The 57,671-nt window shown below is 69.8% G+C and carries 37 protein-coding genes and 4 pseudogenes (1 of these 41 running past the window's edge); 32 read left to right on the top strand and 9 right to left on the bottom strand.

What is annotated here, in order from left to right; all coding sequences use genetic code 11:
- The 15 genes and pseudogenes from AB0C75_RS33490 to AB0C75_RS33420 all read left to right on the top strand — a co-directional run.
- A protein-coding gene (locus AB0C75_RS33490) for a type I polyketide synthase (RefSeq protein WP_362895904.1) crosses the window boundary here: on the top strand, positions 1-15,731 show its 3' portion. It extends 2,659 nt beyond the left edge of the window; only the last 15,731 of its 18,390 coding nucleotides appear in the window; the start codon falls outside the window, past its left edge; it ends in the stop codon at positions 15,729-15,731.
- A 64-nt stretch (positions 15,732-15,795) separates the two neighbouring features.
- On the top strand, positions 15,796-17,046 hold the full coding sequence (locus AB0C75_RS33485) for a cytochrome P450 (RefSeq protein ID WP_362895902.1): 1,251 nt from the start codon (positions 15,796-15,798) through the stop codon (positions 17,044-17,046).
- A gap of 38 nt (positions 17,047-17,084) precedes the next feature.
- Positions 17,085-17,444, top strand: coding sequence for a nuclear transport factor 2 family protein (locus AB0C75_RS33480; protein ID WP_362895901.1), 360 nt, complete (start codon positions 17,085-17,087; stop codon positions 17,442-17,444).
- Between the two features lie 28 nt (positions 17,445-17,472).
- Complete coding sequence (locus tag AB0C75_RS33475) at positions 17,473-17,895, top strand: hypothetical protein (protein ID WP_362895900.1); 423 nt, start codon at positions 17,473-17,475, stop codon at positions 17,893-17,895.
- Positions 17,896-17,999: 104 nt separating this feature from the next.
- Positions 18,000-18,842 carry a mycofactocin-coupled SDR family oxidoreductase gene (locus tag AB0C75_RS33470; protein WP_362895898.1) on the top strand — a complete coding sequence of 281 codons (843 nt, stop codon included), beginning with the start codon at positions 18,000-18,002 and terminating at the stop codon, positions 18,840-18,842.
- Positions 18,843-18,938: 96 nt separating this feature from the next.
- On the top strand, positions 18,939-19,415 hold the full coding sequence (locus AB0C75_RS33465; RefSeq protein WP_362895896.1) for a nuclear transport factor 2 family protein: 477 nt from the start codon (positions 18,939-18,941) through the stop codon (positions 19,413-19,415).
- 79 nt (positions 19,416-19,494) lie between these two features.
- Complete coding sequence (locus AB0C75_RS33460; RefSeq protein ID WP_362895894.1) at positions 19,495-20,367, top strand: alpha/beta fold hydrolase; 873 nt, start codon at positions 19,495-19,497, stop codon at positions 20,365-20,367.
- Positions 20,346-20,537, top strand: coding sequence for a hypothetical protein (locus AB0C75_RS33455; protein WP_362895892.1), 192 nt, complete (start codon positions 20,346-20,348; stop codon positions 20,535-20,537). Before AB0C75_RS33460 ends, AB0C75_RS33455 begins: the two co-directional genes overlap by 22 nt.
- A gap of 26 nt (positions 20,538-20,563) precedes the next feature.
- On the top strand, positions 20,564-21,760 hold the full coding sequence (locus AB0C75_RS33450; RefSeq protein ID WP_362895890.1) for a cytochrome P450: 1,197 nt from the start codon (positions 20,564-20,566) through the stop codon (positions 21,758-21,760).
- Positions 21,761-21,929: 169 nt separating this feature from the next.
- Positions 21,930-22,347, top strand: a pseudogene (locus AB0C75_RS33445) (transposase); the annotation flags it as partial.
- A 284-nt stretch (positions 22,348-22,631) separates the two neighbouring features.
- Positions 22,632-22,931: a hypothetical protein gene (locus AB0C75_RS33440; RefSeq protein WP_362895888.1), complete on the top strand. Its 300-nt coding sequence runs from the start codon at positions 22,632-22,634 to the stop codon at positions 22,929-22,931.
- On the top strand, positions 22,928-24,109 hold the full coding sequence (locus AB0C75_RS33435; protein WP_362895886.1) for an LLM class flavin-dependent oxidoreductase: 1,182 nt from the start codon (positions 22,928-22,930) through the stop codon (positions 24,107-24,109). The genes AB0C75_RS33440 and AB0C75_RS33435 overlap by 4 nt, the downstream gene beginning before the upstream one ends.
- 350 nt (positions 24,110-24,459) lie before the next feature.
- Positions 24,460-25,293 carry an SDR family oxidoreductase gene (locus tag AB0C75_RS33430; RefSeq protein ID WP_362895884.1) on the top strand — a complete coding sequence of 278 codons (834 nt, stop codon included), beginning with the start codon at positions 24,460-24,462 and terminating at the stop codon, positions 25,291-25,293.
- Positions 25,294-25,481: 188 nt separating this feature from the next.
- Positions 25,482-26,822 (top strand): crotonyl-CoA carboxylase/reductase, encoded by a 1,341-nt coding sequence (ccrA, locus tag AB0C75_RS33425; protein WP_362895913.1) that lies wholly within the window; start codon positions 25,482-25,484, stop codon positions 26,820-26,822.
- 1,504 nt (positions 26,823-28,326) lie between these two features.
- Positions 28,327-31,056 carry an AAA family ATPase gene (locus AB0C75_RS33420; protein WP_362895882.1) on the top strand — a complete coding sequence of 910 codons (2,730 nt, stop codon included), beginning with the start codon at positions 28,327-28,329 and terminating at the stop codon, positions 31,054-31,056.
- Here the strand turns inward: AB0C75_RS33420 and AB0C75_RS33415 are convergent.
- Positions 31,022-31,624: an LLM class flavin-dependent oxidoreductase gene (locus AB0C75_RS33415; protein WP_362895912.1), complete on the bottom strand. Its 603-nt coding sequence runs from the start codon at positions 31,622-31,624 to the stop codon at positions 31,022-31,024. The genes AB0C75_RS33420 and AB0C75_RS33415 overlap by 35 nt on opposite strands.
- Positions 31,625-31,976: 352 nt before the next feature.
- Positions 31,977-32,906 carry an alpha/beta hydrolase gene (locus tag AB0C75_RS33410; RefSeq protein WP_362895880.1) on the bottom strand — a complete coding sequence of 310 codons (930 nt, stop codon included), beginning with the start codon at positions 32,904-32,906 and terminating at the stop codon, positions 31,977-31,979.
- Between the two features lie 121 nt (positions 32,907-33,027).
- Here AB0C75_RS33410 and AB0C75_RS33405 point away from each other — a divergent pair, with 121 nt between their 5' ends.
- Positions 33,028-33,798 (top strand): helix-turn-helix domain-containing protein, encoded by a 771-nt coding sequence (locus AB0C75_RS33405; protein WP_362895879.1) that lies wholly within the window; start codon positions 33,028-33,030, stop codon positions 33,796-33,798.
- Positions 33,799-33,888: 90 nt separating this feature from the next.
- Here AB0C75_RS33405 and AB0C75_RS33400 read toward each other — a convergent pair whose 3' ends face one another.
- Entirely contained in the window at positions 33,889-34,614 is a 726-nt protein-coding gene (locus tag AB0C75_RS33400; RefSeq protein WP_362895878.1) for an SDR family NAD(P)-dependent oxidoreductase, read from the bottom strand.
- 875 nt (positions 34,615-35,489) lie between these two features.
- Here AB0C75_RS33400 and AB0C75_RS33395 point away from each other — a divergent pair.
- The 13 genes and pseudogenes from AB0C75_RS33395 to AB0C75_RS33335 all read left to right on the top strand — a co-directional run.
- Positions 35,490-36,488, top strand: coding sequence for a substrate-binding domain-containing protein (locus tag AB0C75_RS33395; protein ID WP_362895877.1), 999 nt, complete (start codon positions 35,490-35,492; stop codon positions 36,486-36,488).
- A gap of 103 nt (positions 36,489-36,591) precedes the next feature.
- A complete protein-coding gene (locus AB0C75_RS33390; RefSeq protein WP_362895875.1) occupies positions 36,592-38,127 on the top strand; it encodes a sugar ABC transporter ATP-binding protein in 1,536 nt (511 codons plus the stop codon).
- An 11-nt stretch (positions 38,128-38,138) separates the two neighbouring features.
- Positions 38,139-39,158, top strand: a complete 1,020-nt coding sequence (locus AB0C75_RS33385) for an ABC transporter permease (protein ID WP_362895873.1) — start codon at positions 38,139-38,141, stop codon at positions 39,156-39,158.
- Between the two features lie 42 nt (positions 39,159-39,200).
- On the top strand, positions 39,201-40,286 hold the full coding sequence (locus AB0C75_RS33380) for a zinc-binding dehydrogenase (RefSeq protein ID WP_362895872.1): 1,086 nt from the start codon (positions 39,201-39,203) through the stop codon (positions 40,284-40,286).
- Between the two features lie 3 nt (positions 40,287-40,289).
- Positions 40,290-41,561 carry a DUF4380 domain-containing protein gene (locus AB0C75_RS33375; RefSeq protein WP_362895870.1) on the top strand — a complete coding sequence of 424 codons (1,272 nt, stop codon included), beginning with the start codon at positions 40,290-40,292 and terminating at the stop codon, positions 41,559-41,561.
- Between the two features lie 59 nt (positions 41,562-41,620).
- The gene (locus tag AB0C75_RS33370; protein WP_362895868.1) at positions 41,621-42,451 is read left to right on the top strand and encodes a FadR/GntR family transcriptional regulator; all 831 of its coding nucleotides are present in this window, start codon (positions 41,621-41,623) and stop codon (positions 42,449-42,451) included.
- The gene (gene dgoD, locus AB0C75_RS33365; RefSeq protein WP_362895866.1) at positions 42,448-43,596 is read left to right on the top strand and encodes a galactonate dehydratase; all 1,149 of its coding nucleotides are present in this window, start codon (positions 42,448-42,450) and stop codon (positions 43,594-43,596) included. Before AB0C75_RS33370 ends, dgoD begins: the two co-directional genes overlap by 4 nt.
- A 62-nt stretch (positions 43,597-43,658) precedes the next feature.
- Entirely contained in the window at positions 43,659-44,291 is a 633-nt protein-coding gene (locus AB0C75_RS33360; RefSeq protein ID WP_362895864.1) for a bifunctional 4-hydroxy-2-oxoglutarate aldolase/2-dehydro-3-deoxy-phosphogluconate aldolase, read from the top strand.
- Complete coding sequence (locus AB0C75_RS33355) at positions 44,288-45,253, top strand: sugar kinase (RefSeq protein ID WP_362895862.1); 966 nt, start codon at positions 44,288-44,290, stop codon at positions 45,251-45,253. Before AB0C75_RS33360 ends, AB0C75_RS33355 begins: the two co-directional genes overlap by 4 nt.
- Positions 45,254-45,289: 36 nt before the next feature.
- Positions 45,290-46,363: an SMP-30/gluconolactonase/LRE family protein gene (locus AB0C75_RS33350; RefSeq protein ID WP_362895910.1), complete on the top strand. Its 1,074-nt coding sequence runs from the start codon at positions 45,290-45,292 to the stop codon at positions 46,361-46,363.
- Entirely contained in the window at positions 46,360-47,139 is a 780-nt protein-coding gene (locus AB0C75_RS33345) for a glucose 1-dehydrogenase (protein ID WP_362895860.1), read from the top strand. Before AB0C75_RS33350 ends, AB0C75_RS33345 begins: the two co-directional genes overlap by 4 nt.
- Before the next feature lie 188 nt (positions 47,140-47,327).
- On the top strand, positions 47,328-47,480 hold the full coding sequence (locus AB0C75_RS33340; RefSeq protein WP_362895858.1) for a hypothetical protein: 153 nt from the start codon (positions 47,328-47,330) through the stop codon (positions 47,478-47,480).
- Between the two features lie 50 nt (positions 47,481-47,530).
- Positions 47,531-47,788: pseudogene (locus AB0C75_RS33335) on the top strand (kinase); the annotation flags it as partial.
- Between the two features lie 53 nt (positions 47,789-47,841).
- Here the strand turns inward: AB0C75_RS33335 and AB0C75_RS33330 are convergent.
- Positions 47,842-48,201 carry a hypothetical protein gene (locus AB0C75_RS33330; RefSeq protein ID WP_362895856.1) on the bottom strand — a complete coding sequence of 120 codons (360 nt, stop codon included), beginning with the start codon at positions 48,199-48,201 and terminating at the stop codon, positions 47,842-47,844.
- A gap of 501 nt (positions 48,202-48,702) precedes the next feature.
- Here AB0C75_RS33330 and AB0C75_RS33325 point away from each other — a divergent pair.
- Positions 48,703-50,278, top strand: a pseudogene (locus tag AB0C75_RS33325) (ISL3 family transposase).
- An 84-nt stretch (positions 50,279-50,362) separates the two neighbouring features.
- The gene (locus tag AB0C75_RS33320; protein WP_362895908.1) at positions 50,363-50,947 is read left to right on the top strand and encodes a short chain dehydrogenase; all 585 of its coding nucleotides are present in this window, start codon (positions 50,363-50,365) and stop codon (positions 50,945-50,947) included.
- An 896-nt stretch (positions 50,948-51,843) separates the two neighbouring features.
- Here the strand turns inward: AB0C75_RS33320 and AB0C75_RS33315 are convergent.
- The 3 genes and pseudogenes from AB0C75_RS33315 to AB0C75_RS33305 all read right to left on the bottom strand — a co-directional run bounded on the left by AB0C75_RS33315 (position 51,844) and on the right by AB0C75_RS33305 (position 53,097).
- Positions 51,844-52,203 carry a transposase family protein gene (locus tag AB0C75_RS33315; protein WP_362895854.1) on the bottom strand — a complete coding sequence of 120 codons (360 nt, stop codon included), beginning with the start codon at positions 52,201-52,203 and terminating at the stop codon, positions 51,844-51,846.
- 146 nt (positions 52,204-52,349) lie between these two features.
- Positions 52,350-52,628, bottom strand: a pseudogene (locus AB0C75_RS33310) (transposase family protein); the annotation flags it as partial.
- Positions 52,629-52,677: 49 nt separating this feature from the next.
- On the bottom strand, positions 52,678-53,097 hold the full coding sequence (locus tag AB0C75_RS33305; protein WP_362895852.1) for a VOC family protein: 420 nt from the start codon (positions 53,095-53,097) through the stop codon (positions 52,678-52,680).
- Between the two features lie 417 nt (positions 53,098-53,514).
- On the opposite strand from AB0C75_RS33305, the gene AB0C75_RS33300 reads away from it, so the two are divergent.
- Entirely contained in the window at positions 53,515-53,778 is a 264-nt protein-coding gene (locus tag AB0C75_RS33300) for a hypothetical protein (RefSeq protein WP_362895851.1), read from the top strand.
- A 198-nt stretch (positions 53,779-53,976) separates the two neighbouring features.
- On the opposite strand, the gene AB0C75_RS33295 is transcribed toward AB0C75_RS33300, so the two are convergent.
- Complete coding sequence (locus AB0C75_RS33295) at positions 53,977-56,646, bottom strand: Helicase associated domain protein (RefSeq protein WP_362895850.1); 2,670 nt, start codon at positions 56,644-56,646, stop codon at positions 53,977-53,979.
- Between the two features lie 42 nt (positions 56,647-56,688).
- Positions 56,689-56,895 carry a hypothetical protein gene (locus AB0C75_RS33290; protein WP_362895849.1) on the bottom strand — a complete coding sequence of 69 codons (207 nt, stop codon included), beginning with the start codon at positions 56,893-56,895 and terminating at the stop codon, positions 56,689-56,691.
- Positions 56,896-57,671 lie beyond the last annotated feature (776 nt).

Here is a 57,671-nt window from a genome sequence, read left to right as displayed (position 1 = left end):
CGCTGTTCCCCGACGAGAACCGGCGGGTCGACCTGCCGACCTACGCCTTCCAGAGGCACCGGCACTGGCTGCCGCGCGACGGCTCCGTCGCGCCGGCTCCCCCTTCGGCCGACACGCCCGAGCCGGGCACCGACGCCCGGGTCACGGACGTGCTGGCCGTCGTGGACCAGCGCCGCGTCGTGAACGATCTGCTGCGGACCTCGGTCACCCTGGTACTGGGCCTCGACTCGCCGGCCGATGTCGACCTCGAGAGCACCTTCCAGGATCTGGGCTTCAGCTCCCTCGCGGCGGTGGAGCTGCGGGACCGGCTGAACGCGGCACTCGATCTCGGGCTGGCCGGCACCGTGGCCTTCGACTACCCCACCCCCGCGGCCCTTGCGGCGCACCTGGTCGGACTGGTGACCGGCGGGACCGACGAGGAACCCGGCACGGCCGCCCCCCGTGCCGGGTTCGCCGACGACCCGATCGTCGTGGTCGGCATGGCCTGCCGCTACCCGGGCGGAGTCGGCTCGCCGGAGCAGCTGTGGGACCTGGTGGACAGCGGGCGCGACGCGGTGTCGGGGCTGCCGGCCGACCGAGGCTGGGACCTCGACACCCTGCTGCACCCGGACTCGGCGCGTCAGGGCGCCACCCACGTGCGCGGCGGTGGCTTCCTCGACGACGTGGCGCAGTTCGACGCGGGGTTCTTCGGGATCTCGCCGCGCGAGGCGGCCTCGATGGACCCGCAGCAGCGGCTGTTGCTGGAACTGACCTGGGAAGCGCTGGAGCGGGCCGGGATCGACCCGAAGTCGGTGCGGGGCAGCCAGACCGGTGTGTTCGCCGGCACCAGTGACCAGGACTACGCGGACCTGCTCCGCGGCAGCGCCGAGCTGGCCGACGGCTATCTGCTCACCGGGACTTCCGCCGCGGTGCTCGCCGGGCGGGTCTCCTACCAGTTCGGCCTGGAAGGGCCGGCGCTGACGGTCGACACGGCCTGCTCGTCCTCACTGGTGGCGATGCACCTGGCCGCACAGGCACTGCGCTCCGGGGAGTGCGCACTGGCACTGGCCGGCGGGGCCACCGTCATGTCGACCCCGGTCGACCTGCAGGAGTTCGACAAGCAGGGACTGTCCGCCGACGGTCGCTGCAAGGCGTACGGCGCGGGCGCCGACGGGACCGGCTTCGCCGAGGGCGCCGGCCTGCTGGTGCTGGAGCGGCTTTCCGATGCCCGCCGCAACGGCCACTCCGTGCTGGCCGTGCTCCGCGGTTCGGCGATCAACCAGGACGGTGCCTCCAACGGCCTCACCGCGCCCAACGGCCTTGCCCAGCAGCGGGTCCTTCGACAGGCACTGGTCAACGCCGGCGTGCGCCCCGAGGAGGTGGACGCGGTGGACGGGCACGGCACCGGCACGGTGCTCGGCGACCCCATCGAGATCAAGGCGCTGCAGGCCGTGTACGGCCGGCACCGAGGCGAGGGCGAGCCCCTCTGGCTGGGCTCGCTCAAGTCCAACATCGGCCACTCCCAGGCAGCGGCCGGTGTCGGCAGCGTCATCAAGATGATCATGGCGATCCGGCACGGTGTGCTGCCGGAGACCCTGCACGCGGACCGGCCCTCGGAGCACATCGACTGGGAGAGCGGAACGGTCCGGCTGCTCGGGGACACCCGGCCGTGGCCGGCGACCGGGCGTCCCCGACGGGCAGCGGTGTCGTCGTTCGGGGCGAGCGGGACCAACGCTCACGTCATCGTGGAGCAGGCTCCGGACACTGAACCCGAAGCCGCACCGGCGGACCGGTCCTGCCCGCCGCGGCTACTGCCGCTGCTGCTCAGCGGCCGCGGCGAAACCGCGCTGCGCGGCCAGGCGGCGCGGCTTCGCGAACACCTCCTGACACTCGAGGCCACCGGCCCGGCGGAACTGGCCGACGTCGCGTTCTCACTGGCCGGCACCCGCTCCTCGCTGGATCACCGGGCCGTGGTGCTCGGCACCGACCTCGCCGAACTCCTATCCGGACTGGACGACCTGGTGGCCGGCACCACCCCGGTCACCGGACCCGTCAGCTCCGGCAACACCGATCCGGTGTTCGTGTTCCCCGGGCAGGGCGGGCAGTACACCGGGATGGCCCTGCGGCTGTGGGACTCCTCGCCGGTCTTCGCCGCGTCCATGGCGGAGTGCGAGGCGGCGCTCGCACCGTACGTGGACTGGCACGGCCACACCCTGCGCGATCTTCTGGCAGGCGTGGACGGCGTGGACGGCGTGGACCCCGAACACGCCGAGCAGGTCCAGCCGATGCTGTTCGCGGTCATGGTCTCGCTCGCCCGGTTGTGGATCTCCCGAGGGGTGGTGCCCTCCGCGATCATCGCGCACTCCGTGGGAGAGGTCGCGGCCGCGCACATCGCCGGCATCCTCACCCTCGCCGACGCGGCCCGGGTCCTGACCGCGCGGGCGCGCGTGTCCGGCCAGGTGACCGGGTACGCCACGCTCTGGGTCGGACTGCCGGCCGAGCAGGTGCGCGACCGGGTCGCACAACTGACCGACGTACATGTCAGCGTGGTCAACAGTCCGCGATCGGTCGTCGTGACCGGTCCGCTCGACCGGGTCGCTACGCTGCGGACCGAGTACGAGGCCGCCGGTGTCCGCGCGCGTCCCATCCCGATGGACTACCCGACGCACTCCCCGGACATGGCGGTGGTCGAGGACGAACTCCTCGCGCTCCTGAGCCACATCCGCCCGGCCACCGCCTCGGTGCCGTACTACTCCACGACGTTCGCCCGCCGGGTGGAGGGCGACGAACTCGACGCCCGGTACTGGTTCACCAACCTCGTGCAGCCGGTACGGTTCCACGACACCGCCGCCGTGCTGCTGGCCGACGGGCACCGCGTGCTGCTGGAGGTGGCCCCGCACCCGCTGCTGGCTCCCGCGATCGAGGAGACCGCCGAGGAGCACGGCGTCGAGGCGACCGTGCTGACGACCCTCCGCCGCGGCGGGAGCGACCCGGAGATGTTCCTGCGATCGGCGGCTGCCGCGTGGCGGGCCGGGCTCACCGTGGACTGGTCCGCGGCCTTCGCCGGCACCGGGGCGCGCCGGGTCGACCTGCCGACCTACGCCTTCCAGCGGCAGCGCTACTGGCCGACTGCGCCGGCGTCCGCGCCCGGCGACCTGGCCGCCGGCGGCCTCGAACAGGTCGATCACCCCCTGCTCGGGGCGAAAATGACTCTGGCGGGTGACGCCGGCTTCCTGTTCACCAGCCGGTTCTCGCTGCACGCTCACCCGTGGCTCGTCGACCACGCGCTTTTCGACCGGCCGTTGCTGCCCGGCACGGCGTTCCTCGAGCTGGCGATCCGCGCAGCCGATGAGGCGGGCCTCGGCCGGCTGGAGGAGCTGACCATCGAGGCACCCCTGGTCCTGCCGAGCCGGCACGACGTGCTGGTCCAGGTGCTCGTCGGGGCACTCGAAGGCGACGGTCGGCGCACGGTCGAGGTCTACTCCCGGCCGGCGGAACCCGGCGAGTCCGTAGGCGCCTCGTGGACACGGCACGCGTGGGGGAGCGCGGTGCCCGGCGACAGCCCGGAGCCCGAGCCGGAGCCGTGGCCGACAGACGTGACCTGGCCGCCGGCGGGGGCGACGGAACTGGACGTCGCCGGATCGTACGAGCGGCTCAGCGCGCTCGGGTACCACTACGGCTCCGCCTTCACCGGCCTGCGCCGGGCCTGGCGGGTGGGTGACCAGGTCTTCGCCGAGGCGGAGCTGCCCGAGGGACTCGCGGCCGATGCGGTGCGATTCGGGCTGCACCCGGCCCTGATGGACACCGGTCAGCACAGCCTGGCGATGGACCAGCTCGACTCGCCGACAGCCGACCCGGACAACCCCGGCGTGCGAGCGCCGTTCTTGTGGTCCGGGGTGCGGCTGCTCGCCTCGGGTGCCACGGCACTGCGGTTCGTGTTCTCCCCGACAGGGCCGTCCTCGTGGTCGGTGGACGGGTTCGACACCACCGGTCGCCCGGTACTGAGGGTGGACTCACTGGTCGCCCGGGAGGTTTCCGCCGAGCAGCTGCGCGATGTCGACACCGCACACCGCGACGCGCTGTTCGAGCTCGGCTGGGTGCAGTGCGGACCGGCCGAGGCCGGTCCGGGGACGAGCGCCGAAGGACCGGTCGGCTGGGTGGTGCCGCCCTCTCCGGCGAGGACCGAGCCGTCGGAGGACGAGCACACGGCCGACGCGTGGTCCCACCCCGACCTGGCCGCGCTCGGCGCGGCGGTGGACGGCGGCGCGCCGCTGCCCGAACTAGTGGTGCTGCGTGTTCCCGGCCGCCGTGCACCCGAGTCGACGGTCGACTCGGTGCACACCGCGGTGAACGGCACGCTGCGGGTGCTGCAGGACTGGATCGCCGATACCCGGTGGGAGCGGTCGCGCCTGGTGGTGGTGACCGACGGCGGACTCGTGGGTGCGGCGGTCGGCGGTCTGGTGCGCTCCGCGCAGTCGGAGAACCCGGAGCGGGTGGTTCTCGTCGAGCAGGCGCTCGCCGATCCGGAGCCGGCCGGGGCGCGGCCGGTGGAGGCCCTCGCCCGCGCCGCGGTCGAATCGGGTGAACCGGAGGTGTCGGTCCGCGACGGACGGCTGTGGTCGCCCCGTCTGAACAGGGTCGCCGCCGAGGCGCTCCCGGAGCCCGCCGGGCCGGCGCCGGACGAGCGGTCTTCGGTGTGGGGCACGGGAACCGTGCTGCTGACCGGGGCGTCCGGCGTGTTGGCCGGGTTGGTGGCCGAGCACCTCGTGACCGGGTGCGGGGTGCGACGGCTGGTGCTGGTGTCGCGCCGGGGGCCGGCCGCTCCGCACGCCGATGAACTGGTCGAGCGGCTGACCGAGGCGGGTGCCTCGGTGCGGATGGTCGCGTGCGACCTCGCCGTTCGCCAGGAGGTGACGGACCTCGTCGGCTCGGTGCCGCCGGAGTTCCCGCTCAGCGCCGTGGTGCACTGCGCGGGCGTGCTCGACGACGCGACCGTGGGCTCACTGACCCCCGACCGGGTCGATGCGGTTCTCCGGCCCAAGGTGGACGGCGCCTGGCACCTGCACGAGGCCACCCAGGACGCCGAGCTGTCGGCGTTCGTGCTGTTCTCCTCGGCCGCGTCCGCGTTCGGCGCCGCCGGCCAGGCGAACTACGCGGCGGCCAACGCGTTCTGCGACGAACTGGCCGAGCACCGGCGCGGGCTCGGCCTACCGGCGGTGTCGATCGGCTGGGGATGGTGGGCCGAGGCCAGCGGGATGGGCAGCCACCTCGGAACCCAGGACCGGGCCCGGATGGCCCGCACCGGCATCCGCCCGGTGGACAACGACTTCGGTCTCACCCTGTTCGACGCGGCCGCCCGCCGACAGGGCCGGATCATCGCCGCCCCGTTCGACCTCGCCGGCCTGACCACCGCGGCCACGGTCCCGGGACTGCTGCGCGGACTGGTACGCCGCCCGGCACGGAGGGTCGTCGAACCTCTGACCGGTGGAACCGGACCTCGCGAGAGCCTGGCGGCACTGGAGCCGGCCGAACGCGACCAGGCCGTCGCCGAACTGGTGCGCACCCATGCCGCGGCCGTACTCGGGCACTCCACGAGCAACGCCATCGACGATCGGCAGCCCTTCACCGCTCTGGGGTTCGACTCACTGACCGCGGTGGAACTGCGCAACCGGCTCAACACGGCCACCGGGCTGCGGCTGCCGGCGACACTGATCTTCGACTACCCCTCCCCGACCGCCCTGACCGAGTTCGTACGGGGCGAGATCGGCGGCGGGCCGGCCGCGCCGTCCCGCCCGACCGTCAGCGCGACCGTGGCCAGGACCGGAGACGACCCGATCGCGATCGTGGGCATGGCCTGCCGCTTCCCCGGCGGGGTGAACTCGCCCGACGAACTCTGGGACGTCGTCGCCGAGGGCCGGGACGTGATCGACGCCTTTCCCACCGACCGGGGCTGGAACCTCGCCGAGCTCTACCACCCGGACCCCGACCATCCCGGGACCACCTACACCCGAGAGGGCGGCTTCCTGTACGACGCCGACCAGTTCGACCCCGAGTTCTTCGGCATCTCGCCACGCGAGGCAATCACGATCGACCCACAGCAGCGGCTGTTGCTGGAAACGGCCTGGGAGTCCCTCGAGAACGCCGGCGTCGACCCCTCCACTCTGCGCGGCGGCCCGACCGGCGTGTTCGTCGGGCTGATGTATCACGACTACGGCTCGCGGCTGCACACCAAGCCCGAGGAGCTCGAGGGCTACCTGGGCAACGGCAGCGCGGGGAGCATCGCCTCGGGCCGGGTCGCCTACGAGTTCGGCTTCGAGGGCCCCGCCGTGACCGTGGACACGGCGTGCTCGTCATCGCTGGTCAGCATGCACCTGGCGGCGCAGGCACTGCGGTCGGGGGAGTGCTCGCTCGCACTGGCCGGCGGCGTGACCGTGATGGCGACGCCCGACCTGTACGTGGAGTACAGCCGACTGCGCGCGAACGCCGCGGACGGCCGGTGCCGGGCGTACGGCGCGGACGCGGACGGCACCGGCTGGTCCGAGGGCGCGGGCCTGGTGGTGCTGGAGCGGCTGTCCGACGCGCGGCGCAACGGACACCAGGTGCTGGCACTGCTGGCCGGCTCTGCGCTGAACCAGGACGGCGCGTCGAACGGGCTCACCGCCCCCAACGGCCCGTCCCAGCAACGGGTGATCCGCCAGGCCCTGGCCGGCGCCGGACTGTCCGCCTCCGACGTGGACATCGTCGAGGGACACGGCACGGGGACCCGGCTGGGCGATCCGATCGAGGCCCAGGCGCTGCTGGCCACCTACGGCAGCGAGCACACCGAGGACGCACCGCTCTGGCTGGGGTCGATCAAGTCGAACATCGGCCACACGCAGGCGGCGGCGGGTATCGCCGGCACGATCAAGATGATCATGGCGATGCGGCACGGGATCATGCCCAAGACCCTGTACGCGGAGACCCCGTCGCCGCAGGTCGACTGGTCGTCGGGCGCGGTCGCGCTGCTCGACCGCGCCCGGGAGTGGCCGGACCGTGGCCGGCCCCGCCGGGTGGGGGTGTCCTCCTTCGGCGTCAGCGGGACCAACGCACACGTCATCCTGGAACAGCCCCCGGCCGAGTTCACCGCCCCGGCCCCGCCTCCCGCGGCGGCCCTGCCTCCCGAGGCGCCCCTGCCGGTGTGGCCGCTCGTGCTGACGGCTCGCGGGCCCGCGGCCCTGCGGGGCCAGGCGGATCGACTGCGCTCCTCCCTGCGCGACCGGCCCGACGTGGCGTTGGCGGACGTCGCCTACTCCCTGGTGGCCGACCGGACCGGCCACGACCACCGTGCGGTACTGCTCGCCTCCGACCGCGCGCAGGCCCTGGAGCGGCTGGCGGAATACGCACGCGGGGGCGACGGAACCGGGGCCGTCGCCGATGTGGCCCGGCGGGGCCCGCTGGCGATGGTGTTCACCGGTCAGGGCGCGCAGCACCCCGGCATGGGCTCGGAACTGCACCGGCGATTCCCGGTCTTCGCGGCCGCGTTGGACCAGGTGTGCGAACAACTGGATCCTGCCGTCCGGGAGGCCGTCCTCGGCGATGGGGAGGATCGGCTCGACGCCACGGAGATCGCCCAACCGGCGCTCTTCGCGGTCGAGGTCGCGCTGTTCCGGCTGTTCGAGTCCTGGGGTGTCCGGCCGGATCACCTCACCGGTCATTCGGTGGGCGAGATCGCCGCGGCGCACGTCGCCGGCGTGCTGTCGCTGCCGGATGCGTGCCGGCTGGTGTCGGAGCGTGGCCGGCTGATGGCGCGGCTCGACCCGGGCGGTGTGATGGTCTCGGTGACCGCCGGCGAACAGGTGGTCGCCCCGCTGGTCGCGCAGTACGCCGAATCGGTGTCGATCGCGGCGGTCAACACCCCGGGTTCGGTGGTGCTCTCGGGGCTCGAGCCGGCCGTCACCGAGATCGTGCGGCGCCTGACCGAGAACGGATACCGCACGAAACAGCTCGTCGTCAGCCACGCGTTCCATTCGCCGCTCATGGACCCCGTACTCGACGAGTTCCGGGCCCTGGTCCGCGGCCTGGCGTTCCAGCCGCCCCGCATCCCGATGGCGCGCGGCGAGGAGGTCACGGACCCGGAGTACTGGGTGCGGCACGTGCGCGACACGGTGCGGTTCGCCGACACGGTGTCCGAACTGCACGGCGCCGGCGTCACCCGGTTCCTCGAGATCGGCCCCGACGCGCCGCTCACCGGCGCGATCCGCGAGTGCCTCGACGCGCCGGACGTCGTCGCAGTCCCCAGCCTGCGCCGGCACCGCGACGACACCGACACGGTGCTCACCGCACTCGGCACGTTGTTCGCCGCCGGAGTGGCTGTCGACTGGTCCGCCCTGTTCGACGGCACCGGAGCTCGCCACACCCCGCTTCCCACGTACGCGTTCCAGCACCAGCGGTACTGGCTCGACAACGCCGAGCCGCCCGCCGATCTCGCCGCGGTGGGCCTCGACCCGCTCGACCACCCACTGCTGTTGGCCGGCGTGGAGTTCGCCGGCGGCGAGGCCGTGCTGCTGACCGGCCGGCTGGCGCCGCAGACCCAGCCCTGGCTGCGGGAGCACGTGCTGTTCGATCAGGCCCTGCTGCCCGGCACAGCCTTCGTGGACGTGGCACTACGGGCGGCCGAGCAGGTCGGCTGCACCGTGCTCGACGAGCTGACGATCGAGGCGCCCCTGCTGATCGCCGCGGCGGGCTCGGCCGCGCTGCAGATTCTGGTGGAGGCAGCCGACGAGGAGGGCCGCCGGAAGATCACGATCTCCGCCCGCCCCGACGGCGACGCCTCCTGGACACGGCACGCCACCGGGACGGTGTCCGGCACGGGGAGCCTGCCGGAACCCGATCCGCTCACAGAATGGCCGCCGCCGGGAGCCGACACCGTCGACGTCGACGGCGCGTACGACCTGTTCGCCGAGGCGGGCCACGACTACGGGCCGACGTTCCAGGGGCTGGTGGCCTGCTGGCGGCGCGGTGCGGAGCTCTACACCGAGGTGGCGCTGCCGCCGGGCGGCACCGACACCGAGCGCTTCGGCGTGCACCCGGCGTTGCTGGACGCCGGTCTGCACGGCGGCGTGCTCCGGGCCCTCACCTCCGACACCCCCCAGGGCCTGGTGCCGTTCTCCTGGGCCGGAGCGCGGCTGTTCGCCTCGGGCGCCACCACGCTGCGCATCCGGGTCAGGCCGGTGGCCACCGGCACGGTCGCCCTGGACGCCTTCGACGACACCGGCGCCCCCGTCTTCAGTGTGGCGGCGTTGTCCTCCCGCTCGGTGTCCGCCGACCAGCTCCGCGCCGCCGCCTCCCGCGACGACTCGCTGTTCGAGATCGGCTGGGTCGAGTGCGGCCGGGTCGACGACACCGCGCCCCGCTCCACGGCCACCGTGCTGGACGGCCCGCTCGAGCTCGCGGAACTGATGTCAGGGCGGGACGAGGCAGCCGAGGTTCCGGCCCTCGTGGCGGTGTCGGTACCGGGGGAGGGTCCCGCCGTCCCCGCCGACGTCCACGCGGCGGTGAACGGCGTGCTGCGCTCCGTGCAGACGTGGCTGGCCGATCCCGCCTGGGAGTCCTCGCGACTGGTGGTGGCGACGACCGACAGCCTGACCGGCGCGGCAGTGCGGGGCCTGCTGCGCTCGGCACAGTCGGAGAACCCCGACCGCATTGTCCTCGTCGAGGGTGACGCCGACGCGACCACCACCGCGGCGCTGCACGCGGCCGCGGAATCGGGTGAGCCGGAGGTCTCGGTGCGCGGCGGCGTGCTCCGGGCCCCGCGGCTGGCCCGCCTGATCACCACCGACCCCGCGCAGGCCACCTCGTGGTCGGCCGGAACCGTACTGATCACCGGTGCCTCGGGTGTGCTCGCAGGACACGTGGCCCGATACCTCGTCACCGACCACCACGCGCGACAGGTGTTGCTGACCTCCCGACAGGGCGACAACTCGCCCCGGACCGTCCGGCTCGCCGCCGAGTTGGCGGAGCTCGGTGCCGCGGTGCGCGTCGTCGCCTGCGATGTCGCCGACGCCGAGCAGGTCGCGGCCCTGGTGCGCTCGGTGGAGCCCGAGTTCCCGCTCACCGCGGTGCTGCACTGCGCCGGAGTGCTGGACGACGGCGTGTTCGACTCCCTGACCCCCGACCGGGTCGACGCGGTGCTGGCACCCAAGGTCGACGGTGCCTGGCACCTGCACGAACTGACCCGGGAACTGGACCTCTCCGCGTTCGTGCTGTTCTCCTCCTCCGCCACGGCCTTCGGAGCACCGGGCCAGGCCAACTACGCCGCCGCCAACGCCTTCCTCGACGCACTGGCCGTCGAGCGGCACCGGCAGGGCCTCCCCGCGGTCTCGATCAGCTGGGGCTGGTGGGGCGAGAACAGCGGAATGACCGAGAACCTCAGCGAGACCGACGTGGCCCGCATGGGGCGGGGCGGGATGCTGCCGATGGAGACCGCCCAGGGCCTCGAACTGCTGGGCAGAGCAGCAGATCTGGCTCGCCCGAACGTGATGGCGGCCCGCCTCGACCTGGCCGCTGTGCGGTCGGCCGGCGCGGTGCCCGCCCTGCTGCGGGGCCTGGTACGGCGTCCGGCCCGGCGCGCGGCATCATCGGCGGTGGCGGAACTGGAGGCGGTGCGACTGGCCGGTTCCTCCACGGCCGACCAGATGAAGGCCATCGGCGAACTGGTGCGCGAGCAGGTCGCCGCCGTGCTCGGCCACCCGAGCGGCGCCTCGGTCGACATGACCCGCGCCTTCCACGACGTCGGGTTCGACTCGCTCACCGCGGTCGAACTGCGCAACCGGCTCAACACGGCCACCGGGCTGCGACTGCCGGCGACGCTGGTGTTCGACCACCCCACCCCCGAGGCGCTGGCCGCGTTCGTCAGGTCCGAGCTGGTGGGCGACGAGGCCGACACCGTCGACGTAACTCCGGCCGGGCCCATGACCGCGATCGGCGACGACCCGATCGTGATCGTCGGCATGGCCTGCCGCTACCCGGGCGAGGCGAACTCGCCGGACGAACTGTGGAGGCTCGTGGCCGATGGCCGCGACGGGATCACCGCCTTCCCGGCCGACCGCGGCTGGGATCTGGCCGGCCTCTACGACCCGGATCCCGACCAGGTCGGCACGACGTATTCCCAGGGAGGCGGGTTCCTCGACCGCCTGGCCGAGTTCGACTCCGACTTCTTCGGCATCTCACCGCGTGAGGCCATCGCCATCGACCCACAGCAGCGGTTGTTGCTGGAGACCGCCTGGGAGTCGTTCGAGAACGCCGGCATCGTCCCCTCCGTCCTGCGCGGCGGCCCGGTCGGGGTGTTCGTGGGCGCGAACGGGAGCGACTACCCCGCACTGCTGACCCGCGACTCCGGTGACTTCGGCGGGCGGGTGCTGACCGGCAACGCGGCCAGCATCATCTCCGGGCGATTGTCCTACGAGTTCGGATTCGAGGGGCCGTCCGTCTCCATCGACACGGCGTGTTCGTCCTCGCTCGTGGCCATGCACCTGGCGGCCCAGGCACTGCGCTCCGGCGAGTGCTCGCTGGCGCTGGCCGGCGGGGTCGCCACGATGGCCACCCCCGCCATGTTCGTGGAGATGGCGCGGCAGCGGGGCCTGTCCCCCGACGGCCGGTGCCGGGCCTTCAGCGCCGGAGCGGACGGCACCGGTTGGGCCGAAGGCGTGGGCCTGCTCGTACTGGAGCGACTCTCCGAGGCCCGTCGCAACCACCATCGCGTGCTGGCTGTCCTGGCCGGCTCGGCGGTCAACCAGGACGGCGCCTCCAACGGCCTCACCGCGCCCAACGGCCCGTCGCAGCAACGGGTCATCCGCGCCGCGCTGGCCAATGCCGGCCTGTCGGCGAGCCAGGTCGACGCGGTGGAGGGACACGGCACCGGGACCCGGCTCGGCGATCCCATCGAGGCACAGGCCCTGCTTGCCACCTACGGACGCGAACACGAGCCCGACACTCCGCTGTGGCTGGGTTCGATCAAATCGAACATCGGGCATTCGCAAGCCGCCGCGGGCGCCGCCGGAACCATCAAGATGATCATGGCGATGCAGCACGGCCTGCTGCCCCGCACGCTCCACGCCGAGACCCCGTCCCATGAGGTCGATTGGTCCTCCGGCAGGGTGGCACTGCTGGACCGGGCCCGTGACTGGCCCGAACAGGGCGGTCCGCGGCGGGCGGGCGTGTCCGCGTTCAGCCTCAGCGGAACCAACGCACACATCATCCTGGAACAACCGCCCGAGGAATTCCGCACCCCGCCGACGCCGCCGGCCCCGCACGAGGGCTCCGCGATCAGGCGGCCGCAGCCGGTGGTGCTGTCGGCCCGGGGGCCGGCCGCCCTGCACGCCCAGGCGGCGCGCCTCCACACCCACCTGACCGACCGGCCCGAACTGACGCTGGCCGACGTCGCGCGGTCGCTGGTGACCGACCGCGCGACGCACGATCACAGGGCGGTGGTGCTCGCTGCCGACCGTGACCAACTACGCGAGCGACTCGCGGCGTTCGCCGGCGACACCACCGCACCTGGCGCGGAGGCCACCGGTGTGGCCGGCAGTGGCGGTCTGGCCGTCGTCTTCACCGGCCAAGGGTCACAACGAGGTGGGATGGGCCGGGAGCTCCACCGCGACTTCCCGGTTTTCGCCGCGGCGTTCGACGAGGTGTGCGCGGCTTCGGACCCGTCACTGCGGGACATGATCTTCGATGAGGACGAGACCCGGCTGAACACCACCGAGTTCGCCCAGCCCGCGCTGTTCGCGATCGAAGTGGCCCTCTTCAGGCTGTTCGAGTCCTGGGGCATCCGGCCCGACTTCGTCACCGGCCATTCCGTCGGCGAGATCGCCGCCGCCCACGTGTCGGGCGTGCTGTCGCTGACCGATGCCTGCGCGTTGGTCACCGCGCGGGCCCGGCTCATGCAGGGGCTCGCACCGGGCGGGATCATGATGTCCGTCGACGCCGGTGAGGACGTGGTGGCCCCGTTGGTGACCGAGCAGGGCGCCGGGGTGTCGATCGCCGCGGTCAACACCCCGGAATCGGTGGTCGTCTCCGGCACCGAACCCGCCGTCAGCGAGATAGGACAACGCCTCCGCGACGCCGGACACCGCACGAAGCAGCTGGCTGTCAGCCACGCGTTCCACTCCCCGCTCATGGACCCCATGCTCGCGGAATTCCGGGCCGCGCTCGACGGCCTGGAGTTCCGGGCACCGCGGATACCGATGACCAGCAGCGAAGTGGCCACCCCCGAGTACTGGGTCCAGCACGTCCGGAACACGGTGCGGTTCGCCGACACGGTCTCCGAACTCCGGGCCTGCGGGGCGACCCGCTTCCTGGAACTGGGGCCGGACGCGACCCTGACCGGTCTGGTCCGCGAATGCGTGACCGGCGAGGATATCGTCGCCGTGCCGAGCCTCCGGCGAGGCCGTCCCGAGACCGAATCCGTGCTCGCCGGACTGGGCACCCTGTTCGCCACCGGGACCGAGGTCGACTGGCCGGCCCTGTTCCCCGCGGCAGGCGCGGACCGGACCCCGCTGCCGACGTACGCGTTCCAACACACGCACTACTGGCCGGACACGCCGCAGACACCGGCCACGGCACCGGCTGCCCCGGACGCCGTGGACAGCCGGTTCTGGGGACTGGTGGAACAGGGCGACCTCGACGCGCTGAGCGCCGAGCTGGACACCGAGGAACGGGACGGCCTCGGCGCCGTGCTGCCGGCACTGACCCGGTGGCGCCTCGGCCGGCGTGAGAAGACGGTGGTGGACGGCTGGCGGTACCGGTTGAGCTGGCGACCGGTGCCGACCCGGCCCGACGGCACGCTCACCGGCACCTGGTTGCTGGTGGTGCCCGCCGGCCACCGCGACGATGCCTGGGTCGCGGCGATCGAAGCGGCGATGGCCGCCGCCGGGGCCGAGATCCGCGGCCTGGAGGTCGGCGAGCACCAGGTGGACCGGGCCGCGCTGGCGACCCGGCTCGGCGAGCCCCCGCTCGCAGGGGTGGTCTCGCTGCTGGCGGTGGAGCAGTCCCGCGTCCCCGGACACCCCGGGGTGCCAATCGGTCTGGCCGCCACGGTGAGCCTGGTCCAGGCGCTGGAGGACCGCGAGATCGACGCGCCCCTGTGGTGCCTCACCCAGGGCGCGGTGAACGTCGTCCCCGGCGACGGACTCGATCATCCTGACCAAGCCCTGCTGTGGGGCTTCGGACGGACCCTCGCACTGGAGCACCCCGACCGCTGGGGCGGTCTGGTCGACCTGCCGGCCACCCCCGACGACGCCTGCGTGGCCGGGCTGATCCGCCTGCTGGGCGACGGCGGCACCGGGGAGCAGGCAGCGCTGCGGGACGGCGCCGTTCTGGGCGGCCGGCTGGTCCGCGCCGACCCGGATGAGCCGCCGCGCCGGAAATGGCGGCCGTCGGGCAGCGTGCTGGTCACCGGAGGCCTCACCGGCCTGGGCGCCCGCACCGCGCGCTGGCTGGCCGAGCAGGGGGCGCCTCACCTCGTGCTCACCTCCCGCCGGGGCCGGGAAGCGCCGGGCGCCGTCGAACTCGAAGCCGACCTCACCGCCCTGGGGTCCTCGGTGACCATCGCCGCCTGCGACGTCGCCGACCGGGGCGAGGTGGAGGCCCTGCTTGCGGACCTTCCCCACGACCTGCCGTTGACCGCCGTGTTCCACAGCGCGGGGGTGGCCAACGACGGCGTCATCACCGAGTTGACTCTCGACAGGCTGGACAACGTGCTACGGCCCAAGGTGGAGGGAGCGTGGAACCTCCACGAGCTGACCCAGGACCTGGACCTCTCGGCCTTCGTACTGTTCTCCTCGGCCGCCGGCCTCATCGGCTCACCCGGCCAGTCGCACTACGCGGCAGGGAACGCCTTCCTCAACGCCCTGGCCCACCACCGGCGGGCGCGCGGTCTGCCGGCCACGACGATCGGCTGGGGCCTGCTGGCCGGCGGAGGCATGGCCGACGACACCGGCGCGACCGACCGGGCGAGCCGGCGAGGTCTGCACCCGATGGACCCCGTCCAGTCACTGGCCGGACTGCGGCGAGCACTGGACCACGACGAGACCTACATCGCCATGACACACGTGGACTGGACCCGGTTCATCAAGGCGACCGCAGGCACCGTCAAGTGCACGGTCATCAGTGACCTGCCCGAATACCGGGCGGCCTTCCCGGTGGCCGCCACGGGGGATCGGCTCGCCGAGCCGGACGGCGGGTCCCGTTCCTGGGCGCGGCTGAACGCTCTGGGCGGCCCCGAACGTGACGCCGGGCTACTGGAGTTGGTGCAGGCGCAGGTGGCGGAGGTGCTCGGCCACGGCTCGGCCGAGGCCCTGTCGCCGGCCAAGGCGTTCGTCGAGATGGGCTTCGACTCCCTCGCCGCGGTCGAACTGCGCAACCGGCTCAACACGGCCACCGGGCTGCGGCTGCCGGCGACCCTCACCTACGACCACCCGACCCTGCTGGCGCTCCGCGACCACCTGCGGACGGCGATGTTCGGCGCGGACGCCGACCAGGCCGAGTCCGCGCTGGCCGAGCTCGACCGGCTGGAGGAGATGCTCTCGGCCGTGACGGCGGACGACGGCATCGACGAGGCGGCCAGGAACCAGGTGCTGCGGCGAGTCCAGAAGATGGCCGCCGCGCTCGCCGGTCAAGGCGGCCGGTCCGAACAGAGCCGGCTCATCGAGAGCGCCGACGACAACGAACTCTTCGACTTCATCAATCGAGAACTGGGCGGTCCCAGCCAGTGAACCGAGACCGGTCCGGACCAGTTGATGTCCTCATTCCGCCACCTGAGCACAAGGGACGTCCCTCATGACCGACTCCACCAAGCCCCACATCTCCGGCACCGAGACAGCCGAGGCCGACCTGTTGAACTGGGGCTTCATCCAGGACCCGTACCTGACCTACCGGGAGATGCGCGCCGGGACGGGCCCTCGGCGGCTCGTCATCAAGACATTGAGCACAGGTCTGCGGTCGTGGCTGGTCACCGAATACGGCGATGTGCGCCGACTGCTCGCCGATCCCCGACTCTCGAAGGCGGCCGGGGGTGCGGCACCGATCATCGCCAAGCACAGCACGGAGGACGTCTCGGGCGCGGCGATCACCTCGGACAGCATGCTGTTCAGCGATCCGCCGCAGCACTCGCGACTGCGGCGGATGTTCAGCAGGGCGTTCACGATGCGCCGGACACTGAACCTGCGCCCGCGCATCGAGGAACTCACCGACGAGCTGCTTGATTCGATCCCGACGGGAGCCGAGATCGACCTGGTGGAGTCGGTGGCGATGGCCATCCCCATCGCGGTGATCGGCGAGTTGCTCGGCGTACCGCGCGCCGCCCACCACGATCTACGCCGGTGGAACCGCGCGCTGACCAGCGTCGACTCGGAGCCGGCGGAGAAGTACCAGGCCTACATGGCGTCGCTCGACTACTTCCGGACCCTGGTCGCCCAGAAGGCGAGCAGTCATGACGGCGCGGACGACCTGATCAACGCGATGATCGACCCGGACAACGAGGAGCGGTTCGAGGAGTCCGAGCTGCTCTCCACCATCTTCCTGATGATGAACGCAGGGTACGAGACCACCGCGAACTTGATCAGCAGCTCGGTGTACGCACTGCTGAAGCACCCCGAACAGTTGGAGCTGTTGCGCGGCGATGCCACCCTCATACCGAACGCAGTGGAGGAATTCCTGCGTTATGAAAGCCCGTTGAACCTTTCCACATTGCGCTACACCACCGAACCGGTGGAGGTCGGCGATACTGTCATCCCCGCCGGCGAAGTGGTGTTTCTGGCGCTGTCCTCGGCGAATCGAGACCCGGATCGGTTCGCGGATCCGGACCGGCTGGATATTCGCCGTAATGCGGCTACGCACCTGGCCTTCGGCCACGGAATCCACCATTGTGTCGGCGCACCGCTGGCACGACTGGAGGGTGAAATCGTGCTGTCCCGGCTGTTGGACAGGTTCCGGCGCTGGGAAGCGGCCGAGTCCCTGGAACGACTCACCTGGCGTTACACCTTGCAGTTCCGTGGTTTGGAGCGGCTGCCGGTCAGGCTGCACGCATGATTCATGAGAACCGTCAACGACGAGAACGGAGCGGACCCATGTCAGCAGAAGTGATTGACCGATTTTTCGAGAGCTCGGGTGCCGGCGACATCGAGACAGCCGTCGAATGTTTTGCTGATGACGGGGAGTGGATCACGCCCGACGGAGACGGACTCGGGAAGGTCCACACGAAGGACCAGATCGGCGATCTGATCACCAGTATGAACGCGATGCGCGAAAAGATGATCGCCTCCGGGGTCGACGGGAAGTTCGAATCGCCGATCATGTTTGACGAGAACATGGGGCTGGTTCGGTGGACCGTGGAAACCGATGACGGAAAGGTGGTAAATCGTGGTGTTGACCTCTTCATCCTGAGCGACGGGAAGATCGTGCTCAAAGACGTCTACCGCAAGGTCTGAAACACTCGCCCAAGAAAGGGTAGAAACTGTGAACAACAGCTATGAGGAACTGGTCGAGACAACGATCAGTGCCACCACTGACATCGAGGACTTCCAGAATATCCAGGTCGGGCAGGGTGGTAGCTACGAGCACGCCCTGTTCACGAAGTCCGGTGAAAAGGTGGCCACCACCTCAGGTGGCTACAAGATTCTCTATCAGCGAGAATCCGACAAGCAGTTCATGGCTTACCTGACCAATGAAGTCGTCTTCGAGGACGGGTCCGGAACGATCCGGGTGGCCGGCTGGATCGATCTCGGGTCACTCCTGTCAGGGGGCTGGGCTTACTATCCGAGTATGGGTACCAGTGGCCGATATCTTGGCCAAACAGGTTTCATGGCCTGGCGCCCCTACGATCTCGGTAAGGTGGAAGGAGCCGACGTGAAACTGATCATGTTTGCCTCCGCCGAGTGAACGACCCCGCGGTGCAGTGATGAGCTGAGAGCGCTCAGGTTTCAATGTTCATGGCATTCCGCCGTGAATAAAACACCCCTGTTTTCTGACGTGGAGGTTGAGTAATGGGCCGGACCGCCGGGAAAGTCGCATTGGTTACTGGCGCTGCACGTGGAATGGGGCGTTCGCATGCGGTGCGACTTGCTCAAGAAGGGGCAGACATCGTAGCTGTTGACCTGTGCGCAGATCTCGAAACCACGCCGTATCCAGGAGCGAACGGTCAAGATCTTTCCTCGACGACGAAACTGGTCGAACAGCTGGGCCGGCGGATCATTGCGCGCCGGGCGGATACGCGCAACTTCAACGAGTTGCAGGGAGTCGTCGACGAGGCGATAGCGGAGTTCGGTCATATCGACGTCGTGTGCGCAAATGCCGGAATGTCAAGCTTCGGGTTCTCATGGGAACTTACCGATGAAGCCTGGCAAGAAATCATCGACGTCAATCTGACAGGATCGTGGAAGACCGTCAAAGCGGTGATTCCCCACATGATCGAACGGAATGAAGGTGGATCACTGGTCTTCATCAGCTCGACCGCGGGGTTGATCGGTGTACCGACCATGGCGCACTACACCGCGTCCAAGCACGGTGTGGTCGGGTTGATGCGTGCCTTGGCGGCAGAACTGGCACCACACAACATTCGCGTGAACTCGGTCAATCCCGGAAATGTCGACACGCCGATGGTCAACAATGCTCCGATGCGACAGATCTACCTGCCCGAGATCGACGATCCGACACCGGAGGACGCAAACGAAGTGATGAAGGAAATGAGCGCGCTGCCCACCGGCTGGCTGGACTCGCGAGGGATCAGCGACGCCGTGGTCTATCTGGCGTCGGAAGAGGCACGTCACATCACTGGGATCACTCTTCCCGTGGATGCTGGAATGATGCTTCCCAATAAACTTCGATAGAGGTCGGGGCCGGTCCACGAACAAGACGTCGCTCATCGCTCAATCGAAGTACTGTCAGCGTCTCAGGCGCGCGAACGAGTTACCGGAGGTTTTCACATGGCGGCAGAGAACGCAGTCTCTCTCATGGTCGATCGACTCGATATCATTGAGCTGACGGCCAAATACGCTCATCGACTCGATACTCGCCAGTTCGATTCTTTGATGGAGCTGTGGAGCGACGACAGCCCGGTTTTCGACGAAGAAAGCTTCGGGCTGGGAAAGTTCACGGGGAAGGACGAGATACGGCATCACTTCGAAGCCGACATCTACGGACAGATGGAGAATCTCTGCCACATGACGGTCAACCATGTGATCGACGAGATTCTCGAATCCCGGGCGTCCGGTAACTGTCATGTGTTCGCCCAGGGTGATGTTCGAGCCGGCGGGATCTCTCGGGCTACCGCGTACTACAAGGATGAATACGTTCGCGAGAACGGGGTCTGGAAGTTCTCCAGTCGCAAAGTGATCCCGTTGACCAGGCCGGAAATCGGAACCTTCGAATTTCCGGCAGGGGAGAGCCCATTCGATCAGTAGACCGGACAGTTACGGTCCGAGGCTGCCGTCGCGTGTCCGCCCAGCAGAACTCACCGCGGCCGGTGCCGACCACGTCGTCGTGCACCGATTGCTTCAGATCCGGTTCTCGGCGGTCAGGAGTACTGCGGGTCGCGTGGCCCGAGAAAGAAGGAACGTGCACGCATCAACCACGAGTGGCGGATCATGGATCAGGCCGCTGCGAAGCTCACCTCGGCCCGGTCGAGTGCACCTCGTCTGCTTTCCGTTCGCGGGCGGTTCCGCGGGATATTTCCGCCCGCTGGCAAACTCGCTCGAACCAGATATATCGGCGCTCGGAGTCCAGTATCCAGGGCGACAGGACCGCCGGCACGAGCCGTTGATCGAGGACATCGGCCAACTCGCCGATGAGATCTGTGAGGCGTTGATCCCGTGGGAGACGCAGCCACTCGCGTTCTTCGGTCACAGCATGGGTTCGTTGGTGGCGTTCGAGGTGGCGCGCCGCTTCCAGCGAGATGACCGACGCGCGCCGCTCGCATTGTTCGCGTCCGGGCGCCGCGCCCCGTCGTGTCATCGTGACGAGGATTTTCATGCGGCCGACGACGACAGCATCATCGCCAACCTCCGATCGCTGGGCGGAACCGACCCGGCCCTTCTCGACGACGACGAGATGAGACGCGTGATCCTTCCCGCTATCCGTGGCGACTATCGGGCCGTCGAGACGTACCGTGCGCCAACGACAGGGACGACCTTGAACGCGCCGGTCATGGCCATGACCGGCGACCGTGATCCGAGCGTGTCGATCGACGAAGCGAGCGCTTGGCGAGGTCACGCAGCGGGATCCTTCGAGATGAAGGTCCTGACCGGAGGCCATTTCTTCATGCACGACCACGTCGCCGAGATAGCCGACTGCGTGAGTCGTGTGCTCTTGTCGAACCGGAAGGGGGCCCGGCCATGGCCGTCGGATTTGAAGTGAGCTGCCCGATGTGCGGAGGTCTCATCGAGGCGACTGACGAAGATGACCTCATCCGCCTGTCCCAGCTACACACGATCGATGCGCATCGCTACAGCGTTCCCGCTGAACACGTGTTGGCCGCGATGACGCCCGGTGATATCGATCCCGATCAGAGGGAAGACGTGCAATGAACTCTGCAGCGACGGAATGTCCCACCGTGGACCTGAACATGCTCGATCCTGACTTCGTGCAGGACCCCTATGAGACCATGGCCGCATGGCGAGCCCTGGGGCCGGTCGTCTACAACTCTCACCACGATCAGTACATGATCACCTCGCATCACAACTGTGCGCGAGTGCTCGGTGACATCAGCCATTTCAACTCTGCGAACGTGCTCCCGGAGATGGAGAAAGCGTTCGGCGGACCGACCTTTCTCGGAACCGATGGTGCACGACATCAGACGGTCCGCCGGATCTGGGAGCCAGGATTCGAGCGCAGGGCTGTCGAAGCCGACTGGGCGGAGCGAATACAGCGAGTTGTGGACGTATACGTGGATCAATTCGTTGAACGCCTCCGCTCCGGTGAATCTCTCGACGCTCTCGCGGGGATGACACGGATCATCCCCACTGTTGTCACCGCCCAATTGATGGGCGCCGAAGAGGACGTGTACGAAGACTTCATCAAATGGAGTGACGCCACGGCGGCGGTTCTCGGCGCACGGCTGGACCCGACTCCGAAGGGTCAGGAGGTTGTCGCCGACGGCGCTGCGGCAGCAGTCGCCCTGAACTCGTACATCGCCGGCCTCATCGAAAAACACCGTGCGCGGGGGGTGAGTGATGGATCGCTTATGGCCCAGATGGTGTTCGACGATTTCGCGCCGTCCATGCCTGATCGGGAAATATTGGCGAACGGGACGATGCTGACGGTTGCGGCGAATGAGAGTACGGCGCAGGTGATGGCGATGATGCTGTATGCGCTGGGACGCCATCCCGACCAGCGTCGCGCACTGGTCGCCGACAGGTCACTCGTTCCGGCCGCACTCGAGGAGGTCCACCGCTGGTCGACTCTCACACAGTCGGTTCTGCGCTTTGCCTGCAGCGACGAGTCGCAGGTCGAGGGTTTCACGATCCCCGAGGGCTCCGCGGTCGTGTCTCTCCTGGGTTGCGCGAATCGCGATCCCGCTCGCTGGGACAACCCGAACTCCTTCGACATCTTCCGCCTCCGAAAAGCACACATGGGCTTCGGTTTCGGGCCTCACATTTGCCTCGGAATTCATATGGCTCGGATGGAGATGCGCATCTGGTTGAATCGGCTGCTGGACAAGTTGCCAGATTTCGAGGTCGCGGGCGAAATAAAATTCGGCCCCGACTTCACACTGCGAGGTATTCAGGGGATCCCGATCAGAGCCGCATGATTGATCTTCAGAGAGCGGCAATGTGTCTCATGGGACTGGCGAGGTGCCCCTGCTTCCAGTACTCCAGCCGTAGATCGTCAGGTGTCTGCGAGCGTGGCCACCTCGCATTGATAGCGGCTGGTCCCGCGATGCTGGCGTCGTCGTCGGCATGACCGGGCCTGGGGGCAGGAAGAAGACGTTCGGCCACCACCCCCTGATGGGCTTCGTCGACCACGCCCGGGGCGGGACCGGCGAACCGGTCGCGGGCCTGCTGTGGCACGGCAACGCAGGCAGCAACGCCGCCGCCGACCACATCACCGCCGCCCAACTCGCCCCGGCACAGTTGCTGAGGACTTACCGGTGCGGACGGCAGCCCTGGTCCGCACCGACTCCGGAGACGGCGCCCCCGCCTTCGTGCCCTGGCTCGCCGAACGCGGCAGACGGCTGTCGTACCCGTTCGGCATGACGATCGCCGACGCCGTCCGCCAGGCCGTACTCACGGTCCCGGCATCGGCCTGGGCGCCGGCCGGGTCGTCGAACCCGGCGGCGACATCCGTGACGGCGCCTGGGTCACCGAACTCGCGGGCGACGCGCTGGACGGCCGGCCCGGCCACCGGGCTTGACCTCCGGAACCGGCGGACAGAAGATCTCCCACTCCGCATCGGACAGATCAGCCGGGCAACAGGTACGCAGCCCGCACACCCGGACCCCCGAGAATGCGTTGCCACCTCGCTGCCAGGGAACTTGCCCGCCGGAGGGGTCCAGAAGACCCCAGAGACCCCAGAGATGCCTCGTGACAACTAGGGGATGGCTCACCGGAAAGCTAGGGGATGGCTCGCCGAGTCGCAGAGCCTACCGTTGGGCGCACGCAGCTCTCCGGAGGCTCATTCTCATGGTTCATGCCGACCAAGCCCCAGCCGTGACCCCCTTCCCGCCCACGCCGTCACTCTCCCATCCCCCGCCGGAGCTGAACGAGCTGCAACGGGACCGGCCGGTCACCCGGTTCCGGCTCGCTGGCGGCAAGACCGGCCGGCTGGTCACACGCTACGAGGACGTGCGCCAGGTGCCGACCGACCAGCCCGAGCACACCCGTCCGCGTCCGCTCGTCGCCTGCGCGATCACCGCCCGCCGGGTGGAGGCGCCGCGGCCGCGAGCGACTGATGTGGACGCCGACCCGGTGGAGAACCTGTGACCAGTCTGCGCTTCGGTGCGTTCCTGCCCCCGATCCACCCGCTCGGGGAGAGCCCGACCTGGTGGCTGCGTCACGACCTGGACTTCATGGCCCACCTCGACCGGCTGGGCTTTGACGAGGCGTGGATCGGGGAGCACCACTCGACCGGCCGGGACCTCATCGCCTCGCCCGAGATCTTCATCGCGGCGGCAGCGGAGCGCACCACCCGGATCCGCCTCGGGACCGGTATGGCCTCGATCCCATACCACCATCCGCTGTGGGTGGCCGACCGCATGGTGATGCTCGACCACCTCACGCAGGGCCGGGTGATGCTCGGGGTCGGTCCTGGCTCCCTGCCCTCCGACGTCGCCATGATCGGCATGACCCCCACCGAGAGCCGCGAGCTCCTTGAGACCCATCTCGACATCATCCAGCGGCTGTTGGCCGGTGAATCGGTCACCACGACGGTCGGAAGCCACACACTGGTCGACGCGACGCTGCAGCTGCGCCCGTACACCGAGCCGTGCTTCGAGATCGCGGTGGCCGCGACGGCGTCGCCGACCGGAGCGCGCCTGGCCGGCAGCCGCGGTGCGAGCCTGATCTCGCTCGGGGCGACCATGAGCCAGGGCGGATTCGACGCGTTGGCGTACCACTGGGGGATCGCCACCGAGCGCGCCGCCCATGCGGGACGGCCGGCGCCCGACCGTGCGACCTGGCGGCTGGTGACCAACGTGCATGTCGCCGAGACCCGGGAGCAGGCATACCGCGACGTCGAGTTCGGGCTGCAGGACTGGTTGAGACACCTGAACGACAACGCGGCCACGCCTGGGATCGCGCTGCCCGACGGCAGCACGCGGGAACTGATCGAGTTCGTCAACGAATCGGGCCTGGGCGCGATCGGCACGGCCGACGACGTCCGCCGCCAGATCCAGCGCATGGTCGACCAGTCCGGCGGGTTCGGCACCGTGCTGCTGCTGGCACACGACTGGGCCGGCCCGACGGCGAAGTGGCACTCGTGGGAACTCATCGCCCGTCAGGTCGCCCCGCACTTCCAGGGATCAGGGAAGACCCACGCCCAGGCGTCCCACGACGCCCGGGCCCGGATTCTCGCGCGGCGCGAGGAGGCGAGCATCGCAGCCGGCGCGGCGCTCGAGCACATGAACCGCAAGTACGCGGACGAGGTGGCCGGAGAGGCCTGACCGTGCCGTCGTGACATGCCCGTCCGTGGTCGCCGTACGTGGCCAGGGGATCTCGTGTCCGGGGCTGTGGCACCGGCGCTCCGCTGGACGGTCGTGCGGGTCGCGGCCCCGGCGGTGGCCCGTAGCGATGACCCGGCACCGGGTCGCCCACCGGCGCAGTGAGCGGCCGGGACACCCGGATCGGACGCGGCCGGGCCGAACACTTTGCGGGTCCCACGCAGAACGGCGACCTCGGCCGAACAGCCGTCGCACACCGCGAGCGACACCGCCAGATCAAGAAGGAACCCCGCCGGGCCGTGGACCCGGTCCGGCAGCGAGCACCGATACCTGCAGAAGGAGACGTTTCCGTCATGGCGACATGGTTCATCACCGGAGCCGGCCGAGGCCTGGGCGCCGAGATAGGGCGGCAGGCCCTGAAGGCGGGTCACGACGTCGTCGTCGGCGTCCGGCATGTCGACGCGTTGCCCGACGACCTGCGCCGCGCCGAGCGATGCCATCCCTGCACCCTCGATGTCACCGACCAGGCCCAGATCGACCGTGCCGTCGCGCAGGTGGTCGACCGGTTCGCCACGATCGACGTGCTGGTCAACAACGCGGGTCGCGTGCTGGTGGGCGCACTGGAGGAGGTCACCGACGCCGAGGCCAGGTCGCTGTTCGACGTCAACGTCTTCGGCCTGATCAACGTGACGCGAGCGGTCCTGCCGACGATGCGTGCCGCCGGGAAAGGCAAGATCGTGCACATCGGCTCCCGGGCGGGATTCGAGGGCGAGCCCGGGGTGAGCCTGTACAGCGCCACGAAGTTCGCGGTCGCCGGCATCAGCGAAGCCCTCACCGCCGAGCTGGGTCCCCTGGGGATCCAGAGCATGGTCGTCGAGCCCGGGGCGTTGCGCACCGACCTCTTCGACGCCAGCTCCATGTCGGTCTCCGGAGCGCGGCTGGCGGCTTACGACGGCACCCCCGCCCACCTCGTGCGCGACGGGGTCGCCGCGGCCAACCACGCCCAGCCCGGGGACCCGGCCAAGGGCGCGGCGCTGATCGTCGAGGTGATCGACGGCGGGACGCTGCCCTCGCACCTGCTGGTGGGCAGCGACGCCTACGAGCGCCTCGAGGTCAAGAACGCGATGGTCGCGGACCACATCGCCCCGTGGCGCAGCAAGGCGCTGGCCACCGCGCACCACGACTGAGTCCGACCGTTTCGCATCGCGCCGCAGGGCCGGGCTCCGCTCGGCCCCACGGCACGAACGCCCCCCGGCCGTGCCGCACGGGCAGAGGGGAACGGCCGGCCGAGGGACGACGAGGCCCATGCGGGCCTCCTGTCGTGAACCGGATCAGCGAAGGAAGGGAATCCGTGCCGAACGCAGAGCTCAAGGAGATCCAGCAGGCCGTCGTGACCGGGGACCCGGGCGCGCTGGCCGGGCTGCGGGTGCCGGAGAGCTACCGCGGCGTGACCGTGCACGCCGAGGAGACCGAGATGTTCGAGGGCATCGCCGGCGCGGACAGGGACCCGCGCAGATCGCTGCATGTGGAGGAGGTCCCGACACCGGAGCTCGGGCCCGGTGAGGCGCTGATCGCGGTAATGGCGAGCGCGATCAACTACAACACGGTCTGGACCTCGATCTTCGAACCCTTGCCGACCTTCAAGTTCCTCCGGCGCTACGGGAAGCTGTCCCCGCTGTCGAAGCGGCACGACCTGCCCCACCACGTGGTCGGCTCGGACGCCTCGGGTGTCGTGCTGCGGACCGGGCCCGGGGTACACCGCTGGAAGCCCGGCGACGAGGTCGTGGCCCACTGCCTCAGCGTTGAGCTGGAAGGCCCCGAGGGCCACGACGACACGATGCTCGATCCCGAGCAGCGGATCTGGGGCTTCGAGACCAACTTCGGTGGCCTCGCCGAGATCTCCCTGGTGAAGGCGAACCAGCTGATGCCCAAACCCGCGCACCTGACGTGGGAGGAGGCGGCAAGCCCCGGGCTGGTCAACTCGACCGCGTACCGGCAGCTGGTGTCGCGCAACGGTGCGAACATGAAGCAGGGCGACGTGGTCCTGATCTGGGGTGCCTCCGGCGGGCTCGGCTCCTATGCCACGCAGTACGTGCTCAACGGCGGCGGCATCCCGGTGTGCGTCGTGTCCAGTCCGGAGAAGGTGGAGATCTGCCACCGCCTCGGTGCGGAGCTGGTCATCGACCGCAGCGCCGAGGGGTACCGGTTCTGGCGGGACGAACACACCCAGGACCCGAAGGAGTGGCAGCGGTTCGGTTCCCGAATCAGGGAGCTGACCGGCGGCGACGACGCGGACATCGTGTTCGAGCACCCGGGCCGGGAGACGTTCGGCGCTTCGGTCTACGCGGCCCGCAAGGGCGGCACGATCGTGACCTGCGCGTCCACCTCGGGGTACACGCACCAGTTCGACAACCGGTACCTGTGGATGAACCTCAAGCGGATCGTAGGATCGCACTTCGCGAACTACCGGGAGTCGTGGGAGGCAAACCGGCTGATCGACAAGGGGTTCATCCACCCGACGCTGTCGAAGTCCTACGCGCTGGAGGACACCGGCCAGGCCGCGCTCGACGTGCACCGCAACGCGCACCACGGCAAGGTCGGCGTGCTGTGCCTTGCGCCGGAAGAGGGTCTCGGCGTGCGGGACGAGGACAAGCGTGCCCGGCACCTCGGCAGCATCAACGTATTCCGCCCGGTGCCCCGAGATTCCGGCCGGTGATGCGCGGCACTGTGGCGCGTCTCCTGATCGACGTGCCGGCCGAGCAGGGAGCCCCGCTCGAACACTTGGATCCCGCCGAGCCCTTGAACCGGGGCGGGTGGGGACTCGCCGGGCATCGCGGAGGCAGGCGTGGCCGTGAGCGACGAGTTGGGGGCCGAGGTCGGTGAACCGTCCCGGGCAGGATGAGGACTCGGTTTCGTCTAAAGGATCTCGAGCCATGGAACGACCCTCGATATACCCGCTTCCGCCGCGCCGAAGACCTCGACGTGGCCGGCGTCACGGCCTCGATAGGCTCGGTCGGCGACGCGTACGACAACGCGCTGACGGAGCCCACGATAGGCCTGTTCAATTCCGGGGTCATTCAAACCACGGGGGCCACGGGAGATACTTTTCTCGGCCATTGATTGTCCACGATCGCCGTGCGGGTGCGCGCGCGTACCCGCCTCTCGCGGTCCTCATCCCTCTCGCGGTCCTCATGATGCCGCCCGAACGTGAGGTAGGACGTCCGTTGTTGACGTTGTGATCTTCCGTGTGCACACTATCTGGGGAATAAATGTTCTGCACTGTCAACCTCGGTGGCCCGGCCAGAGTCTTGAAAGGTGTGACCACATTGCGCAAGAACCTGCTGCGACTCGGAGTGACGGCTACTGCCGCCCTCGGTCTGTCCCTCGACGCCGACGCCGCGTTCTCACGGCGAGTCCAGCACCGCAGGGTGGGACCGGTACTACTACCGTCGGCGCCACGGTGAGATACGGAACATACTGCCGGTGGCATACGAAGCCAACTACTACCGGGCAACCACGCTCCCCCAACTGAAGTCGAGCCACAGGCAGTTCACCATTCTGCCCCGGTCGCATTCCATACATGCAGCGTCTCGACCGGACACAACGCAAGGTGCATTCCGCCCGTCTCTCCCCACACCTCCGGTATTCGTCCGAGACCACTGATGGCCTCGCCTCCCGGAGATGTCTCCTCAACGCCGTGTCCGTACACCGGGGATCCACCTTTGAGGATCCGCCGATCGGAACCCGAACATCTACCTGCAGCCGGGCGACGGAGCTAGGCTGTCGGAATTCCCCCGAGGTTATACGCAGGTACTGATCCGACTCCCTGCCACTTTTCATGATGTCACGCGGATATAAGGCGCGGGCCCGGTCCGCACCTGGGCGTTCTCGCCATCGCGTCGCCCGCCTGGGGCAAGCACAGGGCTGTGCGCGACCGGACCGCCCCCGGGACCCGTCAACGACTACGCCCTATTCGCTCGAGACATCACGGGTGCTGTTCTCAGCAGCGGCGGGCCGCCCCTCGACGCAGGGTCAGGTGGGCTGCCTCCGCGTGCCACGACCACACGGTCCAGGCCAATGTCGCCCTACGGATGGTCATCTGTCTTGTGGCACTGATGTCTTGTCTCAATCGGGGGATTTCTGTATTTCCGATCCTTCTTCCGCGCGGTCTGTCGGTGCGCGCGACGTAGGAACCGCTGCTGAATGACAGGGGATCGTGCATGTTCGAGCGACAGTCTGAGCTCGCTGAGCTTGCTGCAGCTTTTGCCGAGTCCGAGGCTGGGGGAGTGCGGGTTGTCGTGCTTCAGGGGGTTGTCGGGACCGGAAAGACAGCGCTGCTCGAGGAGTTCGACGACCGGGCCCGTGGGGCGGGGGCGCGTCTACTCCGGGCTAGTGGGGCGCCGACCGAGTGCTCGCTTTCCTTGGGCATCGTGCGTCAGCTGCTTGCTGGTGAGGTCTTCGACCGCGACAGAGCGGAGATCGTGAGTGGTTTGCTCGACCACCAGCTGCTCGCCGATGCCGCGAGCGACGGGGTGAGTCGCTCTCGAGTGCTGGACGGGTTGGCGACGGTGGTTCTGGAGTTGGCCGAGCAGAACCCGGTGGTGATCGCCATCGACGACACACAGTATCTCGATGCGTTCTCCCAGGATTGGCTGATCTATCTGATCCGCCGTGCCCGGCTCGCCCGCATCCTGATCGTCCTTGGCTGGCGCGACGACGACATCGAGGCGTCTCCGAGTAACTCCCAGCTATTGTGTGCCGAGCTCTACCAGCAGGCCTACTTGCGGCGGCTGTTGCTGGCTCCACTTTCGTCGAGCGGAGTCGCGGAGCTCATGACCGAGCGACTCCACGAGTCCGTTTCGACAGAACTGGCCGCGAAGGCATACCAGTTCACCGGCGGCAATCTGCTGCTGCTGCATGCGTTACTGGAGGACAACCGGGCTGCCACCCGCGCCGACGACCCGCCGGCCGAGCTGAACACCGGGCCCGAGTTCGAGCGGGCGGTCCAGCTCATCCTGCGCCGGTGCGATCCGGTGACGCTACGGGTCGCGGGTGCGATCTCGGTGATCGGCGAGCCGTCGCAGTTCGCGTACCTGGACCGGCTGGTCGGCTTCGCGTCGGACCAGGTCGCTGCCGCCATGCAGGTACTGACCCGGATCGGTTTGGTGGAGGCCGGACGGATGCGGCACCCGATCATGGCCGGCGCCGTACTGGACGCCTTCTCGGCCGCAGATCGATCCGAACTGAGCCGGCGCGCTGTGGATCTGCTCAAGGCGTGCGGCGCGGACTCCTTGACGCTCGCGGAGCACTTCGTCGCCTGCGGCCGCCTCGACGACCCCTCGGCCGCGCTGAACCTGGTGGAGGGGGCACGGCAGGTGCTGAAGGAGGGCAACTCACGGCGGGCCACAGAGCTGCTGCGGCTGGCCTACCAGGTCGAAACCGACGACCGGCGCCGGGTGGAGATTCTGGCCCTGCTGCTGCGGGCGGAGTGGCGGGACGATCTGCGAGCCTCGGCCGGACATCTGCCCGAGCTGACCGAGGCGATGCTGAGCGGCCGACTTCGGGGCCGGCACACGACGATGCCCATCATCATGCTGTTGCTCCAGGGGCGGGTGGAGGATGCTTGCTCCGTGCTCTCCCGGCTGGTGGCCGACGTGTCGCCGGGCTCCCGGCCCTCATGGGAGTTCGAGATGGTACGGATGTGGCTGGCTGACATGTATCCGGGCATCTTCCGGCGCGTGGCCGGTGAGACCAGGGCGAGCGGCATGCCGATCATGCCTCCGGGCGCTATCGGTTACCGATTACTCGAACACTTCCAGAGCTCCCACCACCAGGGGGCAACCGCGGAACGCCTGGTCCAGGCCGACGAGGCGTTTTGGCAACAGCCGCTGACCGAGATCAATCTGTTGCCGCTGATTCTCGCGTTGAACACGATGGTGCATGCCGAGCGACTGGAGGAAGCCGAGCAGCGGTGCCGCGAACTGACGCAGACCTGTCTCGACCTCCAGGCACCCACCTGGCGTGCGCTGTTTTGCTCGATCGCAGCGGACATCGCCTTGCGCCGGGGGTCGCTCGGCGTCGCGGTCTCCAGGGCGACCGCCGCGCTCGAAATCATCCCGGTCGCCGAATGGGGCGTGCTGGCCGCTGAACCGTTGAGTACCCTGCTGACGGCGCAAACACTGCAGGGCAAACACGACGAAGCGGCACGTACGCTCGCCCTGCGGGTGCCGGACGTGATGTTCGAGACGCCGTTCGGTCTGTCCTACCTGCTGGCGCGCGGTCGCTACTACGTCGAGCGCGGTCTCGCCCAGATCGCCCTCGACGATTTCCAGAACGTCGCTGACCTGCTCGACCAGTGGGGGATGGCCCAAACCGAGAGACTGCCGTGGCGCACGGAGATGGCCGCCGCTCACCTGCAACTCGGGAACCACGAAACAGCCGCGCGCTACGCTCGCGAGCAACTGCGCCGGATCGGTACGGACGGCCACCTGCGGGTGCGCGGACGAACCATGCGACTGCTGGCAGCGACCCGCGAACTGCACCTTCGACCACCTATGCTGCGCGAGGCCGTGGATGTGCTGCACCGAAGCGGGGACAAGTGCGAGTTGGCGAGTGCGCTCGCCGCCCTGCACGATGCGTACACCCAACTGGGCGATGCCGGCCGGGCGCGGTCAGTGGCACGCAAGACCAACAGCATCAAGCAGGCGTGCTTCGTGGAACTACCCGCTCGTCGGGTCGGCGCGCCGGACGTGCTGGAGGGGGCGGATGTCGACATGCTTGCGCTCACCGATGCGGAGCGGAGGGTCGCCAAGGCCGCGGCAAAGGGCCTGACCAACCGGGAGATCGCCGGCAAGCTCTACCTCACGACCAGCACGGTGGAGCAGCACCTGACCCGGACCTACCGCAAACTGGGGGTCAGCTCACGAGTACAGCTGCAGTCCCGCCTCTGACTCCAACCGCCCCCGGACACCCGCTCGGCAGGACGCCTCCCAGGGCTTGTAGTCGGTGGTTTCGCCGTTGGGGTTTTGGGCTTTGGGGGCGCTGTTGGTCAGCGGGTTCGTTCCGTGTTCGCGCGGGCCGGGCCGGTCGCAGGCCGGCGCTGTTGTATCGCGTCCGTCGTTCCGGGGCTGGTGAGTGCGGCTGCGCATGGTCGGAGGAGGCTTCGAGGGCTTTGAAGGTTTCGAGGGTTCGAGGGTGTCTGTGCGGTTGGATTCGGTGGCGGGCTTGTCTCGTGCATGGTCCAGCAGCCGTTCTTCTCGCCGGTATTTGAGGTCCTCGGTGTCTGCGGTCTGTGGATAGGGGGCGTTCTTGACCCGGTCGTGGGACAGGGGAGGACCGACGTTGATGCCTGGGTTGAGGCGTCTGGCTGGACAGGACTTCGGCCGTGGCCAGGTCCTTGGCGAGCCGCACGGGGTTTTCCCAGCCCAGCGGTGTCACCGTGGTGCCCGGTTCGATGCGCCGGGTGCGCTGCGTGGGAGCCGCCAGCGCGGCGATGGGGGAGGAGTTGCCGTTCTGCAGATGGCGGTGGTGTACCCAGGCGCTGTCAAGCCCAACTGCTCGCCCGGCTCGATGGGCTGGAGGGTGGACTTATGCCCTCGGCCTGGGGCGGTCTTGTCGGACGGGGTGCGCGGAGTCGTGGGTGTCGTGGAATTGCCGCATGATCTGCTCATGCCTACGCTGCCCGCGCCTGGGTACTGCGTTGCGCCTGGTTCTGTTGTTTGTGTAGGTATTCGTGGTGGGGGCGCCTTCGTTTCTGTCGGGTTTCTGGTCGGGCATTTTCGGTCTCGGTGGGTGGGCAGGGAGTGGGGTACGGGGGTGGCGCCGCCCCCGGTCACTCAGCCAGGGTGGCCGCGGGTGGCGCTGCCCGTGGTCATTCGGCCAGGGTGGCCGCCCACTGGGTGAAGATCTTGACGTACCGTCCCGGGTCGAGCTGGTGCATCACGTGCGGCGCGTCCGGCAGTGACTCGTAGTCGACCTTCGCTTTCGCCGACTCCATCAACCGCCTGGCCTGTGCGGCCTGCTCGTCGGAGAGTGCCCCGAGCCGGCCGCCGGTCTCCGGGTCGGTGCCGCGTGTGTGGTGCGTGAGGAGCACCGGCGTCTTGACCTGGCTCAGCATGTGTTCGTGCGGGCAGTTCAGTCCGACGGTCCCCTCCCAGAAGGCCCGTCCCCACTCCGGGTCGTACTCTTTCATGTGCTGGGGGATCTCGTCTGCCACGAAGTGCCGTGCCATCGGCGACGACGCGGCGCCGGCCGCGCGACGGTAGCCTTCCCAGTCGCCCACGCTCCACTGGTCGCCGAGGTACGTGCGGAAGAGCTCGAACAGCGGGCCCGCCCCCTGGCGGACCGAGTGGCCGCACGTGGGGAGGAGCTCGGACGCGAAGAACGGGGCGTCCTCGCACAGCACACCCCGGATCTGTCCGGGCATGGCGTATGCCGACAGCCAGGCCGCCAGGACGCCGCCGGAGGAGTTGCCCGCGACGACGACGGGTCGCTGCACCACCAGGGCGATGAACCGGACCAGGTCGTTGCCGATGTTGTCGAGGCTGTACCGCTTCGGCGTCCAGCTGCTGCGCCCCTGGCCCCGCAGGTCGACGGCGTAGACGTGGAAGTCCTCGGCGAGGAGGCCCATCGTTTCCTCGTACCCCCACCAGGAGCCTGTCTGCTCGGGGAGCAGCAGCACGGCGGGCTTGCCCGGATCACCGGCCTGGGCGTAGTTCATGGTGATCTCACCGAGGTCGGCCTGCTGTTCGGGGTAGGCGTGCGGGATGTAGACGTCGCGCAGCGCGGGATTGGCCGTCATTGCTGTCTCCTTGGGGTTTTGAGCCCGAGTCTGACCAGTACGGGTATCCACCGGTCGTGGGGTGGGCGGGCCACGGAGCTAGTATTCGAACTGTGGCCGCCGACGTGTACCGACGATTCCGATGAGTGGAACGCCAGTGCGGACCCCTCGCTCGGGGCGGCCGCCCCGCGGTGAACCGGTCCTGGAGCGGGCCTTCAGGGTCCTGGGGGCCTTCGCGGAGGCCGGGGAGGGCCTGCCCCTCCACAGGCTCGGGGCTCGGGCGGGACTCCCGAAGAGCACCACGTCCCGGATCGCGGCTCAGCTGACGGGTGTGGGTGCCCTCGAACGCTGCGACAACGGCGATTTCGTCGTCGGTCTGCAGCTCCTGGAGATCGCCTCGCTGGCGCCCCGCGGTCACGGACTGCGCGCCGCCGCGCTGCCGTTCATGCAGGACCTGCACCGGGTCACCGGCCAGCACATCCTTCTCGCCGTGCGCGACGGCGAGGAGGCTGTTCTCGTCGAGCGCCTGTCCGCACGGGACTCGGCAGCGGTCGAGTACAGGGTCGGCGGCCGCCTCCCTCTCACCGGGACCGGCATCGGCATCGCCCTGCTGGCGCACGCCCCCGAGCGGGTGCGGGAGGAGGCACTGGCCGACGCGAACGACGCGGCGCTCCTGCGCCGGTTCATGGCCGCCGTCCGCGCGGAGGGCGTCTGCGCCATGACGGTGCCCAACCCCTTGCGTTTTGGGCCCACGACGATGTCGACCGTCGCCGCCCCGATCCTGGACCGTCGCGGTGACGCGCTGGGCGCGCTGTCCCTGGTTGCCCCCGACGGGGGCGGAGCCCGGACCACCGCCGCTCGGACGGCGCTGCGGACGGCGGGCCTGGCGATCTCCCGGGCAGTGGGGCGGTGAACGGCGACGTGACCGGACGTCAGGCCCGCGCCCACGGCGCCGGGTCCCGGACTCACCCGCCTGACAACGGCCTGCGGAGCCGTCAGTGGCTCAGGACTCGACGAACTTGTCCGCCAGGCCCCGTTCCAGGTAGTCGTCCGGCAGGTCCTGGATGACCAGTTCGGCTTCGGTGCGTTGGGTGTGCAGCCGCCAGTAGGCGTCGGCCATCGTCTGAGGCTGGGAGTCGTGGCCGCCCTGGCCGATGAAGGCGGCGATCGCCACGTGCGCGGCGTGGACGCCGGTACCGGAAAGTGCCGCATGTAGGTTGAGGATCCAGTTGCGCATCCCGCCGGTGGCGATCTGGACGTTCGCCACGTGTGGGGCGATCACCGGGCCCGACCCCGCGCCACTGCTGACCAGGACCGTCCCTCTGCCGCGCTCCAGCATGCCGGGCAGGACGTGCTGCACCGCCGCGACACCGCCGAGCAGGTAGAGATCCAGCTGGGCCAGAACCGAGTCGACGGTGACCTTCGTGGCCTCGACGAGCGGCGCGCGGCGCAGGTCGGCCGGGGAGGGCGCGGGCGAGTACTCGAGTACGTCGATCGGCCCCAACTGCTCCTCGGCGGCCGTCAGCGCCGCGTGCAGAGCGGGACGATCGGTGACGTCGGCGGGGAACACCCCGACCCGGACGCCCGTGTCGGACAGATCGTCGGCCACGGCCCGGAGCGTCGTACGGTTGCGGGCGATCAACGCCACATCGAATCCCTCGGCGGCGAACCGCCGACCGATCGCGCGCCCCAACTGCGGACCTGCGCCGACGATCGCAATCGTGCTCAATTCGCCACCCCATCACCCTTGTTCCGGCATTCCGATGCACGCCTGAACAATAGTAGGAAGGGCGTGGTCACGGCGGCTGTGAGTGGGTGGGCGTCGGCGGGCTCGGCGTTTTGGTGTCCTGGTGGTGGGTGCAGGCGGGGTTGTGGTTGCTGTTACGGGGTGGCCGAGTGGCTGTTGTGGTGTGGCTGGCAGCGCAGTCGAAGGGGGAAGGCGCTTCCCGTGCCGGACTTGCTTGGCGTGGCCCAGTGCGACAGCGCGGTGACGAGGGCGGTCGACATGTCGTCCGAGGCCTGGCAAAGCTGTCGCCTGCGTCTGCAAGATCGGCCGAAAACGGTTGTCCCGGTCAAGGCGCGACAGTCTCCCCAGCGCCGTGCCCTCGTCACCGCCCGTGACTCGCGGGAATGCGGCTGCTGAGTTCCGTGACGACCGGGGCAAGGCCGGTCGCTGCATCTGCGGGGCTCGATTCATGTCCACGGCCGGTCCAGCTCGCCCATGGCCGTCGCGGATGCTGCTGATCGGTTGTGCGTGCTGGCGGTCTGTCTTGAGTCGGTGTCGGGTGTGTGGTGTCTGTCCTGTGGTGCGTCCTTTGGTTGTTTGGTTGGGGCGGTGTGTCTGTGTGGTTCTTCGGGGGTGTCGCTGTCGGGGGGTGTGGGCGCCGATCATGATCAATTCATTAATTAGCAATTAATCTTGACCTTGCTTGGGTGTGTCTTTCATACTCGGAGCACGCTGCGGCGCTGGTCCGCGCTGGTCCGCGCCGGTCCGCGCCGGTCCGCGCCGGTCCGCGCCGGTCCGCGCTGGTCTGCGCTGGTCTGCGCTGGTCTGTGCTGGTTGTGGTCGTACGTAGCTTTTTGTACGTGATTCGGAGTGATGTCATGAGGAACGGCAGGGAGCGGCGTCGTACCGCGGTCGTCGTGTGCCTCGGTCTTGCGCTGGCGATGGTCGCGCTGACCGGGTGTATACCGCGGGCCGGGGACGGGGGGCGGGTCGGGCTGGTCTACATGGATGCTCAGGGTTTCTACGCCGGTGTGCGTAAAGGCATGCAGGACTCGGTCAGGAGCCTCGGGGGCGAGGTGCAGCTGCTGGAGCTGAATGCTCAGGGCGATGCCTCCAGGGAGAGCACCTTCGTCGACACTGTGAGTGCCGCGGGGGTGAAGGCCCTGGTGCTCTCGCCGGTTTCCACTACGGCGTCCATTCCCGCTGTGCGCCTGGCGCACGAGAGTGGCGTCAAGGTCGTCTGCTACAACACCTGCCTGACCGAGGAGGCGACGCGGAAGTACGTGAGTGCCTGGGTGCTGGGTGATCCCTTGAAGTTCGGGGAGCTGGCCGGGGCGGAGGCCGCTAAGCATTTCAAGTCCGAAGGTATCGAGGATCCTCATGTCGCCGTGCTCAACTGCGAGACGGTCGAGGTGTGTATCCAGCGCCGGCTGGGCTTTGAGAAGGCGCTGTTGGCCGAGCTGCCCCAGGCGCGGATCGTCACTAACCAGCAGGGCACCACGATCGACCAGGCCGTCGAGGTCGCTGACCGTGTCCTGAGTGCGCAGCCTCGGGTCGACGCCTTCTACGGGGAGTCGGGCGGCAGCACGATGGGTGCTGTGCGTGCCGTGCGCCAGCGCGGCTTCGTCGGCCGGACGGTGGTCTTCGGCAGCGACATGACGGCCGACCTGGCCCGGGAGCTGGCCGACCACCGGGTGCTCAAGGCCGATGTGGACATTTCCGGGATCGAGGTCGGCGAGCTGGCCGCGCGCACCACCGCGCAGGTCATCGGTGGTGAGGAGCTGGACAATCCCGTTGTGCCGGCCCCGGTGAGGCTCTACTCCACCCCCGAGGACGCCGGCGAGTGGCTGACCGCTCACCCGGACGGTTTGCCGTGACGGCCGCCGGGTCCGCGGCCGGCGCCGTCTGGACCCCTTTTCCGAGCGCTTTCCGGGCCCTTGCCGGGCTCTTTCCCGTCCCTCCGGTTCCCCTGGAGCGAATATGACGACTCCCTCACCGCCGCCCGGCCGGCCGGCCCCTGTGCCGGCCGCCGAGGCGAGCGGCCTGAACAAGCAGTATCCGGGTGTCCGCGCGCTGTCCGACGTCGATTTCCGGATCGAGCCCGGTGAGGTCCGTGCCCTCCTCGGACGCAACGGGGCGGGCAAGTCCACGCTCATCCGGATGCTGTCCGGTGTCGAGGTCCCCGACAGCGGTGAGGTACGTATCGGCGGTGAGACCCTGGGACACGGCGGGGTGCGCCGGGCGGCCGAGCTGGGTGCGGCCACCGTCCATCAGGAACTGAGCCTGGTCCCGGAGATGACGGTCGCCGAGAACTTGTTCCTCGGCGAGTGGCCCCGCAGCGGCCTGTCCGGCGTGGACTTTCCCCGTATGCGCCGCGAGGCCGCCGAGGTGCTGGCTGAACTGGACGTACGGGTCGGTCCCGAGGCCACGGTCGGCTCCCTCTCGCTGGCCGAGCAGCAGCTCGTCGAGATCGCCCGCGCGGTACGCCGCCGGCCTCGGCTGCTGATCCTCGACGAGCCGACCAGCGCGCTGGCCGCCGGTGAGGCGCGCACCGTCCTGGAGGCGGTCGGCCGTATCTCCGCATCCGGTGTCGCGGTGATCTACGTGAGCCACCGGCTGGACGAGATCCGGCAGGTGGCGCGGAGCGTGACCGTCGTCCGGGACGGCAGTGTGGTGGACACGGTGGATGTCCAGGAGGCGACCACCACACAGATCGTCGCCCTCATGCTCGGCCAGGCCGCCCGTGAGCAGGAACCGTTCGCGCTACGCACGGTGGACCGCTCCAGTGCTCCGCTGCTGTCCGTGCGGGGCCTGACGCTGGCGCCGAAGCTGGAGGACATCGGCTTCGACCTGTATGCCGGTGAAGTGCTGGGCATCGGCGGGCTGCTGGGGTCCGGGCGCAGCGAACTGCTGCGCTCGGTCGCCGGGTTCGAGCCCGAGGCCGAGCGTACGGTCGCCTTCGGGGGGCGGCCGGTCGCGCGTCCCTCCGCGGCGCAGATGAAGCGGCTCGGGGTGGGCATGACCCCCGAGGACCGCAAGGGTGAGGGCATCGTCCCGCTGCTGGGTGTCGGCGAGAACATGACGATGTCCTGGTTCGCCGGGGTCAGCGGCCGGGCCGGCCTCTCCTCCCGCCGGGCCGCCGAGGCCGGTGACGGGCTGGTGCGCCGGCTCGCGGTCAAGACTCCGGGCCTGGACACCCCCATCGTCAATCTCAGCGGCGGCAACCAGCAGAAGGCCGTCATCGGCCGCTGGCTGCACGCCCGCAGCCGGGTGCTGCTCCTGGACGAACCCACCCGAGGTGTGGACGTCGAGGCCAAGCAGCAGATCTACCGGCTTGTCCGGTCCCTGGCCGACGAAGGCGCCGCCGTGGTCTTCGTCTCCGGCGAGCTGGAGGAACTGCCGCTGGTCTGCGACCGGGTCCTGACGCTGCAGAACGGCCGGTTCACCCGCGAGTTCCTCGCACCCGACATCACTCTCGACGACATCATGGCCGCCACCATGGCCGTGGAAGTGTGAGGCAGACAACCATGTCCTCGACCCTCGTGGCCGACAAGCCGTCCGGCCCCCCGTCATCGCCGGCGGGCGCCGTCCGCTTCCGCAGGCTGCGCCACCTCAACGAACTCGGTCTGCTGGCGGCCGTCGTGGTGCTGTACGTCGTGCTCGGCGTCATCGCAGGCGGATTCCTCAGCGCCGACAACCAGCTCGGCATTCTGCGGGACGCCGCGACCGTCGGCATACCCGCCCTCGGTGTCACCCTGGTGATCATCGCCGGGGAGATCGACATCAGTATCGGTCCGGCCGTGGCCTTCGCCTCGGTGCTCTTCGCCAAGGCCGCCTCCGAATGGGACTTCGGGCTGCCGATCGCGCTGCTGCTCACCCTGATCGCCGGTGCGCTCTGGGGGTCGGCGGCCGGCTGGCTGCGCGCCCGGTTCGGGGTGCCGTCCTTCATCGCGACGCTCGGACTCTGGAGCGCGCTGGGCGGCTTGGCCCTCTACACCACCAACGCGCTCCCCGTCGCCACCCCTGGTGGCGGATTCATGGAGGTGCTCGGCGGCAAGATCCTGGGCGTTCCGACCCCGGCGATCGTTCTGGTGCTGCTGTTCCTGGCGTTCTGGTACGTCGCCCGCCGGACGGCCTACGGGCGGTCGGTCTACGCGGTGGGCGGCAACGCGGCCGCCGCACAGCTGGCGGGCATCCGGATCAGCCGGGTGCGCGTGGTGCTCTTCGCCACGACGGGAGTGCTCGCCGCTCTCACCGGCATTCTGATGGCGGCCCGGCTGGGCTCGGGCAACGGCGGCGCGGCAGCGGGCCTGGAGTTCGACGTGATCGCCGCCGTCGTCATCGGCGGCACCGCTCTCGCCGGGGGCCGGGGAAGCCTGGTCGGGACGATGCTGGGCGTCGTGTTCATCTCGGTGATCGCCAACGGGCTGGTCCTGCTGGGAGTCAACTCCTTCCTCCAGGACGTCGTGCGCGGCCTGATCATCGTCGGTGCCGTACTCATCAACGTCGTCATCTCCCGCAAGAGCCTCACGACGCGCACCACGTGACCCGTCCGCCATGACCGGCTCGACCCACGCGAAGGACACCTCATGAGTGACACCACCGCCCCGCTGCCCGCGACCATGCGCGGCGTGTACCTGCCGGGCAACAGCACCGCCGAGGTGCGGGAGCTGCCCGTGCCCGTGCCCGGCCCGGGACAGGTGCTGCTGCGGGTGGGCGCGGCCGGTATCTGCGGCAGCGACATCGGCTACATCTACCGTGAGCACAAGAGCCACCGCGGGGTGGACGGTCCCGCCTACCGGGGCGTCGTCGCCGGTCACGAGCCCAGCGGCACCGTCGTGTCGACGGGCCCCGGCGTGCGGCGGTACCGGGCGGGCGACCGGGTGGTGGTCTACCACATCGCCGGATGCGGACTCTGCGACAACTGCGCACGCGGCTACCAGATCAGCTGCGCCGATCCCTCCCGCGCGGCCTACGGCTGGCAGCGAGACGGCGGAGCGGCCGACTACCTGCTCGCCGACGAGCACACCCTGGTGCCGCTGCCCGGCGAGCTGAGCTTCGTCGACGGGGCACTCATCGCCTGCGGCTTCGGCACGGCCTACGAGGGCATCCGGCGGATCGGCGTGAACGGCGACGACGATCTGCTCGTCGTCGGCCTCGGCCCGGTGGGCCTGGCCGCGGCGATGACCGGCCGGGGGCGTGGCGCGCGGCGGGTCATCGGGGTGGAGGTCTCGCCCGAGCGCCGCGCATGGGCGGACGGACTGGACGTCTTCGACGCGACGGTCACCCCGCAAGAGGCGGCCGACACCGTGGCGGCGCTCACCGGCGGGCGGGGGGCCTCGACCGCGATCGACTGCTCGGGCACCCGCCCCGGCAGGTCCACCGCCATCGGGCACATCGCCGAATGGGGACGGATCTCACTGGTCGGCGAGGGCGGGACGCTGGAGACCGAGGTCTCCGACGCCCTCCTGCACAAGCAGGTCACGCTCTACGCCTCCTGGGTCACCTCGGTGCCGGTCATGGCGGAGCTGGCACGCAACCTGGTGCGCTGGGGCGTCAGGCCGGAGCGCATCGTCAGCGACCGCTTCGGCCTCGCGGGGGCGGACGAGGCGTTCGGGCTCGCCGCGGGCGCTGCCCGGGGCAAGGTCGTGCTCGAACCCGGTCTGGACGGCTGAGCGGTGACCGCCGCGAACGACGCGGTGCGGGTACGCCGCACACCGACCGCGTACGGAGAGCTGATCACGCTGGACGCCGGCGCCCTGACGGTGACCGCCGCGCCCGGGCTGGGCGGCCGGCTGCTCTCGGTGACGCTGGGCGGCTCGGAGTTCCTGTACCGCAACCCCCGCCTCCTGGACGACGACCTCACCCCGCTGCCGGGCGTGCGGGCCGGCCCGCACGACGGACCGATGGCCGACTGGCTCAACTGGGGCGGCGACAAGACCTGGCCCGCACCGCAGGGCTGGGACGGCCCCGGCCAGTGGGCGGGCCCCCCGGACCCGGTGCTGGACTCGGGCCCGTACACCGCACGGGTCGAACAGCGGGACGGCACAGCGGCGCTCGTGCTGACCAGTGGCGACGATCCCCGCACCGGCCTGCGGCTGGAGCGCCGGATCGTGCTCCGCCCCCGCAGCACGGCCTTCGGCCTGCACCTGATGATGACCAATACGTCGGCCGTGGAACGCCGCTGGGCGCTGTGGAACGTCACCCAGATCGCCGGGGCGCCGCCGGCGAACCCGGCGGGTCCCGAGGGTGTCTACCTCGGCCGCGCCCGGTCCGGGCGGCCGTCCACCGTAGCGCTGGTCGCCGGCACCGGCCGGCCGCAGGTGCTGGAGGCCGCTGCCGACGTGCTGTATGTACCGCACCAGGACGTCGTCGGGAAGGTGGGTTTCCCCGACTCCGCGGGATGGCTGGCGCACGTCGGGCCGGAACGCACCCTGGCGCAGGGCTTCACCGTCCATGAGGGCCCCTATCCCGACGAGGGGTCGCGCGCCGAGGTGTGGATGCAGTGCCCGCTGGCGGAGGGGCTGCCTCATCTGGGCGGTCTGCGGCCGCGTGACCACGTCGTCGAATGTGAGGTGCTGGGGCCGCTGACGACGCTGGCGCCGGGGGCGTCGGCCGCGCTGGCCGTGGAGTTCGGCGTCGGGCCCTCGGCCGGCCCGGTCCGGGCGGTGACCCCGGCCGGCTACTGGGCGGGGCCGCCCCGCGACGGGGCGGAGGGCGTCTTCGTGCCGTACACCGCAGGCCGGCTGGAAGCACACGGTCCGGCCGGGGCGCAGCCGCTCGTGCTGGGCACGCTGGAGCCGGGGCGGGCCTGCGGCGTCCGCCTGCCGGAGGGACAGGAGCATTACGGGCGCTGGGAGTTGACGGCACCGCTGCCCGGCGGCGGCAGGGCGCGAGTGGCCCGCATCACCGTGGGGGAGAGCGGAATCCGCACCCGTTTTAATTCATAAATTATATAGGGTGGGGTGTGCGCACCACGCGGGGCGTGCGGGGCGAGAAGGGACGGAACATGGCCGAGTACGTAGGCAGAGGCCTGCACGGACAGATCGTGGAGAAGGTCGGCACCCGCATCGTGCAGGGACGCCTGCGGGTGGGGGAGACCCTGGACATGACCTCCCTCATCGACGAACTCGGCATAAGCCAGACGGTGCTGCGCGAGGCCGTCAAGGTGCTCACCGCCAAGGGCCTGGTCGACGCGCGGCAGAAACGCGGCACGTTCGTCCGCCCCCGGGAGGACTGGAACCTCCTCGACGCCGACGTCATCCGCTGGCAGTTCGCCGCGGACACCCCGGAGCCGGTCCTGCGGGACCTCGCCGAGCTCCGCCTGGTCGTCGAACCCGCCGCCGCCCGCCTGGCCGCCGAACGGCGCACCGAGGAAGACCTGACCGCACTGGAGGCGGCCCTCGCCCGCATGGGGGAGACCTCCGGCGACCCGGCCGAAGCCGCCGAGGCCGACCTCGCCTGGCACCGCGCCCTGCTCCGGGCCACCCACAACGAACTGCTCCAGCGCATGGACGTCTTCATCGGACCGGCTCTGGCCGAACGCGACCGGCTCGTCCACTCCGCCGAGGCCGACGACCCGGTCCCCGCGCACGAACCCGTCCTGCGCGCCGTCCGCGACGCGGACCCGTCCGCCGCCGAGGAGACCATGCGGGCGCTGCTCGCCCGCGCCGACGCCGACCTCGCCCGCACGGCAGACCCCTCCCGCACCCGCCTCGCCCCCGGTGCGGGCACGGCAGACCCCTCCCGCACCCGCACCGGGACCGAGGCGGACGACGACGACCGCACCGGCCGGGACAGCGGACACAACACCGAACCGGAGGACCGAGAAGCACCATGAAGATCACCCGCATCGAGACCTTCCGGGTACCGCCCCGCTGGCTCCTCTGCCGTGTCGAGACGGACGAGGGGATCGTCGGCTGGGGGGAGCCGGTGGTCGAGGGCCGCGCCGACACCGTCCGTACGGCCGTCGGTGAACTGGCCGACTACCTCGTCGGGCTGGACCCCCGGCACATCGAGGACCACTGGCAGGTGATGACCCGCGGCACCTTCTACCGCGGCGGACCGGTGCTCTCCAGCGCCGTCGCCGGCATCGACCAGGCTCTGTGGGACATCCGGGGCCAAGCGCTCGGCGTCCCCGTGTACGACCTGATCGGCGGCGCCGTCCGCGACCGGGCCCGGGTCTACTGCTGGGTCGGCGGCGACGAACCGACCGAGATCACCGACGCCGTCAACGCCCAGGTCGAGGCCGGATTCACCGCCGTCAAGATGAACGCCACCGGCCTCACCGGGCGCCTGGGCGGCGCGGCCGACATCGCCGCCGCGCACGCCCGCGTGGCCGCCGCGCGCGAGGTGCTGGGCCCCGGCCGGGACGTCGCCGTGGACCTGCACGGCCGCCTGGGTCCCGCCGGGGCGCGACGCCTGCTCGCCGCACTGGAGGAACTGCACCCTCTGTTCGCCGAGGAGCCTGTCACCCCGGAGCACACCCGGCTGCTGGAGCCGCTCGTCCGCTCCACCACCGTGCCCATCGCCACCGGCGAACGCCTGTATTCGCGCTGGGACTTCCTGCCCGCGCTGACCGCCGGGATCGCCGTCGCCCAGCCCGACCCCTCGCACGCCGGAGGCATCTCCGAACTGCGCCGGATCGCCGCCCTCGCCGAAACCTTCGACGTCCAGCTGGCACCGCACTGCCCCCTCGGACCGATCGCGCTCGCCGCCTCGCTCCAGGTCGCCTTCGCCACACCCAACTTCCTGATCCAGGAACAGAGCATCGGCATCCACTACAACGACGGCGCCGAACTCCTCGACTACGTCGTCGACCCGGAGGTCTTCCGCTTCACCGACGGACACGTCGCCCGCCCCACGGGACCGGGGCTGGGCATCACCGTCGACGAGAACGCGGTCCGCCGGGCCGATGCCGCGGCAGGCGCCCCCTGGCGCAGCCCGCTCTGGCGCCACCCCGACGGATCGTTCGCCGAATGGTGACACGGCCCCCGCCGGACCGGCCCGACCCCGCATCCCCACCGCCGCCCCGAGGAGCGACCCGTATGAGCCTTACCGACCGACTCCGCCGTGAACGCGTGATCGCCATCGTCCGAGGCACCGACACCAACGCCGCCGAGCGGACCGTGCACATCCTCCGCCAGGAGGGCATCGCCCTGATCGAGGTGTCCCTGACGACCCCGGACGCGGCCGGGATCATCGCGCGCAGCTCCCGGGAGGCCGGTGACGCCCTCATCGGCGCCGGCACGGTGCTCACGGGCGACGACGCCCGTGCCGTCCAGCAGGCCGGCGCCGCCTTCGTCGTCACGCCCGCACTCGCCGAGGGGAGCGTCACCGCACACGCGCTCGGACTGCCCGTCGTCGCCGGGGCACTGACCCCCACCGAGATCGTCCGGGCGGTCGGCGAGGGCGCCTCCGCCGTCAAGCTCTTCCCCGCCTCCGCGGGCGGCCCGGCCTATCTGCGTTCCCTGCGCGAACCGCTGCCCGAGATCCCCTTCGTACCGACCGGGGGCGTGGACACCGAGGCCGCCCACGCCTACCTGGAGGCCGGGGCCCTCGCCGTCGGCGTAGGGTCGCCCATCACGGGGGACGCCCCGCACGGCGGCGACCCGGACGCGCTGCGGGAGCGGTGCCGCGCCTTCCTCGCCGCCCTCGCCCGCCACCGGGAGGGGGAATGAGCCCCGAGACGGCCCCCGAGGTGGTGACCCTCGGGGAGACGATGGCGGTCCTCCGGGCGTCCGGCCCGCTCCGGATGGGGGCCGACCTGCGGCTCTCGGTAGCCGGAGCCGAGTCCAACGTGGCCATCGGGCTGACCCGGCTCGGACACCGCGTCCGCTGGATCGGCCGGGTCGGTGACGACGAACTGGGCACCCTGATCCTGCGCACCCTGCGTGCCGAGTCCGTGGACGTCACCGGGGCCCGTACCGACCACGACGGACCGACCGGGCTGCTGCTCTCCGAACCGCGGATCGCCGACCTCACACGCATCCAGTACTACCGGACGGGCTCGGCGGGCTCCCGACTGTGCCCCGAAGACGTGCCGGCCGCCATGCTCAGCGGCGCCCGGACCCTGCACGTCACCGGCATCACCTGCGCCCTGGGACCGCAGCCGCTGGACGCGGTGCGTACGGCCGTCCACGCCGCCCGGACCGCGGGAATCCTGGTCAGCCTGGACGTGAACCACCGCCCCCGGCTCTGGAGCGCGTCCGAGGCCGCCGACGTCCTGCGCCCGCTGGCCCGGGACGCCGACCTCGTCATCGCCTCCGACGACGAACTCGCCCTGGTCGCCGACCCCTCGGCCCGCACCACCACCGACCGCGTCCGGTCCCTGCTGTCCAGCGGCCACACCCGGGAGGTGGCCGTCAAGCTCGGCGGCGACGGCGCCGAACTGCACACCCCGCAGGGCCGGGAACACACTCCCGCGCGCCGCGTCACGGTCCGCGACACCGTGGGCGCCGGCGACGCCTTCACCGCCGGCCTGCTGTCGGGGCTGCTCGACGGCCTCGACCCGCGCGACCGCCTGGAACGCGCCAACACCCTGGGCGCCTTCGCCGTCAGCTCGGTGGGGGACTGGCAGGGGCTGCCCGAACGCCGCGAACTCACCCTGCTGGACAGGGAGGACGGCGCCACGCTCCGCTGACCACCCCGCCGTGCCCCCACCCGGGGCGCGCCCCCGCTGACGCGCCCACAGCCCCGCACCCGTCCCCGACCTGCAGAGGGTGCGACGGACCGGAAGGAGAGAGCCCTGACCCGCCACCCGACCGGAGCGAGCGTCCCACCGGCGTTCCGCCCCTGGAACACCCACCGGCGCGAACTGGGCGAGGGCCTTCGCCACACCGGAGACCACCTGGTGACCGTCGACATCCTTGACGGCACCCTCACCGTCCTGCATCCCGACACCCCCGGCGACGGGGCCGTCCTGCTGCGCCTGGACGTTCCGCTGGGCGCCGTCGCACCCCTGGCCGGCCTGCCCGGACACTGGCTGGCGGCGGCCGGGACCGGCGCCGCCGTGATCGCCCCCGACGGCAGCCTCACCTGGCTGGCCCACCCCGGCGCCGCTGATCCCGCGCGCAGCCGCGTCAACGACGGATGCTGCGACCCGTCGGGACGCTTCTGGTTCGGCACCATGCCCTACGGACCGGAGCGCGGCCTCGGACGGCTCCACCGGGTCGATCACGACGGGTCCGTCACCACCGTGCTGGACGGGCTGACCATCCCCAACGGTCCGGCGTTCACGGCCGACGGGACGCTGATGTACCTGGCCGACAGCGCCGAGGGCCGTATCGACCGCTTCCGGGCAGATCCCGACGACGGGCGACTGCTCGACCGGACCGCGTTCGCCTCGTTCGCCCCGGACGCCGGCAGCCCGGACGGCATGACGGTGGACGACGACGGCCAGCTCTGGGTAGCGGTCTGGGGTGCCGGAGCGGTCCACTGCTACGCACCGGACGGCACCCTCACCGCCGTTCTGCCGCTCCCCGCCGTCCAGCCCACCAGCCCCGCGCTCGTCAACGGCACCCTGTTCGTGGCTACCGCAGCCATCGGTCTCACTCCGCTGCCTGACGACCGGCCCGACGAGACCCGGCCCGGCGGCACCCCCCGGCACGACGGCCGGGTGCTGGCCGCTGAGGTCGGCGCATCGGCACCGCCCGCCCGCCCGGCCATCCTGCACCCCGGGGCCCCCGGGGTCCCGTCCACGACCATCGCCGCCCGTCCTTCCGGCGGCGCCACCCACAGGGAGGCACTGTGAGCCCGTACCCGTTCCAGGACCGCACCGCCATCGTCACCGGCGGCGCCCAGGGCATCGGCGAGGCTGTCGTCGACGCCCTGCTGGCAGGAGGCGCCGCCGTCGCGGTGCTGGACCGCGACGAGGCCGCACTCGAACGCGCCGCCCACCGCCATGCCGCCCACGCGGACCGGATGCTGCCGCTGGCCGTCGACATCACCGACGAGGCAGGCGTCGCCGCGGCCACCGGGTCCGTCGCCGAACGGTTCGGCCCGGCGACGCTGCTGGTCAACAATGCCGGGATCAACGCCTACTTCGACCCCGCCGCGATGACCTCCGACGAATGGGACCGCGTCTTCGCGGTCGACCTCAAAGGCGCCTGGCTCGTCGCCAAGCAGCTGATCCCCGCCATGCGCGAGCGCGAGACCGGCTCGATCGTCAACGTCGCGTCCCTGCACGCCCGCCTCACCTCCGCCGGGTACTTCCCCTACGCGGCGGCCAAGTCCGGTCTGCTGGGGCTGACCCGCAGCCTGGCCCTCGAACTCGCGCCGCACGGGGTGCGGGTCAACGCGGTCAGTCCGGGCTGGACCCGGACGGCCCTGGTCCGCGACTACTTCGCCGCCCAGTCCGACCCCGCGGCAGCCGAGGCCGAGGTGGTGAACGTGCACCCGATGCGGCGGATGTGCGAACCCCGGGACGTGGCCGAGGTCGTCGCCTTCCTGCTCGGCCCGGGCGCCCGTGGCATCACCGGCGCCGAGATCCCCGTCGACGGAGGCCTCGGCGCCCGCTTCGCGGGCTGACCCGCGAGGCCCCGACGCCGGGCCGCGGATTCGTGCGGCGCTCGGAATCCTGCGGCCCGGCGGCCCGGCGGCCCTGCGGCCCTGCGGCCCTGCGGCCCGGCGGCCCGGCGGCCCGGCACCAGGCAGCCCGCAGCGGACGCTCCGGGTCCGCCGGGCTCCGGCCGGGAGGCGCCCTCCACCCCCGCCGCATGGCTCCAGCCATCGCCCCCTCTCACCGCTCCCCGTTCGACCCCACCTACGGGTTCACGGCCCCGGACCAGCTGCTGCGCGTCCCGGCCCTGCCCGCTGCGCAGCCCATGCAGGTGCAACACCAGCCTGTGACGGTGACACGCGACCGGTGAAACGCTCCTGCACGTTTCGCCCCTGACCTGCGCTGATGCCCTGGACCCAGCAGCTGCGCGCCGGCCACCGCGGACACACCCCCTGCTACTACCTGGACGTGCCCTTCACCGAGACCCTGGCCAGACACGCGACCAAACCCATCGCGGACGAGGCCGACGAGAACCAGCCGCGCGAGTGGTACCGGCCGCTCGATCTCCTGCCCGGCAGCATCGAGACCGTCATCGACGCCGACAGCATCCTGACGGACACCGTCGACCGCATCATGCACGACACCGACCTCGCCCTGCTCCCCGCACGGGAGCACTGACCGGAGCCGGGCTGTCCTGCCCATCGAAGTTTGATCTCGGGCTGCCCTGCAGCTCATGGCCGTTCAAGGGTCAGCCAGTCCAGGCGCCCTCGTCGTCGAGCGCTCGGTTCGAGGCTTCCCTGAACGTACGGAAGGCGGTTTTGAAATCCGGTTTCGATCGACGCGTAGCCCGAGGCCCCCAGCGATTGCCGGGAGATGCCTGCAATCCGCAAGCGCATCTCCATCCAGATGTGGACGCGGTCACCGATGGCTTCGGCCGCAGTGGTGACAGAACTCGGTCCTTCAATCGATATGACCGAGAGCGCGCGCAGAAATCGGCCGTGCGCGGCGGCGGCCTCAACCTGAATGAGTGCGAGCGCCCCTCGGGTGTCACCAGTCTCAGCGATCTCGTGAGTTCGCTTGACGATGTCCATGAAAATGTAGAAGTGCCCGGCGAATGCCGCGTACGCATCTCTACGGGCGTCACGGCGGACTCGCACGTGATCGGCAAACCCTTGTTGATCGAACTGCACTCGCTGTTGTTGCAGATTCGCCAACGCTCCGCGCGCGCTTAAACGCACAGTAATGAGGGCTGCCGCAGAGGCACCCACCGCTCCGACGATCGCGCCGATCAGTGCGGCGACCCCTCATCCATGAGGGGCAGTGTGACCCACCAAGCACGCATCCGCCAGCGGCTCAACATCGTCTCCCGCATCGGTGAGGACTTGCAGCTGAGCTGCATCCGCCAAAGTTCAATGGCACGCGCTCAAGATTCGGTTCTGGCACAGATCTTGGGGAGTCGTTGCGGAGTGTTACCCCGATTGTTCGATTGCGGGGAGTCGGGTTCGCGTGAGACGGCGTACGCCTTGTCGTCCAGCGACCTGAATTGACGCTCCCTCAGGTCTACTGACGGCTGCTGGGATCGGTTGTGGACGGTGATGGTGCTGGTCATGCAGAGCAATGCGCCGTTCTGGGACTCGCTGGTGTTCGCCGGGATCGACGATGTGGATGTCGAGGCGGTGACGGCCGCGTTCGGCACGGTCGAGGTGGTGGCGAGAGGCCGCACTGTCGGGGCGGTATGTCCGGACTGCGGCGGCTTCTCGGACCGAGTCCATGACCGGTACCAGCGCAGGCTGAAGGACCTTCCGCTCGCTGACCAGGGCTTCGTGATCCGACTGACGGTCCGGCGCTTCATCTGCGGAGCGGCGGACTGCCCGCGCCGGACGTTCGCCGAGCCATTCTCGCGGCTCGCCGCCCCGTACGCACGGTTCACCACTCGGCTCAACCACGCCCTGGAGCGAGTGGGGCTCGCCCTGGCCGGGCGGGCCGGGGCTCGGCTGGCTGCCCAGCTGGGCTTCGACGCGGGACGGATGACCTTGCTGCGCAGGGTCATGGCCCTACCCGATCCAGGGTTCAGCACTCCGCGGGTGCTGGGAGTGGACGACTTCGCGATCCGTCGCGGCCAGACCTATTCCACTGTCTTGACCAGCGTCGAAGACCATCGCGTGGTCGATGTGCTCCCGACTCGTGAAGCCGGGCCGCTGGCCGCTTGGCTGATCAGTCACCCCGGCGTGGAGATCATCTGCCGGGACCGGGCGGGCGCCTACGCCGAGGGTGCCCGGCGGGGTGCCCCCGCCGCTCTGCAGGTGGCCGACCGCTTCCATCTGCGGCAGGGCCTCGGCCGGGCCGTGGAGACCTGCGTCGCCGCCCACCGCGACTGCCTGCGCAATCCTTCGCCCAGCGGCATGGTGCCGGAGGTCGCCGGACTGGCCTCCGGTCGGCGGGCCGAACGGAAGAAGGCAGCACACGCACTGGTCCACGAGCTCCTTGCTCAAGGTCACTCACGCCAGGCGATCGCCCGGCACCTGGGCTGGGCCTCGACACCGTGCTCCGGGAGGCGAACGCCGCACGCTGGCAGGACACCATTCGCGACAACCGGCCCCGACCCAGCAGGCTGGACCCCTACAAGCCCTACCTGGAGCGACGGTTCGCCGCAGGATTCACCAGCGTCACCCACCTCCACAGTGAACTTGTTGCCGACAACGCCCCCGTCACCTACCAGATGGCCCGCGCCCACATCGCCACCCTCCGCAGGGCGCCGGCCAGCGCCCCACCCCGGCCGCCGACGGTGCGCCAGGTGACCGGCTGGCTCACCCGACACCCCACCGCGCTGAGCGAGGACGACCGCGCCGGGCTGAAGGATGTCCTGGCGCGCTGCCCCGAACTGGACACGGCCGCTGGGCACGTCCGCGACTTCGGCGAGATACTCAGCAACCGTCTGGGTGCCACGCTCCCTGCCTGGATCGACTCGGTCGACGCCAGCCAACTACCTGGCCTCAACGGTTTCGCACTCCACCTGCTACGGACCTCGACGCCGTGACAGCGGGGCTCACCCTGGACTGGAGCTCCGGCAGCATCGAGGGAGCCGTCAACCGCATCAAGAAGATCAAGAGACAGCTCTACGGGCGAGCCGGATTCGAACTACTCCGCAAGTTGATCCTGCTTCAGTAGCCGTCCACAACCGCTCTCCCGGGTCTGTGGCAGTGCGGAGAAAGACGTCGCTCGTGTGTTACCGACCCTGACATGATCGGTGACATGAAGGTACTTGTGATCGGAGCGACGGGCACGATCGGCAACGCTGTCGCCAGCGCGTTAGAGGCTTCTCATCAGGTGATCAAGGGGTCCCGCAGGGGGCCGGTGAAGGTGGACATGGAAGACCCGTCTTCCTTGGACGCACTCTTCGATGAGGTGCCGGATCTCGACGCTGTGGTGTGCTGCGCCGCCAGCGGCCCGCTGGTGGACCTGGAGTCAGCGGCGGATGAAGAGATCGTGACTGGAGTACAGGGCAAGCTGCTGGGGCAGGTCGCGCTGGTGCAACGAGCTGTGCGCCGACTGCGCGATGGCGGCTCCATCACTCTGACCGGGGGCACCTTCTCCACCCCGCTGGCCGGCGGTTCGCTGGGGGCTCTCGTCAACACCGGCCTGGAAGGCTTCGTCCGCAACGCGGCCAGCGAGCTGCCGCGAAGGCTTCGCATCAATCTCATCAGCCCTGGGTGGATCAAGGAAACCCTGGAAAGCATGGGCGCAGACGGGAGCGAGGGAACTCCTGTCTCCGAGGTGGCCCGGGCGTATGTGACAACGGTGGAAGGCACCGCGCAAGGCCAGACCATACGTCCGTAACCGTCAGGAGAGGCTGGCCCGTCGCCATCGAGGGCGACAAGCCAGCGACCTGAGTGCGGGATAGCCGAACCCCTGCCTCAGTCCGGGCTCGGGCACTGTCGAGACAATTGCGGTGACGTTCCGCAACCGCTCCCCCAGATCTGTGCCAGAACCCCCCACTCACCTACATAGCCATGGGGCCCGCGCACCAACTCACCCGCGACCGGCAAGAGTTCTTCGGACAGGTCGACAACGAGACCCTCAATCGCTTCGAGGACGTGTTCAAGCGACTCGCCGGCTAGGCCAGCGCCAGAGAGCCTCGAACATCTGACGATGTCCGGGGCTCTCTCCGGACACTCCACCGCGCTGCCTTTTCCGGCGGACGTCCGCCTTCCTGGCGCTGGGCGGAGCGCCATGTGATGCTGATCCGTCAGCGCCGCGCGCATCGCGACTCACTCATGGAACAGGGAGCATTCATGGCCTCTGATCAGCGGTATGAACCTAAAGACCTCGACCGCGGGCACCAGGCCAACCTGGAGGCGTTCGTTCTGAGGGCACGGCGGGTGGAGGCTCATTCGCCGGCGACTGACAAGACCGCCTTGACAGCCCCGGCAACGGCCCAGATGCACGTCACGATCACGGCAGACGGAGACGCGGTACTAACAACCTCGGGGGAATTTGAGATCCGGGCGTGCTGGCCTGGCGGCTCGGCTGGTGGGTGATCAGCAGGCGGTGTCGCGGACGAGCTCGGTGCTCGTCTGTCGGTGAGTGGCCCGCTGGGCGGACCGGTCGCAGACGAGACCGGCGATCGCGAGGTGGGTCTCGGCGTAGGTGTCGCGCCGTCCGGTGAACCTGCGCAGAGGCGCCCACTGGCGGAGCCCGGCGTTGGTGTGCTCGACGCAGATCCGGGCCGAGGACTAGCGGCGCCTGGCCTCCTGCCAGGCGTACTTGTCGCCGTCGCACGCCTCGTCCGCGGGCTTCCTCGGCGGTGCGCTGACCTGGCCGGGGAACTCCTTGGCCAGCCCCTGGTACCCGGAGTCGACCCGGGCCTTGACCGTGGGACGGGTCCGGGACTGCTCGGCGATGCCCTCGGTGCGTAGGGCGGTCTGATCGTGCATGCGGCCCGGCCGGACCGCGCCGGACAGCAGCATGCGGCCCTGGCCGTCGCTGAACGTGGTGGTCCTGATGGTGTTCTGCCTGCGCTTGCCGGAGACGAACGCCCGGCGGCCCGGGCGCCCCGCCTGAGGGCGGCGGACCTGGGTCTCGGCCCCGTCCACCCGCAGCTCAACGCCCTCGGCCTCGGCGTAGGCAAGACGTCCGCCAGGGTCTTCAGCCGCAGTCCCGCCCGGTCGGGTACGGCGAACCCGCGGGCCGCGAGGAGCGGACGGACCTGCCGGATGGCCTCGGAGATGGTGGAGCGGTCCACGTCGAAGAGTCCGGCGAGGACCGCGTGCGGCAACTGGTGGCGCAGATGGACCAGGGTGACCAGCAGCCGGTCGAAAAGGGCCGGCTTCGGCTTGCGCCCAGCCCCTTCCGCCCGCCGGCGCGAGCCACCGCGTGCCGCACGCAGCGCGGACTGGCGGGCCGCTTCCCACGGTCCGGCGAGTTCGGCGAACAACTCGCCGAAATGGGCGCGGGGGACACCGGACAGGGCAGGATGGGAACAGACGGAACAGACCTCGCGGGCCCAGGCCAGCTTCACAACTCACCCAACCCGTACGGTCCTTCTCACGTCACGGCCCGACCGGGAATTACGGTTGCCGAACGTCCTGTTGGTCCCGGCGCGTGCCCAGCACATCGAGGTAATGCGGGTTGCGCATGATGCCCAGGATGTTCTCGAAGGGATCGGTCACGGCGGCGGTGACGAACCCGGCACCTCGGTCCGTGGGTGGTTGGTACTCCTTCGCCCCCAGGGACAGCAGCCTTCCGAGAGTCGCGCTCACATCGTCGACATGCCAGTACACGACAGCACCGCCTGGCCCGGTCCCCGAGCCGGCGGGCGCGTAGCGGCTGTCGATCAACCCCAGCTCGTGCTGGTAGTCACCGACACGAAACTCGGCGTACCCCGGCCGCTCGAAGTACGGCTCCACACCAAGCAGTTCTGTGTACCAGTTCTTCGCCGCCGCCAGATCAGCGGCCCAGAAACTGACGGTGGCAAGCCCTCGCAACATGGATATCCCCATTCTTCCCGCCGCGGATCCCGCATCCCGGCCGATGCCGTGACCGTAGGGGCCGATTAGGCCAGATTCTGTCCTCATTGCGAACTGAGCCTCGGCAAGCCAGTAGCGGTCCGCACGACCGCCACCTGATCACCAACAGGCGAACTCCCGGGCCAAGACGACCCGCCTTCAATTGCCCCCAAGGCCATAAGACAGGACCTCCCTCCTGAGGAGCAGGTCGAATCTCCAGCCGCTCGCGTCAGGCCCCTCCTGCTCGAGCAGGAGGACTGCTACTACAACAAGACGCTGAAGGCTCTGAGCCACTTCGACCGGACGCCGCAGAACATAGCCTGGGTCAGGCAGGTGCGCCGGACACGGAAAGCACGGGTCAGCGAAACGACTGCGCGTGAGGTCGGCTACACCTCGATGATGACGGACACCCCGACCGGAGTGACCGCCACGCTGGACGACCTCAAGCTGGCCCTGGCCTGGATCTACCCAGACGTCGTGCATCACGACACGGCCAGACGACAGGAAGCAGCCCCCCCCGGTCTCCAGGAACGCTTTCGCGCAGCCGTGCCACTGGTTGCATGGATCATGCTTCACACAACTGGCCCGCTCTACAAGATCCGGGACATGCAGAGCGCCGGAACTCTCAACCCCTTGCCCCCGACATCTTTGAGCAACCCGTGACGCTGACATCGACGACGGTGCGCATTGAAGGGACGATTCGCGTAGCTCCTGTGGGAACACGAGCCCCAGGTGACGCGACAGAGCCCCTAGGCCCGGACTGGAAGATTCTCGCGCCCCGCATGCCGATCCTGAGTCTGACGCAAAGCCTCGGGCTCCACAGAGCCCGAGGCTTTCCCGCGGTACAACTCAACGGCGATGTCACGCCCAGTCCATGCCCAGCTTCCGCAGCGCGTCCAGCTGCTCCGGGGTGAGCTTGTCCCGCCTAGCCCGGGTGTTCGAGCTCCATACGCCCAGCTTCACGGTCACTGGCTCCGTCTCGCCGTCGACCGCGATCTCTTCGCTGTGACCGCGCGGCACGGCCCGGTCCACGCCTTCCCGCTCCACCCACTGCGCGAGGGCCGCCAGACCCCGCTGAAACGCCGCCTGCGCCTTGCTCGGGCCCTTCGCCGCACGCGCCGCCGCCGGGGCGGGGGACGGGGCCTGAGCGGGCTGCACGCCCAGTTTCGACAGCCGCTGCTGCTGCTCGGTCGACAGCTGCGCCCAGGTGCCCGGGTTCTTCTGCCGTTCCAGCCACTTGCCCAGGTCGTCGCCTTCGAACAGCACTCCGGGTTCGATGGCCGGGAGGTGGCCGTCGGCGTCGATAAGGTCGGCGAGGACGCGGTAGTGCCGCTGCCAGTCCAGGGGCCATGGGCAGTTCCAGTCCGGGTCGATCGCGGCCAGCTGCTTCGCGCGCACGGCGGCCCGGTCCGCGGCCTTGCCCAGACCGCCCTTGCGCCGGAGATTGGCGAGATGCTGCCCGACGGGCACCATCGCCTCGCCTTCGCCCCACACCTGGTTCTGGCGTGGTGCGAGGTGCCCCATGGTCCGCCAGTACGACCGGAGCGCGGCGAGCTTCCTCTCCCACGCTTCCTCTCCCGGATCCCACACCATCCCGGCCTCCGGCGCGTCCAGCAGGGTCTTGCGCCGCTCCTCCAGCTCACCCGCCCGCAGCGCCTTCCTCTGCTGATGGACCCATCGCCCAAGCGGGAAATCCTTGGTGACCCCCACCTCGACCTCAACGTCATACGGGACGGTGTGGACGCCGGTGATCTCGTTCTCCGCCCGCCACCGGATGAGGGCCTGGTAGCCCTCCAGCCACACCAGGGACTCGGGCCGGTAGACCCGGGTCCGCAGGAAGGCCGCGATGGTCGCCGCGTCGCGCGGGCTGGAGAAGTGGAGCAGGGCCGCTTCGGTGGCGGCCTGCGTGTCATCGTCCTCCTGGCCCTCGCCGTCACCCTCGCCGCCGGCGGCCCCGACGATCCGCCCGTCCTCGTCACGCCGGACGTGGACCTTGCGCTTCCCGCTCGTGAGTGCCCAGGAAGCGAGCTGCTCGACCAGACGTTCATCATGCGAACGCAGGCCCTGAAGGACGGCTACAAGAGGGCGGAACGAGGCACTGGCGACCATGTCCGTCGGGTCCTCGTCCGGCTCCAGGAACACCGGCACGATGATCCTGGCCACCTTCGTGGAGCCGTCCTTGTTGAGCCGGAGCGCGCGGCCGATGTTCTGGACGATCTCGACCTGGGAACCGCGGGTGTCGGCGAAGCAGACGGCCTCGACCCCCCGCTCGCCGGTGATGTCGACGCCCTCGCCGAGAACGCGAACGCTGGCGAGGAAGGCGCGGTGCACCCGGCGCCCGGCCGCGTCGATGCCGTTGGCGAACTGGCGCAGAACCTCGCGGCGCTCCGACACGAGGTGGTCGCCACACAGCCATGCCGACCACACCCGGTCCGGCGGTACGTGGCGGCCGGCCTCCAGCTCGTAGAACTCCGCGTCGATCGACGACGCGGGGAGCTTGTCGGCGGCGGCCAGATCGGCGTCGGAGACGTCGTTCAGGTACAGCGCGGCAGCCGTCTCCGGCAGCTTGTCCGCGAACGCTCGGGCTTCCTCGACCTTCTGGTGGAACGTCATGACCGTACGCAGGTTGTACGCCACCGCGTGCTCCAGGAGCGCGGTCTGCAACAGGGCCAGGCGCCGGCCCCGCTGCGCCTCCTCCGATTCCCCGAGAACCGGCGAGGGATCGCGAATCTCCAGCACGTCGATCTCGAATCCGGCAAGGATTTCGCGCTCGATGGCCTCGCTCAGACCGAGCTCTGCGAGCCACGCGCCGTAGGTGCCCTCCGGGTCGTCCGACATCGTCGCGAGCTCCACCTCCTGGCCGTCCGCGCCCTTCTGCGGGCGGGCCGCGGCGAGGATGCGCGGGGTGGCAGTGAGGTAGAGCCGGAAGTCCGCCGGGATACGGGCGTTGTCGTGGATCGCAGCCCACGGACGACCAAGATCACCAGCGGTTCCATGGGCCTCATCCACGATCGCGAGGTCGAAGCCGTCCATGCGCTGCCCGTACAACCGCTCCCCGCCCGCCAGAGCGGCCTCCAACGGCCCACGAACCTTCCGCTGGCCCACGGGAGCGTCGATGTCCTCGCGGTCCACGAGAGAGGCGTACGTGGCGAACACGATGACCGGCCCGGACCCCGCCCACAGGGCGAGCTGGATCGGGTTGGTGGTGGTGCGCACTCCCAGCTCGTTCAGCACCGCGTCGTTCTCCAGCGAGCACACCGCGACCATCGGCGCGGTGTGGCCCACCAGGCGCCACGCCTGGGCGGTCTGCGCGAGCAGGTCCAGGGTCGGCACGGTCACCAGGATCCGGCCGTTCGCGAACGCTTCCAGCGCGCACGCTGCGGCCGTGATCGTCTTACCCGAGCCGGTCGCTGACACGATCGTGCCCCGGACACCCTGCGGGGGCACAGATGACCTTGCAGGAAATCCCACCCATTTTTTAAACGCCGACTTCTGGTCGACTTGATGTTCCCTGAGTGAGACTCTCGACATATCGGGTCACGTTTCTTGTGGGGTCGGTTCCGGATGATGAGGTCATCTGTGTCTGTCTATGTGTCGAGTCCTCTGAGTCTCCAGGCCGAGTCCGGCGTAGATCGTGGCGGTCCGGCATGGAGGTGCGTGCATGACTTCGGCTTCACCGCGGTAGATGGCGATGAGCGAGCCGGTGCCGCGCCACCAGGTGTCCGCGATGCCGGCCACCTCGGGGACGGCATCGAAGCTGTCGAGGTCAAGGCCGTCCACCTCTTCACCTGTCAACGTGGTGGTGCTGCGAGCGCACCTGCGGGCGTGGTCAGCCAGCGCCAGTGCCTCCACCCACCCCTGGCGTGCAGGGGGCCCAAGTGCTCGCATGGAGCCCGAACTCTCCGCTGGGCCCGACCATGAAGGCGTAGGGGAGCGCAGTGCGCTGTCGGCCGGCGCTGAAGTGCCAGTCCGGGTCAGGCCCTTCAGGTACGTCTCCGCTGAGAGTCCGAGGCCCACCGTCATAGTAGGGAGAAGGAGGAAGCACGAGGCCACCCCAGACCGCCTCGTAGGCGGACACCCGGTCGATCTGCGCTTTAGGGACGCCGTGCTCCATCCACTTGGCTCTGTACTGCTCAATGTCAGTACGGCCAGCCCAATGACCGTGGGCTCGGATGAAATATTGCGCCCTGCGCGTGATGCCTGCCGGTATTTTCCGATCGATAACTATGACACCCACCTCAGCATCCCTCGTGTTTCCACCAAATCTACATGCTGCATCATTCTGATGCACTCACTACGTTGGAAGCCACACGAACGAGCACCCCCTTCCCTCCCTGCAGCCAGCCCGGCCCGCGCCAGCGGGCCGGTGGTCCTGGAGGCGGAGCCGGAGGGGCCGTTGGGCGGGGGAGCGCAGCGGACCGGCCCAACCCGGTATGGAGCGAAGCGGAGGACCGGTCGGGCCTTGCGCAGCAAGGCCCCCCCCCCGAACGGAAAAGCCCCCCCGAGAAAACCAAGGACAAACAAAAAAAAAACGTTTTGCGGGGTGTGGGGGGGTT

This window comes from Streptomyces sp. NPDC048565 (genome assembly GCF_040650935.1).
GTDB lineage: Bacteria > Actinomycetota > Actinomycetes > Streptomycetales > Streptomycetaceae > Streptomyces.
This window is presented reverse-complemented; position numbering and strand designations above follow the sequence as displayed.

What these genes read in the sequence shown, in the direction of transcription:
- AB0C75_RS33385 (WP_362895873.1), top strand. Translation starts at nt 38,139, where the DNA reads ATGTCCTCGACCCTCGTGGCCGACAAGCCGTCCGGCCCCCCGTCATCG.
- AB0C75_RS33355 (WP_362895862.1), top strand. Translation starts at nt 44,288, where the DNA reads ATGAGCCCCGAGACGGCCCCCGAGGTGGTGACCCTCGGGGAGACGATG.
- AB0C75_RS33380 (WP_362895872.1), top strand. Translation starts at nt 39,201, where the DNA reads ATGAGTGACACCACCGCCCCGCTGCCCGCGACCATGCGCGGCGTGTAC.
- AB0C75_RS33455 (WP_362895892.1), top strand. Translation starts at nt 20,346, where the DNA reads ATGGCCGTCGGATTTGAAGTGAGCTGCCCGATGTGCGGAGGTCTCATC.
- AB0C75_RS33405 (WP_362895879.1), top strand. Translation starts at nt 33,028, where the DNA reads ATGAGTGGAACGCCAGTGCGGACCCCTCGCTCGGGGCGGCCGCCCCGC.
- AB0C75_RS33430 (WP_362895884.1), top strand. Translation starts at nt 24,460, where the DNA reads ATGGCGACATGGTTCATCACCGGAGCCGGCCGAGGCCTGGGCGCCGAG.
- AB0C75_RS33340 (WP_362895858.1), top strand. Translation starts at nt 47,328, where the DNA reads ATGGCTCCAGCCATCGCCCCCTCTCACCGCTCCCCGTTCGACCCCACC.
- AB0C75_RS33305 (WP_362895852.1), bottom strand. Translation starts at nt 53,097, where the DNA reads ATGTTGCGAGGGCTTGCCACCGTCAGTTTCTGGGCCGCTGATCTGGCG.
- AB0C75_RS33420 (WP_362895882.1), top strand. Translation starts at nt 28,327, where the DNA reads ATGTTCGAGCGACAGTCTGAGCTCGCTGAGCTTGCTGCAGCTTTTGCC.
- AB0C75_RS33300 (WP_362895851.1), top strand. Translation starts at nt 53,515, where the DNA reads ATGACGGACACCCCGACCGGAGTGACCGCCACGCTGGACGACCTCAAG.
- AB0C75_RS33440 (WP_362895888.1), top strand. Translation starts at nt 22,632, where the DNA reads ATGGTTCATGCCGACCAAGCCCCAGCCGTGACCCCCTTCCCGCCCACG.
- AB0C75_RS33320 (WP_362895908.1), top strand. Translation starts at nt 50,363, where the DNA reads ATGAAGGTACTTGTGATCGGAGCGACGGGCACGATCGGCAACGCTGTC.
- AB0C75_RS33330 (WP_362895856.1), bottom strand. Translation starts at nt 48,201, where the DNA reads ATGGACATCGTCAAGCGAACTCACGAGATCGCTGAGACTGGTGACACC.
- dgoD (WP_362895866.1), top strand. Translation starts at nt 42,448, where the DNA reads ATGAAGATCACCCGCATCGAGACCTTCCGGGTACCGCCCCGCTGGCTC.
- AB0C75_RS33485 (WP_362895902.1), top strand. Translation starts at nt 15,796, where the DNA reads ATGACCGACTCCACCAAGCCCCACATCTCCGGCACCGAGACAGCCGAG.
- AB0C75_RS33295 (WP_362895850.1), bottom strand. Translation starts at nt 56,646, where the DNA reads ATGTCGAGAGTCTCACTCAGGGAACATCAAGTCGACCAGAAGTCGGCG.
- AB0C75_RS33465 (WP_362895896.1), top strand. Translation starts at nt 18,939, where the DNA reads ATGGCGGCAGAGAACGCAGTCTCTCTCATGGTCGATCGACTCGATATC.
- AB0C75_RS33480 (WP_362895901.1), top strand. Translation starts at nt 17,085, where the DNA reads ATGTCAGCAGAAGTGATTGACCGATTTTTCGAGAGCTCGGGTGCCGGC.
- AB0C75_RS33395 (WP_362895877.1), top strand. Translation starts at nt 35,490, where the DNA reads ATGAGGAACGGCAGGGAGCGGCGTCGTACCGCGGTCGTCGTGTGCCTC.
- AB0C75_RS33410 (WP_362895880.1), bottom strand. Translation starts at nt 32,906, where the DNA reads ATGACGGCCAATCCCGCGCTGCGCGACGTCTACATCCCGCACGCCTAC.
- AB0C75_RS33360 (WP_362895864.1), top strand. Translation starts at nt 43,659, where the DNA reads ATGAGCCTTACCGACCGACTCCGCCGTGAACGCGTGATCGCCATCGTC.
- AB0C75_RS33470 (WP_362895898.1), top strand. Translation starts at nt 18,000, where the DNA reads ATGGGCCGGACCGCCGGGAAAGTCGCATTGGTTACTGGCGCTGCACGT.
- AB0C75_RS33390 (WP_362895875.1), top strand. Translation starts at nt 36,592, where the DNA reads ATGACGACTCCCTCACCGCCGCCCGGCCGGCCGGCCCCTGTGCCGGCC.
- AB0C75_RS33370 (WP_362895868.1), top strand. Translation starts at nt 41,621, where the DNA reads ATGGCCGAGTACGTAGGCAGAGGCCTGCACGGACAGATCGTGGAGAAG.